At 63.9% G+C, this 55,932-nt stretch carries 58 protein-coding genes and 6 tRNA genes (1 of these 64 only partly in view); 59 read left to right on the top strand and 5 right to left on the bottom strand.

The genetic code is table 11. The features are described 5' to 3' along the window. Positions 1–146, top strand: partial view of an autonomous glycyl radical cofactor GrcA3 gene (grcA3, locus tag GDJ97_RS07310; RefSeq protein ID WP_152070641.1) — the 3' portion only. It extends 106 nt beyond the left edge of the window; 146 of the gene's 252 nt are visible here — the last part of the coding sequence; its start codon lies beyond the left edge, outside the window; its stop codon occupies positions 144–146. Between the two features lie 148 nt (positions 147–294). On the opposite strand, the gene GDJ97_RS07305 is transcribed toward grcA3, so the two are convergent. After that, a complete protein-coding gene (locus tag GDJ97_RS07305) occupies positions 295–711 on the bottom strand; it encodes a DUF3592 domain-containing protein (RefSeq protein WP_152070640.1) in 417 nt (138 codons plus the stop codon). A 93-nt stretch (positions 712–804) separates the two neighbouring features. Between GDJ97_RS07305 and GDJ97_RS07300 the strand changes: the two genes are divergently transcribed. Then, positions 805–1,809 carry an NAD(P)-dependent oxidoreductase gene (locus tag GDJ97_RS07300; RefSeq protein ID WP_152070639.1) on the top strand — a complete coding sequence of 335 codons (1,005 nt, stop codon included), beginning with the start codon at positions 805–807 and terminating at the stop codon, positions 1,807–1,809. Positions 1,810–2,055: 246 nt separating this feature from the next. Here the strand turns inward: GDJ97_RS07300 and GDJ97_RS07295 are convergent, their stop codons facing one another. Continuing rightward, the gene (locus tag GDJ97_RS07295) at positions 2,056–3,009 is read right to left on the bottom strand and encodes a type I phosphomannose isomerase catalytic subunit (protein ID WP_152070638.1); all 954 of its coding nucleotides are present in this window, start codon (positions 3,007–3,009) and stop codon (positions 2,056–2,058) included. A gap of 245 nt (positions 3,010–3,254) precedes the next feature. On the opposite strand from GDJ97_RS07295, the gene GDJ97_RS07290 reads away from it, so the two are divergent. The 3 genes from GDJ97_RS07290 (at position 3,255) to nhaA (ending at position 6,832) form a co-directional block, all read left to right on the top strand. Continuing rightward, positions 3,255–4,208 carry an ROK family protein gene (locus tag GDJ97_RS07290; RefSeq protein ID WP_152070637.1) on the top strand — a complete coding sequence of 318 codons (954 nt, stop codon included), beginning with the start codon at positions 3,255–3,257 and terminating at the stop codon, positions 4,206–4,208. Positions 4,209–4,341: 133 nt separating this feature from the next. Continuing rightward, entirely contained in the window at positions 4,342–5,283 is a 942-nt protein-coding gene (locus tag GDJ97_RS07285) for a manganese-dependent inorganic pyrophosphatase (protein ID WP_152070636.1), read from the top strand. Between the two features lie 172 nt (positions 5,284–5,455). Beyond that, positions 5,456–6,832, top strand: a complete 1,377-nt coding sequence (gene nhaA, locus GDJ97_RS07280; RefSeq protein WP_152070635.1) for a Na+/H+ antiporter NhaA — start codon at positions 5,456–5,458, stop codon at positions 6,830–6,832. Between the two features lie 26 nt (positions 6,833–6,858). Here nhaA and GDJ97_RS07275 read toward each other — a convergent pair whose 3' ends face one another. Then, the gene (locus GDJ97_RS07275; protein ID WP_152070634.1) at positions 6,859–7,323 is read right to left on the bottom strand and encodes a hypothetical protein; all 465 of its coding nucleotides are present in this window, start codon (positions 7,321–7,323) and stop codon (positions 6,859–6,861) included. A gap of 2 nt (positions 7,324–7,325) precedes the next feature. Then, on the bottom strand, positions 7,326–7,580 hold the full coding sequence (locus GDJ97_RS07270; RefSeq protein WP_152070633.1) for a hypothetical protein: 255 nt from the start codon (positions 7,578–7,580) through the stop codon (positions 7,326–7,328). Between the two features lie 139 nt (positions 7,581–7,719). Here GDJ97_RS07270 and GDJ97_RS07265 point away from each other — a divergent pair, with 139 nt between their 5' ends. The 11 genes from GDJ97_RS07265 to GDJ97_RS07215 all read left to right on the top strand — a co-directional run bounded on the left by GDJ97_RS07265 (position 7,720) and on the right by GDJ97_RS07215 (position 16,200). Further along, entirely contained in the window at positions 7,720–9,024 is a 1,305-nt protein-coding gene (locus GDJ97_RS07265; protein WP_152070632.1) for an aminotransferase class I/II-fold pyridoxal phosphate-dependent enzyme, read from the top strand. Further along, on the top strand, positions 9,025–9,747 hold the full coding sequence (locus GDJ97_RS07260) for a ubiquinone/menaquinone biosynthesis methyltransferase (RefSeq protein WP_152070631.1): 723 nt from the start codon (positions 9,025–9,027) through the stop codon (positions 9,745–9,747). It abuts the gene before it with no gap. Between the two features lie 137 nt (positions 9,748–9,884). Continuing rightward, on the top strand, positions 9,885–10,301 hold the full coding sequence (locus GDJ97_RS07255; protein ID WP_152070630.1) for a hypothetical protein: 417 nt from the start codon (positions 9,885–9,887) through the stop codon (positions 10,299–10,301). 9 nt (positions 10,302–10,310) lie between these two features. Then, positions 10,311–11,054 carry a tetratricopeptide repeat protein gene (locus GDJ97_RS07250; RefSeq protein WP_152070629.1) on the top strand — a complete coding sequence of 248 codons (744 nt, stop codon included), beginning with the start codon at positions 10,311–10,313 and terminating at the stop codon, positions 11,052–11,054. A 54-nt stretch (positions 11,055–11,108) separates the two neighbouring features. Further along, positions 11,109–11,423 (top strand): STAS domain-containing protein, encoded by a 315-nt coding sequence (locus GDJ97_RS07245; protein WP_152070628.1) that lies wholly within the window; start codon positions 11,109–11,111, stop codon positions 11,421–11,423. A gap of 105 nt (positions 11,424–11,528) precedes the next feature. After that, entirely contained in the window at positions 11,529–12,104 is a 576-nt protein-coding gene (locus tag GDJ97_RS07240) for a twin-arginine translocase TatA/TatE family subunit (protein ID WP_193221356.1), read from the top strand. Then, positions 12,104–12,898 carry a twin-arginine translocase subunit TatC gene (gene tatC / locus GDJ97_RS07235; RefSeq protein ID WP_193221355.1) on the top strand — a complete coding sequence of 265 codons (795 nt, stop codon included), beginning with the start codon at positions 12,104–12,106 and terminating at the stop codon, positions 12,896–12,898. The genes GDJ97_RS07240 and tatC overlap by 1 nt, the downstream gene beginning before the upstream one ends. 6 nt (positions 12,899–12,904) lie before the next feature. Next, on the top strand, positions 12,905–13,258 hold the full coding sequence (locus GDJ97_RS07230; protein WP_152070626.1) for a hydrogenase maturation nickel metallochaperone HypA: 354 nt from the start codon (positions 12,905–12,907) through the stop codon (positions 13,256–13,258). 65 nt (positions 13,259–13,323) lie between these two features. Then, entirely contained in the window at positions 13,324–14,004 is a 681-nt protein-coding gene (gene hypB / locus GDJ97_RS07225) for a hydrogenase nickel incorporation protein HypB (RefSeq protein ID WP_152070625.1), read from the top strand. Between the two features lie 99 nt (positions 14,005–14,103). Then, on the top strand, positions 14,104–14,784 hold the full coding sequence (locus GDJ97_RS07220; RefSeq protein ID WP_152070624.1) for a winged helix-turn-helix domain-containing protein: 681 nt from the start codon (positions 14,104–14,106) through the stop codon (positions 14,782–14,784). 3 nt (positions 14,785–14,787) lie between these two features. Continuing rightward, positions 14,788–16,200: a cell wall metabolism sensor histidine kinase WalK gene (locus GDJ97_RS07215; RefSeq protein ID WP_152070623.1), complete on the top strand. Its 1,413-nt coding sequence runs from the start codon at positions 14,788–14,790 to the stop codon at positions 16,198–16,200. 57 nt (positions 16,201–16,257) lie between these two features. Here the strand turns inward: GDJ97_RS07215 and GDJ97_RS07210 are convergent, their stop codons facing one another. Then, a complete protein-coding gene (locus GDJ97_RS07210) occupies positions 16,258–16,986 on the bottom strand; it encodes an acyl-[acyl-carrier-protein] thioesterase (protein ID WP_193221354.1) in 729 nt (242 codons plus the stop codon). 218 nt (positions 16,987–17,204) lie between these two features. On the opposite strand from GDJ97_RS07210, the gene htpG reads away from it, so the two are divergent. The 43 genes from htpG (at position 17,205) to GDJ97_RS06995 (ending at position 55,681) form a co-directional block, all read left to right on the top strand. After that, a complete protein-coding gene (gene htpG, locus GDJ97_RS07205; protein ID WP_152070621.1) occupies positions 17,205–19,223 on the top strand; it encodes a molecular chaperone HtpG in 2,019 nt (672 codons plus the stop codon). A gap of 323 nt (positions 19,224–19,546) precedes the next feature. Further along, positions 19,547–22,204: a YhgE/Pip domain-containing protein gene (locus GDJ97_RS07200; protein ID WP_226808909.1), complete on the top strand. Its 2,658-nt coding sequence runs from the start codon at positions 19,547–19,549 to the stop codon at positions 22,202–22,204. Beyond that, positions 22,197–24,380 (top strand): YhgE/Pip domain-containing protein, encoded by a 2,184-nt coding sequence (locus tag GDJ97_RS07195; RefSeq protein ID WP_152070620.1) that lies wholly within the window; start codon positions 22,197–22,199, stop codon positions 24,378–24,380. The genes GDJ97_RS07200 and GDJ97_RS07195 overlap by 8 nt, the downstream gene beginning before the upstream one ends. A gap of 175 nt (positions 24,381–24,555) precedes the next feature. After that, a complete protein-coding gene (gene rdgB / locus GDJ97_RS07190) occupies positions 24,556–25,206 on the top strand; it encodes an RdgB/HAM1 family non-canonical purine NTP pyrophosphatase (protein ID WP_226808908.1) in 651 nt (216 codons plus the stop codon). After that, positions 25,203–25,649: a D-aminoacyl-tRNA deacylase gene (gene dtd / locus GDJ97_RS07185; protein WP_152070619.1), complete on the top strand. Its 447-nt coding sequence runs from the start codon at positions 25,203–25,205 to the stop codon at positions 25,647–25,649. Before rdgB ends, dtd begins: the two co-directional genes overlap by 4 nt. A 228-nt stretch (positions 25,650–25,877) precedes the next feature. Next, complete coding sequence (locus GDJ97_RS07180; protein WP_152070618.1) at positions 25,878–26,174, top strand: Veg family protein; 297 nt, start codon at positions 25,878–25,880, stop codon at positions 26,172–26,174. Between the two features lie 3 nt (positions 26,175–26,177). Continuing rightward, positions 26,178–27,077: a 4-(cytidine 5'-diphospho)-2-C-methyl-D-erythritol kinase gene (ispE, locus tag GDJ97_RS07175; RefSeq protein WP_152070617.1), complete on the top strand. Its 900-nt coding sequence runs from the start codon at positions 26,178–26,180 to the stop codon at positions 27,075–27,077. A 36-nt stretch (positions 27,078–27,113) separates the two neighbouring features. Further along, positions 27,114–27,190 (top strand) — tRNA-Pro (locus tag GDJ97_RS07170). Between the two features lie 226 nt (positions 27,191–27,416). Beyond that, positions 27,417–27,701 carry a twin-arginine translocase TatA/TatE family subunit gene (gene tatA, locus GDJ97_RS07165; RefSeq protein ID WP_152070616.1) on the top strand — a complete coding sequence of 95 codons (285 nt, stop codon included), beginning with the start codon at positions 27,417–27,419 and terminating at the stop codon, positions 27,699–27,701. Between the two features lie 45 nt (positions 27,702–27,746). Continuing rightward, complete coding sequence (locus GDJ97_RS07160; protein WP_152070615.1) at positions 27,747–28,217, top strand: transcription elongation factor GreA; 471 nt, start codon at positions 27,747–27,749, stop codon at positions 28,215–28,217. Positions 28,218–28,318: 101 nt separating this feature from the next. After that, entirely contained in the window at positions 28,319–30,292 is a 1,974-nt protein-coding gene (gene lysS, locus GDJ97_RS07155) for a lysine--tRNA ligase (RefSeq protein WP_152070614.1), read from the top strand. A 180-nt stretch (positions 30,293–30,472) separates the two neighbouring features. Continuing rightward, positions 30,473–30,955: a PTS galactosamine transporter subunit IIB gene (gene agaB / locus GDJ97_RS07150; protein WP_152070613.1), complete on the top strand. Its 483-nt coding sequence runs from the start codon at positions 30,473–30,475 to the stop codon at positions 30,953–30,955. A 226-nt stretch (positions 30,956–31,181) separates the two neighbouring features. Continuing rightward, a complete protein-coding gene (gene agaC / locus GDJ97_RS07145; RefSeq protein ID WP_152070612.1) occupies positions 31,182–31,988 on the top strand; it encodes a PTS galactosamine transporter subunit IIC in 807 nt (268 codons plus the stop codon). Beyond that, positions 31,978–32,832 carry a PTS galactosamine transporter subunit IID gene (gene agaD / locus GDJ97_RS07140; protein ID WP_226808907.1) on the top strand — a complete coding sequence of 285 codons (855 nt, stop codon included), beginning with the start codon at positions 31,978–31,980 and terminating at the stop codon, positions 32,830–32,832. Before agaC ends, agaD begins: the two co-directional genes overlap by 11 nt. A 150-nt stretch (positions 32,833–32,982) precedes the next feature. Then, a complete protein-coding gene (locus GDJ97_RS07135) occupies positions 32,983–33,474 on the top strand; it encodes a GNAT family N-acetyltransferase (protein WP_152070610.1) in 492 nt (163 codons plus the stop codon). Between the two features lies 1 nt (position 33,475). Then, positions 33,476–34,357 (top strand): deoxyribonuclease IV, encoded by an 882-nt coding sequence (locus GDJ97_RS07130; RefSeq protein ID WP_152070609.1) that lies wholly within the window; start codon positions 33,476–33,478, stop codon positions 34,355–34,357. 455 nt (positions 34,358–34,812) lie between these two features. Then, a complete protein-coding gene (locus GDJ97_RS07125; RefSeq protein ID WP_152070608.1) occupies positions 34,813–35,328 on the top strand; it encodes a DUF2798 domain-containing protein in 516 nt (171 codons plus the stop codon). A gap of 205 nt (positions 35,329–35,533) precedes the next feature. Next, on the top strand, positions 35,534–38,242 hold the full coding sequence (locus tag GDJ97_RS07120) for an ATP-dependent Clp protease ATP-binding subunit (protein WP_152070607.1): 2,709 nt from the start codon (positions 35,534–35,536) through the stop codon (positions 38,240–38,242). Between the two features lie 366 nt (positions 38,243–38,608). Then, positions 38,609–39,202, top strand: a complete 594-nt coding sequence (locus GDJ97_RS07115; RefSeq protein ID WP_193221353.1) for a flavodoxin domain-containing protein — start codon at positions 38,609–38,611, stop codon at positions 39,200–39,202. A gap of 13 nt (positions 39,203–39,215) precedes the next feature. Continuing rightward, positions 39,216–39,737 (top strand): YbaN family protein, encoded by a 522-nt coding sequence (locus tag GDJ97_RS07110; protein ID WP_152070605.1) that lies wholly within the window; start codon positions 39,216–39,218, stop codon positions 39,735–39,737. A 177-nt stretch (positions 39,738–39,914) separates the two neighbouring features. Continuing rightward, positions 39,915–40,967 (top strand): DNA integrity scanning diadenylate cyclase DisA, encoded by a 1,053-nt coding sequence (gene disA, locus GDJ97_RS07105; protein ID WP_373422675.1) that lies wholly within the window; start codon positions 39,915–39,917, stop codon positions 40,965–40,967. Beyond that, complete coding sequence (gene ispD / locus GDJ97_RS07100) at positions 40,964–41,713, top strand: 2-C-methyl-D-erythritol 4-phosphate cytidylyltransferase (protein ID WP_226808905.1); 750 nt, start codon at positions 40,964–40,966, stop codon at positions 41,711–41,713. Before disA ends, ispD begins: the two co-directional genes overlap by 4 nt. A 119-nt stretch (positions 41,714–41,832) precedes the next feature. Next, entirely contained in the window at positions 41,833–42,330 is a 498-nt protein-coding gene (ispF, locus tag GDJ97_RS07095) for a 2-C-methyl-D-erythritol 2,4-cyclodiphosphate synthase (protein WP_152070603.1), read from the top strand. A 38-nt stretch (positions 42,331–42,368) separates the two neighbouring features. Further along, complete coding sequence (gene cysS / locus GDJ97_RS07090; RefSeq protein ID WP_152070602.1) at positions 42,369–43,841, top strand: cysteine--tRNA ligase; 1,473 nt, start codon at positions 42,369–42,371, stop codon at positions 43,839–43,841. 250 nt (positions 43,842–44,091) lie between these two features. Beyond that, on the top strand, positions 44,092–44,328 hold the full coding sequence (locus tag GDJ97_RS07085; RefSeq protein WP_152070601.1) for a hypothetical protein: 237 nt from the start codon (positions 44,092–44,094) through the stop codon (positions 44,326–44,328). A gap of 12 nt (positions 44,329–44,340) precedes the next feature. After that, positions 44,341–45,252, top strand: coding sequence for a 23S rRNA (guanosine(2251)-2'-O)-methyltransferase RlmB (rlmB, locus tag GDJ97_RS07080; protein ID WP_152070600.1), 912 nt, complete (start codon positions 44,341–44,343; stop codon positions 45,250–45,252). Between the two features lie 9 nt (positions 45,253–45,261). Continuing rightward, entirely contained in the window at positions 45,262–45,975 is a 714-nt protein-coding gene (locus GDJ97_RS07075; protein ID WP_152070599.1) for an NYN domain-containing protein, read from the top strand. Positions 45,976–45,991: 16 nt separating this feature from the next. Continuing rightward, positions 45,992–46,066, top strand: a tRNA-Thr gene (locus tag GDJ97_RS07070). A gap of 604 nt (positions 46,067–46,670) precedes the next feature. After that, positions 46,671–46,754: transfer RNA gene (locus GDJ97_RS07065), tRNA-Tyr, on the top strand. 5 nt (positions 46,755–46,759) lie between these two features. Continuing rightward, positions 46,760–46,835 (top strand) — tRNA-Thr (locus GDJ97_RS07060). A 5-nt stretch (positions 46,836–46,840) separates the two neighbouring features. After that, positions 46,841–46,917 (top strand) — tRNA-Met (locus GDJ97_RS07055). A 91-nt stretch (positions 46,918–47,008) separates the two neighbouring features. After that, positions 47,009–48,199: an elongation factor Tu gene (tuf, locus tag GDJ97_RS07050; RefSeq protein WP_152070598.1), complete on the top strand. Its 1,191-nt coding sequence runs from the start codon at positions 47,009–47,011 to the stop codon at positions 48,197–48,199. 174 nt (positions 48,200–48,373) lie between these two features. Then, positions 48,374–48,523, top strand: coding sequence for a 50S ribosomal protein L33 (rpmG, locus tag GDJ97_RS07045; protein ID WP_152070597.1), 150 nt, complete (start codon positions 48,374–48,376; stop codon positions 48,521–48,523). A 12-nt stretch (positions 48,524–48,535) separates the two neighbouring features. Next, a tRNA-Trp gene (locus GDJ97_RS07040) sits at positions 48,536–48,611 on the top strand. Positions 48,612–48,688: 77 nt separating this feature from the next. Next, positions 48,689–49,036 (top strand): preprotein translocase subunit SecE, encoded by a 348-nt coding sequence (gene secE, locus GDJ97_RS07035; RefSeq protein WP_152070596.1) that lies wholly within the window; start codon positions 48,689–48,691, stop codon positions 49,034–49,036. A gap of 3 nt (positions 49,037–49,039) precedes the next feature. Next, positions 49,040–49,576, top strand: coding sequence for a transcription termination/antitermination protein NusG (gene nusG / locus GDJ97_RS07030; RefSeq protein WP_152070595.1), 537 nt, complete (start codon positions 49,040–49,042; stop codon positions 49,574–49,576). A 119-nt stretch (positions 49,577–49,695) separates the two neighbouring features. Further along, entirely contained in the window at positions 49,696–50,124 is a 429-nt protein-coding gene (gene rplK, locus GDJ97_RS07025) for a 50S ribosomal protein L11 (protein ID WP_152070594.1), read from the top strand. Between the two features lie 94 nt (positions 50,125–50,218). Continuing rightward, entirely contained in the window at positions 50,219–50,929 is a 711-nt protein-coding gene (gene rplA, locus GDJ97_RS07020; protein WP_152070593.1) for a 50S ribosomal protein L1, read from the top strand. Positions 50,930–51,080: 151 nt separating this feature from the next. Next, the gene (locus GDJ97_RS07015) at positions 51,081–51,464 is read left to right on the top strand and encodes a PadR family transcriptional regulator (RefSeq protein ID WP_152070592.1); all 384 of its coding nucleotides are present in this window, start codon (positions 51,081–51,083) and stop codon (positions 51,462–51,464) included. Between the two features lie 40 nt (positions 51,465–51,504). Next, positions 51,505–52,491, top strand: a complete 987-nt coding sequence (locus GDJ97_RS07010; protein ID WP_152070591.1) for a hypothetical protein — start codon at positions 51,505–51,507, stop codon at positions 52,489–52,491. Between the two features lie 253 nt (positions 52,492–52,744). Then, positions 52,745–54,910, top strand: a complete 2,166-nt coding sequence (locus GDJ97_RS07005) for a UvrD-helicase domain-containing protein (protein WP_152070590.1) — start codon at positions 52,745–52,747, stop codon at positions 54,908–54,910. Positions 54,911–54,956: 46 nt separating this feature from the next. Continuing rightward, positions 54,957–55,466, top strand: coding sequence for a nitroreductase family protein (locus tag GDJ97_RS07000; RefSeq protein ID WP_152070589.1), 510 nt, complete (start codon positions 54,957–54,959; stop codon positions 55,464–55,466). An 11-nt stretch (positions 55,467–55,477) separates the two neighbouring features. After that, the gene (locus GDJ97_RS06995; protein WP_152070588.1) at positions 55,478–55,681 is read left to right on the top strand and encodes a hypothetical protein; all 204 of its coding nucleotides are present in this window, start codon (positions 55,478–55,480) and stop codon (positions 55,679–55,681) included. The last annotated feature ends 251 nt before the right edge of the window (positions 55,682–55,932 follow it).

Genomic DNA, 55,932 nt, shown 5'->3' with positions numbered 1-55,932 from the left:
GCGAGACGCTGCTCGATGCCCAGGCGCACCCCGAGAAGTACCCGCAGCTGACCATCCGCGTTTCCGGTTACGCCGTGAACTTCCACACGCTTACCAAGGAGCAGCAGGACGAGGTCATCGCTCGCACCTTCCACACCAGCATGTAGGCTGCACGCTCGCATTTGGCTCACGGCTTTGATTGCGGAGACCCCGGGGCAACCCGGGGTCTTTTTCTATGTTCAGCACCCATCGGCTTGTAGCTCATCCACCGGCTTGTAGCTTTTGGACACAGAGCATCGAAAAGCGGTCGGTGCGCTACAGCTCCATGACGCCTTCGTTGTCGGCGAGCATGGCGTACTTGGGGTTATCCGGTTGGTAGACCACGCGGACCGGAGTGCCCTCGGCAATCTCGCCGAGCGCCGGGACCTTCTTGACCGTGATGAAGAACCCGCCGGTCTCGGTGCCGGGAGCCGTGTACTTCAGGTGCTCGCGAATAGTATAGGCGGTGCCATCTACCTGGTAGGTTGCCGTGATGATGGTGGGGCGGTTCTTGTTGACGGGGACATCGACCCGCACGATGGCTCCCGTGGTCTCGCCCGTGTAACGGCGGCGCATGCTTTCGAGGCGCCGGCGCGCGTCGTAGCGGCTATAGAGCGTGATGCCTACGGCAATGGCCACGATGGATCCGGTGACGACGAGGAAGATCACAAACGATTGCAATTCGGGGGTCATGGTACCCTGCTTTCTAAGCGATTCTGACAAGAGGATTGTACCCGCTGCGCACGCTGTGCTAGGAATCTGTTGGCGGGTAACGGGGGTGGCTTCATGACTCAGCGGCATCGCGTGCTGTTCTACACGCTGGATGGCAAGACGGACAAGGCGAACGACATCCTGCGTTCCTGGGGTATGGACGAGTCGATCGAGCTCGTGGGATGCGCTCATCCTGCGATGGCGGCTCCAACTGAGGAGCAGCTACAGGGGTGCGAGGGGTTCGTCGGCGAGTTCGCGCCGGTCTTAGGGGACACCGTGGGCGCCATGGCCCGTGCGGGGATTCGCGTTGCGGCAAGCATGTCGATTGGCATGAACCATATGGATGTAGCCGGGCTTCAGGCGCGGGGGATTACAGTCGCGAACTGCCCGGGTTATTGCGCGGAGGATGTGGCCACCCATGCGGTAGCGCTCATGCTTGACCTTATGCGGAAGGTCACGTTCACCAACCGTGATGTCGTGACAGGAGCGTGGGATCCCAAGGCGGGGTATCAGGCGTATCGGACGCAGGGACGCACCCTGGGCCTGGTGTTCTTTGGACGCATCGCTCGCGCGGTTGTTCCCGTTGCCCAGGCGCTCGGGATGCATGTGCTGGTCTGGGCACCTACCAAGACGGCCGCGGAGCTGGCCGAGGTGGGCTGTGAAAAAGTCGAACGGTTAGATGACCTGCTCGCGGCGGCCGACGTGGTGAGCCTGCACTGCCCGCTCATCCCTGAGACGCGCGGGTTGATCGGTGCGCGTGAGCTTGCGCTCATGAAGCCGACCGCCTATCTGGTGAACACGGCGCGTGGCGAGTTGGTGGACGAGAAAGCGCTGGTGGTTGCGCTGAACGAGAACGTTGCAAGCGGGGGAGCGCGGGGCATTCGGGCGGCGGGTTTGGATGTGCTCGCGCACGAGCGCACGCCCCTCCGTGCGCTGATCGAGCATGAGCGCTGCATCGTGACGCCGCATTGCGCGTACGACTCGGTGGAAGCAGCCGGTGCTCTGCGGCGCATGTCGCTCGAGGCGGTGTGCGACGTCCTGATGCGTGGCAAGGAACCGGTGAACGTGGTGCGGGCGTAAAAACTCGCTGCTACTTTATCGGTTTGGTGCCCAAGCAGAAAAAGCAGACCGATACATTATCGGTTTCAGCGTGCCAGATACAGTACGGGGTGTTTTCGCAGGATTGCTACCTGCGAAAACACCCCATAAAACACGTGGTTACTCGTGATGGGAGAGGAAAACCGATAAACTAACGGGCCACTTTTCTCCCGGATGCTCTGAACCGATAAACTATCGGCTTACTTTGAGCGGCCCCCGCCGCATTCCCTACAGATGGCTGACGATGAGCTCCATGTCGCCTGCCAGCTCCACCTGGTCCACGGTTGCGGGCACCAGCAGATGCTTGCCCTTGGCCACGGGAAGCCCGCAGACCTCGCCGGCACCGTCAATCACGGAGAGGCACAGGAACGGCCAGTGCTGCTCCAGGTTCTTGATACCCGAGACACGAACGCGATCCACGGTGTAGCAGGAGTTGGACTCAAGCCCAGTCACGCCGTCGACCTCGGGAGCGGTCACCGTGCCGCTCGTGGGGGCAACCTGGTCGTAGTCCACAACGTCCAGGCTCTGCTGGATGTGCAGCGGGCGGGGCTTGCCATCGTCGCCCAGCCGGTCGTAATCGTATACGCGGTAGGTCACGTCGCTGGACTGCTGGGTTTCCAGAATGAGCGTACCGGCCTTGATGGCGTGCACGGTACCGGGGTCGATTTGGAAGAAGTCGCCCTTGTGGATGGGCACCTCGTTCAGCAGCTCGCTCCAGCGGCCCCCCTCGATCATCTCCGCGAGTTCGGCGCGGTTGTGGGCGCGCTGCCCCACGATGATCGTGGCACCCGGCTCGCAATCGAGCACATACCAGCACTCGCGCTTGCCGAGGCTGCCGTTCTCATGCTCGGTGGCGTACGCGTCATCGGGATGCACCTGGATAGAGAGGTCGCCGTCCGCGTCGAGGATCTTGATGAGCAGCGGGAAGCGGTCGCCGGTGGCGCCGGCAAAGAGCGTGTCGCGCTGGGCAGCCCACAGCTTAGAGAGGGTGCCGCCCATGCCGGGGCCGGCTTCGATCAGGCAGTCGCCATTGGGATGCGCCGAGATAGCCCAGCATTCGCCGATCTTTCCTTCGGGGATGTCGTAGCCAAAAACGGTTTCGAGACGGCGCCCACCCCAGATCTTCTGGTGGAAGATGGGCTTGAGCTGAATGATCTGGCTCAGCGGAGAGACGGTGGACATGCGGACTCCTTTTGCATGACGGGATCTTGACCGTTCCAGTGTACGCCCGCCGCGTGCTAGAGGTGCGGATGTATGCCGTAACCATGGCGGAGATTATCGGAGCGCTACCGTCTCTCCGCTCGCCCGAAAAAGCGACCTTCCCATAGGTTCAGCGAAATTGGTAGCGTTATCATGGGCGCAGCGGAATCTTGGACGCAATCTTGGCGCGGTGCCTGCGTCCGCGCTCGCGAAAGGGGATACGGACCATGCCAGAATCCAAGAACTACTTCATTGGTATCGACATCGGCGGCACTACCGTCAAGGAGGGGCTCTTTGACGAGGAGGGCAACCTCCTGGGCAAGGTGAGCGTGCCCACGCCGCCGCTCATCGACGAGGCGGGTTACGCGGCCGTGGTGGGCGGCATCGAGCAGCTCATGGCCGAAGCGCAGAGACCCATCCTGTTTGTGCGCGGCATCGGTCTGGCTATTCCGTGCCCCGTGCCCGCCAGCGGCAATATCACCATGATGGCCAACATCCAGATCGACGCCACCGGCCTGGCCGAGGCGCTGCGCGAGCGCTGCCCGCACGCCGTGGTGCGCTACGTCAACGACGCCAACGCCGCTGCCATGGGCGAGATCTGGCAGGGAAGCGCCCAGGGCGCGCAGAACATGGTGATGGTCACGATCGGCACCGGCGTGGGCGGCGGCGTGGTCATCAACGGTGACGTGGTGTACGGTGCGTTTGGTGCCGGCGGCGAGATCGGCCACATGTGCCTGAACCCCGGTGAGAGCCGTACCTGCGGTTGTGGCGGTTTCGGCCATCTGGAGCAGTATTCCAGCGCGTCGGGCGTGGTGAGCAACTACCTGCGCGAGTGCCAGATGCGCGGCGTGGAGCCCATCGAGCTCTCCGGTCCCTCCGATTCGCGTAGCGTGTTCCAGGCTTGCCGCGAGGGCGACAAGGTTGCCTGGGCGGCTGTGGAGACCATGACCGACTATCTGGCTCAGGCGCTCTCCATCATCGCGGCGATTGTGGATCCGGACGAGTTCCTGATCGGCGGCGGCGCATCCGCCTCGGCCGACGTCTATCTCGAGAAGCTGATCGAGAAGTATCAGCGCTTCACCCTGACGGTGAGCGAGACCACGCCCATCAAGGTGGCCGAGCTGGGCAACGATGCCGGCATCATCGGCTCTGCCTATGTGGCGCTGCGCGCGGCAAAGTAAGGTTTACATAAAACGCGGGGTTTCCGCAAAGGGGCCGCATGCCAATGTGCATGCGGCCCCTTTTGTCTGCACCCGTGCTCGAGCGTGCTACGATATCGCTAACTGTGCACCCACGACGTTGCGGAGGGAACCCATGAGCAACATCCTCGTCTTCGGACACCAGAACCCGGACAACGACGCCATCATGTCGGCCGTCATGTTCGCGCAGCTCAAGAACCAACTGAACGATGGCAACACCTACGAGGCGCGTCGCCTGGGCCCGCTGCCCAAGGAGACCCAGATCGTGCTGGACAAGTGGGGCATCGAGCACCCCGCGCTGCTAGAGAAGATCGACGCCCCCGCCGAGGGCGAGCCCAAGCAGCAGATCATCCTCACCGACCACAACGAGAGCGGCCAGTCTGTGGCCGGCCGCGAGAACGCCGAGATCATCGGGCTCGTCGACCATCACCGCGTGGGCGATATCGAGACCTCTCAGCCGCCTTTCTTCGTCGTGCTGCCCTGGGGTTCCAGCTGCACCGTCATCGCCTACCTGTTCCAGGCGTACGGCATCGAGCCCACGGACGCCCAGGCGGCGTGCCTGCTGGCGGCCATGATGACCGACACCGTCATGCTCAAGAGCCCCACCACCACCGAGATTGACCGCGGCTTTGCCGCCAAGCTCGGTGAGCAGCTGGGCGTGGACCCCGTGGAGTACGGCAAGCAGGTGTTCAAGAGCCGCGGTGCCGGCGACTTCACGCCCGAGCAGATGGTGGCGCGCGATATCAAGTGCTTCAACATCGACGGCAAGGATCTCTACATCGGCCAGTACGAGACGGTGGACGGCGCCGCCGCGCTGGAGCAGCTGGATGCCATCCGCGCGGCCATGGAGGCCTATCGTACCGAGAAGGGCGGCGACGGCCTGGTGCTGCTGATTACGGATATCCTGGAGGAGGGCTCCACCGTGCTCATGTGCGGCGATACCGCCGTGGCGCAGAAGGGCCTGGGTATCGAGGACAAGCCCGAGGGCGTGTGGATGCCGGGCGTGCTCTCCCGCAAGAAGCAGGTGGCGGCCCCCATCATCGCCGCTGCGGAGTAACGCGAGCGCGGTCGCTACCGTGTCCTTCCCGGGCTGCTCGGCTGCCGTGGATTCGCGGTGAAGCGCGGAGCGTCTGGGTATCGTGATAATCGCTTGCAACAGGGCCGTCCTGTGGGACGGCCCTTTGAGTACCGACCAGCGCCGACGCGCACTGCCGAACGGAGTTCCCGCCATGCCCTCATCTATTGCCACCGCTCCCGCTGTGCCGACGCCCGCCGACCTGCTGACCGATCGGCAGCGTCGCCGTCTGGAACGTCGCGACCTCTACGAGCGCATAACGTCCAGCGGAACCGTTGCCGCTGCGGTCATGGTGGTCGCGGCCCTTGCCGCCGTGGTAGTGGCGAACACCGATGCCTACTTTGCGGTCCACGCGTTTCTGACCACGCCGGTCGCTATCTCGTTCGGTGGTGCCCCTCTGGTTTCCGTGACGCCCGAGATTTTCATCAACGACTTCCTCATGGCGCTCTTCTTCCTGCTCGTGGGCCTGGAGCTCAAATATGAGATGACCGTGGGCGAGCTCACCCGGCCACGTCAGGCCATGCTGCCGATGATCGCCGCCGTGGGAGGCGTGATCGCGCCGGCGACCATCTACGCGGTGGTGAACCGCGGCGGCGCCCTGCAGGGCTGGGCCATCCCCATGGCCACCGACATTGCCTTCGCGCTGGGTGTTTTGGCACTTCTGGGCAATCGCGTCCCCAACGGCGTGCGCGTGTTCTTCGCCACGCTCGCCATCGCCGACGACCTGATTTCCATCGTCGCCATCGCCCTGTTCTACGGGCAGGCGCCCAGCCTGCCGTGGCTCGCCCTCTCCGCGCTGGTCACGGTGTTGCTGGCGCTGATGAACAAGACGCAGCACTACCATCTGAGGCCGTATCTGGTCCTGGGCGCCGTGCTCTGGGTGTGCGTGTTCATGAGCGGCGTGCACGCCACGATCGCGGGCGTGGTGCTCGCGTTCTGCATTCCCAGTCGCGCCGGCATGCAGATCGACCACCTCCAGGGTTGGCTGCATGCCAAGCTGCCGGACGTCATGGACCGGTACGACGATGAGGCGCACATCCTGGGCCAGCACGATTTCACACACGCTGCACTCGAGGTTGAGCGCATCATGCATCGCGTGACCCCGCCCATGCAGCGGCTCGAGCGCTCCATTTCCACGTTCGTGAACTTCGTCGTGCTGCCGGTGTTCGCGTTCGCCAACGCGCAGGTGCGCCTAGTCGGCGTGGACCTGGGCGCTCTGGTGGTGGATCCGGTGACCCTGGGCACGTACTTCGGCATGCTCCTGGGAAAGCCAATCGGCATCTTTGGCATGACGTTCCTGCTGGTAAAGACCGGCGTCGCCAGCTTGCCGAGCCGGGTGACCTGGGGCCAGATGCTGGGCGTGGGCATACTGGGAGGCATCGGCTTCACCATGTCGATCCTCATCGCGGGTTTGGCGTTCCCGGCGCATCCGGAGGAGATCCTGGCGGCCAAGACGGCCATTCTCGCGGGGTCGATCACGGCGGCGGTCATCGGCCTCTGCTACATGGGCGTCGTCTGCCGCAAACGCTGACCGTTCCCGGCCGGCTCGTAGCCTGTTTAGAGTGGCTCGAGGTCCATAAGGGCCTGGCGAATCTGGCTGATTTGCACGATGGCCTCGGCGACGCGCTCCTGGGCTTGGCGGATCTTCGTCTGCACGTACCAGTCGGCGAAGACGTTGTCCATGAAGATATCGATACCAGAGATCCAGCCGCTGATGTCGAACCGCACGGTGTCCTCGATGCCCTGTACGTCCGAGAGCTCGCGGGCAAAGCGCTTCACCGCGTCGCGTGCGGCGTTGAACTCGTCCTCGGCGTCGTCGATGCGCCGGTGCTTGATCATCGAGGACAGCATGCCGCCGATGAACATGTCGAAAGTCCCCCAGTTGGCGGCCGAGTCGAGCAGGTCGGCGGAGCGCTCAAGATGGCGGAGCGCCACGTCTGCGGCGTGAATCGCTTCGGCGCGCTCCCGGAGCTGGGACTTTTCCCGCGGCACCACGGACTTGCGGGCGTCGTTCGCTTCCATGGCTACTCGACCGTCCCGTACATGCCACCCCAGCCGTGCGCGGCGAGGGCGGAGTTCAACTGGTCGCACAGGCGCTGCCGCTCGTAGACGCCCGGCGGCAGCAGGTTGACGATCTCCATCAGGTCGGCGGAGAGGTCGATGATCTCGGCCTGCACCACCAAATCGAGTCGGTCCACCTCGTGGCGGCTGGCGTAGAGCCCGTCGACCAGGCGCTGGAGCTCGCCGAACTCCTCGGATTGAAACTCGCCCAGCTGCATGGCGCGCCACCCCTCGCTCGCGTAAATTCTCAGCTCTTGCTGGCCCCTAAATCTACCACGAATCCGCCCGCGCTATACTGCATGGGAAATCACCTCCCGGCTTTCCTGTAGCCGCCATCAACAGAAAGGTGTCCCACGCATGCAGAACATCTATCAGCAGATGGGCGATGCCGAGCTCGCTTCCGCCCTGCAGGAACTCGAGCACGAGGTGGCCGAGGTCAAGGCTCGCGGGCTCAAGCTCGACATGGCCCGCGGCAAGCCGGCGCCCGACCAGGTGGACATCTCCCGTCCCATGCTCGATATCCTGAACTCCTCCTCCGACCTCACGGACGAGGGCGTGGACTGCTCCAACTACGGCTGCTTTGAGGGTATTCCCTCTGCGCGTCGCCTGGCCGCTGAGTTCCTCGGCTGCCCGGTTGACCAGACGCTCGTGCTCGGCTCTTCCAGCCTGCTGATCGAGCACGACATCTGTGATATGTTCTGGCGCACGGGCACCTGCGGCAACGCTCCGTGGAGCGCGTATGCCGCCGCGCACGAGGGCGCGACTGTCAAGTTCCTGTGCCCCGCCCCCGGCTACGACCGTCACTTCGGCATCTCCGCTGAGCTGGGTGCCGAGAACGTGACGGTTCCCATGACTGACGAGGGCCCGGACATGGACGAGATCGAGCGCCTGGTGGCCGCGGACGATTCCATCAAGGCCATCTGGCTCGTGCCCAAGTACTCCAACCCCACGGGCGTCACCTTTAGCGACGAGGTGGTGCGCCGCCTGGTGGGCATGAAGACCGCCGCTCCCGACTTCCGCATCCTGTGGGACAACGCCTACTGCGTGCATGACCTCTACGACGAGACGGACGAGCTTCTGAACGTCTTCGATGCGGCGCGCGAGGCCGGCAACGAGGACCGCGTGGTGGCCTTCGCCTCCACCTCCAAGATCACCTTCCCGGGCGCGGGCGTGGGCTTTGTGGGCGCGAGCCCGGCCGTGATCGCCGAGTTCAGCCGCCACATGAAGGCGGGGCTCATCGGAGCCGACAAGCTGAACCAGCTGCGTCACGTGCGCTTCCTGCCCGATATGGACGCCGTACATGCGCATATGAAGCGCCACGCGGAGTTCCTGCGTCCCAAGTTCGAGGCCGTGGAGCAGAAGCTCACGGAGGGTCTGGGCGACACCGGCTGCGCTACCTGGACGCACCCGCGTGGCGGGTACTTCGTCTCGTTCGATGGCCCCGAGGGTTCCGCCAAGCGCGTGGGCGCGCTCTGCGCCGAACTGGGCGTGAAGCTCACCCCCGCGGGCGCTACCTTCCCCGGCGGGAACGATCCGCGCGACACCAATATCCGCATCGCTCCGAGCTACCCGAGCGTCTCCGAGCTCGAGACCGCGCTCGACGTGCTCGTGCTCGCCACGCGCTACGTTGCGGCCCAGCTCGCCCAGGAGGAGCGCGCCTAGATGACTGTACGGAACGGCGCCCCGGACGCGCATGGTGCGCGCGTTCGTGGCATCTTCTCTGAAATCGCGCAGCGCTACGATCTCTTCAATGCGCTCTCCAGTTTTGGTATCTACCGCAGCTGGCTCACGCGGATGGCGCGTGTCGCCGCCTGCACGGCCGAGGACCGCGTGCTCGACGTGGCGGGCGGCACGGGCGACGTCTCCTTCGAGCTCTGCGAGTCGTGCCCGCCGGCGTCTATCGAGCTGACGGACTTCACGCCCGAGATGCTCGACGTGGCGCGCGAGCGCATCGACGCCGGAGCCAACCAGGGTGTGCCGGTCTCGCTCGCCGAGGTGGACGCGCACGCGCTGCCCTACGCAGGCGCGAGTTTTACGGTTGTGACCTGCGCCTATGGCCTCCGCAACTTCAGCGACCGCACGCGCGCGATGCGCGAGGCGGCTCGCGTGCTCAAGCCCGGCGGCAGGTACGTGGTGCTGGAGTTCGGCACCCCTCCCAACGCAGCGTGGCGCGCGCTCTACCGTGTGTACCTGAACCACATGATTCCGTTCATCGGCGGCGTGGTGACGGGGGATCGCGCGGGCTTTGAGTACCTGCGCGACTCCATCAAGGGCTTCCCGCCCCAGGATCAGGTTGCGCGCGAGCTCAAAGAGGCGGGGTTCTCGCAGGTGAGCTACGAGAACCGTACGGGTGGCATCATCGCTATCTACCGCGCGGTGCGCTGAGCGCGAGGCCGTCCTTTCGCTTGCAGCGATAATTCTGGGCTGTCGCTTTCATGAGGATGGGCCGTGGGCGCCGGTGGCGGTGTGGGGCGCTCGCTACAATGGCCTTCATGCATCGACCGTTGATGAAGGATGAAGGTATGTCGGACGATTTCTTTGATGACGAGCAAGAGCTCATGAGCGAGGAGGCTGCCGCGGCCGAGAAGGCCCCGGCGGACGATTCGAAGAAGGTTAAGGCTGCGCGTAAGGACGCCAAGGCTCAGAAGCAGGCGGCCCCCGAGTCCGCCGACGTGACCCCCGTGCGTCAGGGCCCGCCGTTCTGGATGGTGCTCGCCATTGCCGCCATCGCGCTTATCTTGGGTGTGGTGATCGGCTACCTGCTGGGTACCCAGGCCACGCTTGCCGAGCTGAGCAGCGCGAGCGCGGCGGCCACGACCTCGACCACGTCCTCCAGTTCCACGGACCCCTCGGGCGTGCTGCCCGAGGGGCATCCCAACCTGAAAATCAACGAGGACGGTACGGCCACGCTGGCCGACAGCGGTTCCGCGGCGGAGTAGGGGGCAGTCATGGCGTTCAATGCCGAGCAGACCAAGAAGGCGCAGGCGGCGATCGTGATCGCCGTGCTCGTGCTGGCGGTCATCCTGCTTGTGGTGGTGCTTTCGGGGGCGCTGACGCCCAAGGCGGCGAGCGTCTCGCAGGCGGGTTCCTCCGCTGCCACCGCGACGACGAGCGGTTCCGCCGCGGCGAACACCACGACGAACACGGGTACCTCCGCTGCCGCGACCGGCGCCGCCAACAGTTCGAGTGACTCCAGCATCAACAGCATGGACGACGTCAACGCCATGTACGGCACCGCCGCCAAGCAGCTGCAGGCCCAGCACGAGGCGGATCCGGACAATCCGAGCACGCTGCTGAACCTCGCCAACGGCTACTTCGACTGGGGCGTGGCGGCGCTCAACTATGCTGATTCCTCCGACTCCCACGTGCAGGACATCTTCAGCAAGGCGATCGCCTCGTACGACGAGTACCTGAAGGGCAGCCCGAGTTCCAAGTCGGCAACGGTGGACCGCGCGATCTGCGTGTTCTACTCGGGTGATACCTCGGCTGCCATCTCCGCGCTGGAGACCTTTACCGCCAAGGACGCCTCGTTCGGTCCGGCTTGGGCGAACCTCGGCATGTTCTACGAGAGCGCCGGCCGCACGGACGACGCCAAGGCGGCGTATCAAAAGGCGATCGATGCCGACCCGGACGATGCCTACCAGGTCAAGACCTACGCGCAGCAGCGTTTGACTGCTTTGAACAAAAACTAGGAGCAGCGCACCCGCGCGCTGCGCACGACCAACGGTTCGACCAAAGGAGTCACCATGGATTTGGGTATCACCAAGAACCCCAGCCCCGAGGCGTACACCATCTCGATTACCGGTGAGATCGACATCTCGAACGCCGACGCCCTGCGGAGTGCCATCGACCTGGCGCTCGAGCAGCCCACGGAGAAGGTCGTGCTCGACTTCTCCCAGGTGAGCTACATCGATTCCACGGGCATTGGCGTGCTCGTGGGGGCTGCCCACCACGCCGCCGACCGCGAGCGCGGCTTTGCCGTGATCAACGCCCAGCCCGGCGTGATGCGCGTGGCGCAGCTGCTGGGTGTGGCGGAGGAGATCGGCATCACCGCCGCGTAGGCCGGCCTCTGGTAGCGTATCTGGCGCTCCCCGGGGTATAATTCGACGGTTATGCGGTGTGCCAAGTGCCGTTGGTGCTCGCACAGATGCGTCTGGAGGATATCCGTGTTTGGTATTGGTGCCAACGAGCTGGCGATCATCCTGGTCTTCGGCTTCTTGCTGTTCGGGCCCGACAAGCTGCCCCAGATGGGGCGTACGATCGGGCGCGCCCTGCGTCAGTTTAGAGAGACGCAGGAGAAGATGACGTCTATGGTGCAGGCCGAGGTCATCGACCCGATGGCCGCTGCGGCCAACGCGCCGACGAAGTCCAAGAAGGCCGCTGGCACCGCCGATGACGACTCCAGTGTCGATTCGGATGCCGATGCCCCCGCGGCGGACGCGTCCGCACCGCGTCAGAAGGAGACCTTCGCCGAGCGCCGCGCGCGCCTGGCTGCCGAGAAGGCACAGAAGGAAGAGGCTTCCGACTCCGCCGAGGGCGCGGCCGCTGATGCCGCCGAGGCCCCCGCGACTGCGGAGGAGCCTGCCGAGCCCGCTCCGGAGCCGGAGCCCGAGGAGCGCACCACGGCCGACCTCTACGCGCGCCGTCCGCGCAAGAAGAAGGCCGACGCCGCTGAACCCGCCGCAGAAGAGGTTGCACCCGCTGCCTCGGATGCCACGACCTCCGAAGGGGGTGAGCAGTAATGCCCATCGGTCCCGCGCGCATGCCGCTCTTCGATCACCTGGGCGAGCTGCGTCGCCGCCTCACCATCGTGGTCGTATGCGTGGTCATCGCCACCATCGTGATGTACTTTGCCTCGCCGACGATCATCGACCTGCTCAAGGCGCCCATCGAGCCCTACCTGGACGGGGGCAAGTTCGTCATGACGGGTGCGCTCGGCGGCTTTGCCGTCAAGTTCGGCGTGGCGGTGAAGACCGCCGTCGTCATGTGCACGCCCATGATCGTGTGGCAGATCCTCGCGTTCTTCCTCCCGGCCCTCAAGCCGAACGAGCGCAAGTGGGTAGTCCCCACCGTCGTCGCCGCCACGGTGCTGTTCTTCGTGGGTGCGGTGTTCTGCTACTTCATCATCGTCCCGCCGGGATTTGAGTGGCTGCTGGGCGAGACCAAGACGATCGCCGACCCTATGGCCGATCTTGAGAACTACATCAACATCGAGATCCTCCTGCTCATCGGCTTCGGCGTCTCGTTCGAGCTGCCGCTGATCGTGTTCTACCTGGCCGTGTTCCACATCGTGCCGTACTCTAGCTTCCGCGCTGCCTGGCGCTACATCTACGTGGCCATGATGGTGGTCTCCGCGTCCATTACCCCGGATGCCAACCCCATTACGTTGCTCATGATGTATGCGGCCATGCTCTCGCTGTATGAGGTCTCGCTCGCGGTCACCCGTATCGTCATCGTCGCCCGCGAAGGCAAGAAGGGCCTTTCCGAGGGCCGCCTGACCGCGTTCTTCTCGGATGACGACGAGGACGAGGAGTAGGCAACCGTGCACGAGGTGGGGCTCGTTGACGGCGTGCTGAAGTGCGCCATCGAGACGGCGCGTCAGGCTGGTGCCTCGCGGATCATCTCCGTGCGGCTCCGTGTGGGCGATATGCGCGAGGTGGTGCGCGAGTCCCTCGATTTTGCCTGGGAGGCCATGCGCGAGGACGATCCGTTGACCGCCGAGGCCGAACTCGTGGTTGAGGAGGTCCATCCGCGGAGCGTCTGTTTGGCGTGCGGGGCCGAATTCGACCACGACCGCTGGCATCTACGCTGCCCGGTGTGCGGCAGCGGTGAGACGAGCGCCATCCGGGGCCGTGAGCTGGATATCGTGAACATGGAGATCGAGACGCCGGACTAAGTGGGGATGACGGCCCGCAGGGACGGGCCGAGAACCGCGCCGGCGAGAGGAAAGAGGAGAGCACTATGGCTGAGAAGACGGTCGACATCGCAACGCCCATCCTGTCGCGCAACGAGCGGTTGGCAGATGAGCTTCGCCGGCGCTTTGCCGAGACGGGGACCTACGTGATCAACGTGCTCTCGAGCCCCGGCTCCGGCAAGACCTCCACCATCCTCGCTACCAATGAGCGCCTGCGTGCCGCGGGCCTCACCTGCGCCGTCATCGAGGGCGATATCGCCTCGGACGTGGATGCCCAGGCCTGCAAGGAGGCTGGCATGCCGTCCATCCAGATCAACACGGGCGGCCTTTGCCATCTGGAAGGCAACATGATCCGCGAGGCCGTGGACGCGCTCGACGCCGGCGTGGGCATGGACAAGATCGACGTCATCTTCATCGAGAACGTGGGCAACCTGGTGTGCCCCGTGGACTTTGATCTGGGCGAGAACCTCTCCGCGATGATCCTCTCCGTGCCCGAGGGCGACGACAAGCCTGTTAAGTATCCGGGCATCTTCCAGCACGCGGGCGTGAACCTGCTCAACAAGGTCGACGTGGCGCCCGCCTTCGACTTCGACCTGGATGCCTACACCGCCACACTCGACAACCTGAATCCCGAGGCGCCGCGTTTTCAGGTGAGCGCCACCAAGGGAACCGGCATGGATGCGTGGTGCAGCTGGCTGCTGGAGCAGATCTCTGCCGCGCGGGCGTAGCCGCCTCGCGCCGCTCGGTGCGGCTGGAGCGCCCTTTACCGCGCGCTTACGAAACGCGTGTATCATGTGCAAAGCAATCGGGGTCGGTAAGGTGGCATCATGATCTACTACGTTGAGGACGACGACAGCATCCGTAAGCTCGCGCTGTACGCGCTGCACCAGCAGGGAATCGACGCCGAGGGCTTCTCGTGCGATAGCGAGTTCAAGGCTGCCGTGGCACGGCGGGTACCCGATGCGGTGCTGCTGGACATCATGCTCCCCGATACCGATGGCCTGGCGATTCTTCGCCGGCTGCGCTCCAACCAGGAGACGGCGACCGTGCCCATCATGATGCTCACGGCCAAAGACGCCGAGCTCGATAAGGTCGTGGCGCTCGACGACGGTGCGGACGACTACCTCACCAAGCCGTTCAGCCTGATGGAGCTCACGAGCCGCTGCCGCGCGCTGCTGCGCCGCGGCGGCATGAACAAGAAGACGCCGGACAGCATGAAGCTCGCGGGCATCGAGCTCTCGCCCAGCCATCGCCGTGCGACCGTGGATGGCAAGGAGCTCAAGCTCACGCTCCGCGAATTCGATCTTCTCGAGTACCTCATGCGCAAGCCCGGAACCGTGTTCAGCCGCGAGGCGCTGCTCCGGAGCGTCTGGGGTTGGGATTTCGACGGCGGCTCTCGTACGGTGGACGTGCATGTTCAGACGCTCCGTCAGAAGCTCGGTGACCATGCACACTTGATTGAGACCGTGCGCGGCGTGGGCTATCGCTTTGCCGAGGTGGGGGAGTAGTTCATGGCGCCGCGTCCCAAGCGCTCCCTTTCGCGCCGCGTGTTCCTCACCGTATTCTACGTGGCGCTTGCGGTCATCGTTGTCTTTACCGTGGCTGGTACGGTTTACCTTCAAAATCGTCTGACGGGAGCCGCGCGCGCCGAGCTTGCCAACGAGACGGAGGTCGTTGCCGCCGCGCTGGACGATGCGGCATCGGATACCGAGCTGCTCTCGCGTCTCACGCTGAATCAGACGCGCATCACGCTCATCGCGCCGGATGGCACGGTGACCTACGACAGCGTGGAAGATGCGGCGAGCTTGCCGAACCACAAGAACAGGCCCGAGGTGAGCGATGCATTCAAGACCGGGCATGGCTCCATCGAGCGCTCGAGCTCCACGCTCGGCGAGGTCATGCTCTACGAGGCCGAACTTTTAAAAGACGGTTCCGTGGTGCGCCTGGCCCAGCAGCAGGCGGGATTCATCACGGTGTTCCTCACACTGATCGTGCCGGTGCTGGCGCTCGCCGTGCTCGTGGGCGTGGTGTCGATCATCGTTGCCCGACGCGAGTCCCGTGCCATCATCGCGCCGCTCAAGCTCGTCGACCTGGACCATCCACGTCGCTCGGCCGATAACGCCTATATCGAGATGGAGCCGATGCTCGATCGCATCGAGAGCCAGCGCCAAGCGCTGAAGGCGCAGATGCGGACGCTTGCCGACAACGACCGCATGCGTCGGGAGTTCACGGCCAACATCACGCACGAGCTGAAGACACCGCTCACGGCTATCTCGGGCTACGCCGAGCTCATCGCGAACGACATGGTGGAAACCAAGAAGGATCTGAAGAAGTTCGGCAAGCGCATCTACCGCGAGGCCGGCCACCTGACTGCATTGGTGAACGACATCCTCATCCTTTCCAACCTGGACGAGGCCGAGCATGCCGGTGAAGACGACCATCGCATGGACGAGATCATGGGCGTGCAGGAGAATGTGGCGCTCGAGGAGCTCGTCGATTCCGTGTGCCAGCGTTTGGAGGGGCCGGCCGAGAAGGCGGACGTCACCATGAAACTGGAACTGGCGCCCGCGAACGTGAACGGCATCTGGCGCTTGTTGGACGAGCTGGTCTACAACCTGGCGAGCAACGCGATCCGCTACAACCGACCCGGCGGGATCGTGACGGTGTCCTGCGGGTTCGATGCAGACGATGCTCCCTTCGTGCGCGTGGCTGACACGGGAATCGGTATCGCGCCGGAGGAGCGCGACAAGATCTTCGAGCGGTTCTATCGCGTTGATAAGAGCCGTTCGAAGGCGCGCGGCGGCACGGGGCTCGGTCTCGCGATCGTCAAGCACGCGGCGCTCTTCCATCATGCGACGATCGACGTGGACAGCGAGCTCGGTAAGGGTACCGCCTTTACCGTTACCTTTCCCGCGCAACCGTAGCCGTGCCGGCGCGCTTGCCCTGCTCGCGGGCCAGTTCGGCGTGTGCGGCAGGAGCCGCTACGCGACGCGCACGATCGCGTAGGGCTTGGCCTCGGCGTCATCGAGCGTGATGATGGTGCCGGCGTCGCCTTCGTGATGGATATGCGGGTAGATGGTATCGCCCAGCTTGGCCGCGGTGTGGTACTGCACATCGAGCCGATGGATGTTGGGCATATCGTCCTCGGGCAGCGCGCCGAGCGCCAGGCTCACGTACTGCGCGTTGTTCACATGGTGGTTGGTGTCGATGTGCGCGCCCGTCACGATGACCGGCGCGGCCGCCTCGCCCGCATCCGCGGTACGGATGCGACGCGGCATGGCGGGCATGTCGAGCGGTTCGGCCACGTCGGACAGGTAGGGATCGGATTCGTCGGCGGGGATGCGCATGGGCGTACCGGCGGCGGCGGCGAACAGGAACCAGCTGGAGTTCGCGCGCACGAGCGGGTGCTCGCCGGCGGGGTCCGCGGCGTCGCACACGGTAAAGTTGCGCGCGGCCATGAGCCCCTTGAAGCACGTGGGCCACGTGGACACGCGGATATCTTGGTTGAAAGCGGGCAGCGCATCGATGACGATCTCCCAAGCCGAGAGCATCCAGGCATGGCCCGAGGCGGCAGCATGTGCCGGGCCCCGGCCCACGGCCTGGGAGTGGAACGTCGAGCAATCCTGCAGGTAGTTGATGAGCGCCGGGACGGTCAGGTGAAGATCCTCGTCGATCTCGGAATAGCGCACGCGGCTTTCGAAGCTGTACATGGATGACCTCGTTTCTCCACATATGTTGCGATTCGAATTGTAGCGCGGCGGGAAAGCCTTCAAATGAAAACCAGTGCGCATGCGGCGGTGTTTACGGCAGTGTGTGCCGGGAGAAAAAATCTAAGTCTTATTGACTCAGGTTATCTGAGCGCAAACCGGGTAGTATGTCTTCCGGTATGAATTCGGCCGCATGGCCGCAGCAACGAAGGGACGCATGCATGCACGAGTTTAAGACAGAGAGCAAGAAGCTCCTGGACCTCATGATCAATTCCATCTACACCAACAAGGAGATCTTTCTGCGCGAGCTGATCTCCAACGCTTCGGACGCAGTGGACAAGCTCAACTTCAAGAGCCTCCAGGACCCGAGCATCAAGGTGGGCGAGGGCGACTTGGCCATTCGCCTCTCGTTCGATAAGGACGCGCGTACGCTGACCGTCTCCGATAACGGCATCGGCATGACGGCGGACGAGTTGGAGCGCAACCTGGGCACCATCGCGCACTCCGGTAGCCAGGAGTTCAAGCGCGAGAACGCCGAGCACCAGGGTGACGACGTGGACATCATCGGGCAGTTCGGCGTGGGCTTCTACTCCGCCTTTATGGTCGCCTCCAAGGTGCGCGTGGTGAGCCGCGCCTTTGGCGAGGAGACCGCCCATGTGTGGGAGTCCGACGGCCTTGAGGGTTACACCATCGAGGACGGCGAGCGCGCGGAGCACGGTACGGACGTCATCCTCACCATTCGCGAGAACGTGCCCGGCGTCGACGGCGAGCAGGGCGAGAACTACGACACCTACCTCTCCGAGTGGGGACTCAAGGACCTGGTGCGTCGCTTTAGCAACTACGTGCGCTACCCCATCCAGATGATGGTCACCAAGAGCCGTCAGAAGCCCAAGCCCGAGGATGCAGGCGACGACTACAAGCCCGAGTACGAGGACTACCAGGAACTCGAGACGCTCAACTCCATGACGCCCATCTGGAAGAAGCGCAGCTCGGACGTTACGCCCGAGGAATACAACGAGTTCTACAAGTCCACGTTCCACGACTGGGAGGACCCGGCCCGCACCTTCTCTTTCCACGCCGAGGGCGCACTCGAGTACGACGCGCTGCTGTTCATCCCCGGTAAGGCCCCGTTCGACCTGTACAGCAAGGACTACCAGAAGGGCCTTGCGCTCTACAGCTCCAACGTCATGATCATGGAGAAGTGCGCCGACCTTGTGCCCGACTACTACAACTTCGTCCGCGGTATCGTGGACTCCGCCGACGTGAGCCTGAACATCAGCCGCGAGACGCTGCAGCACGATCGTCAGCTCCATGCTATCGCCAACCGCGTGGAGAAGAAGATTACCGCCGAGTTGCAGAAGATGCGCGACGACGACCGCGAGGCCTATGAGAGGTTCTTCGAGAACTTTGGCCGCGGCCTCAAGTTCGGCATCTACCAGAGCTACGGCATGAAGGCCGACGAGCTCGCCGACCTGCTGTTGTTCTGGAGCGCGCGCGAGCAGAAGATGGTCACGCTTGCCGAGTACGCCAAGGCGATGCCCGAGGGCCAGAAGGCGGTGTACTACGCCGCGGGCGACGACCGCGATCGTCTGTCCAAGATGCCCGTGGTGCACGGCGTGCTTGACCGCGGCTACGACGTGCTGCTCTGCACGGCCGACGTGGACGAGTTCACCTTCCAGGCCATGCGCACCTATACGGCCAAGGACATGCCCAAGGTGTATGCGGATGACACCGCCCGCGAGGCCGCTGCCAAGGCCGTGGCCGACGGCGCCGAGCCGGAGACCGAGGACCGCGCGCTCGAGCTGAAGAACGTTGCCTCGGGCGACCTCGACCTGGCGACCGATGACGAGAAGAAGCAGGCCGAGGAAGCTTCCAAGGAGCATGAGGAGCTCTTCCAGGCCATGAAGGAGGCGCTGGGCGATAAGGTGGAGAAGGTTGCCGTCTCCGCACGTCCGATGGACGCGCCGGCGGTCATCACCACCGAGGGCCCCGTCTCGCTCGAGATGGAGAAGGTCATGGCCCGCGGTCCCGAGGCCGAGGGCGCGCCGAAGAGTCAGCGTGTGCTCGAGCTCAACGCCAAACACCCGGTCTTCGAAAAGCTCGTGGCTGCCCAGAAGGCCGGCGAGAAGGAGAAGCTCGCCCAGTACGCTGGCCTGCTGTACGATCAGGCGCTGCTGGTTGAGGGCATCCTGCCGGAGGATCCGGTGGCGTTCGCCCAGGCGGTTTGCAATCTGATGTAGCTCGGATTCACCTAAGCGCTCCGGTCGGCGGCCGGGGTATGCCCTTCGCTCAGTCCTTGCGAGACTGGCAAACGGCTTCGTCGTTTGCGCAGTTCGCTGCGGCGTGTCGCTTTGGGCATGCCCCGGCCGCCTTCGGCGTCTTCGGCGGTCCTCGCTGAGAGAAATAACGCGCCGGAAGCGTGGACGTGGCTCCATGCTCTCCCTACCAGGTTAGGGACAAATCTTGAATGATTTCTAAACGGCGTTGGTTCGGATACAATAATAAACAACTGTGGAAAAACCTGTGACCGGAGCATCGTGTCCTCAACCCTTGGGGTGGAATCGTGAACAAGGCCCTTCAGATCTTTCGGCGTGACATCATGCGCTTGCTGCGCAACCCGGTGGCGCTCGTCATCACCATCGGCGTATGCGTGATCCCCTCGCTCTACGCGTGGTACAACATCGTGGCCAACTGGGATCCGTACGCCAACACGGCCAACATCAAGATAGCCGTGGCCAACGAGGACGAGGGCACCACGAACGAGTACACGGGCACCATGAACGCCGGCAAGCAGGTGATCGAGCAGCTGCGCAAAAACGACCAGCTGGGATGGACCTTCACCGATGCCAAGGAGGCCAAGGAGGGCGTCTACCGCGGCGATTACTACGCGGGCATCATCATCCCTAAGGACTTCAGCGAGAAGCTCACGAGCATGCTCACGGGTGAGTTCACGGAGCCCAAGCTCGTCTACTACGTGAACGAGAAGAAGAACGCCATCGCGCCCAAGGTGACGGACACGGGCGCCTCCACCATCCAGGAGCAGATCAACTCCACCTTCGTCTCCACGGTCTCCAAGACGCTCGTGAAGACGCTGCAGGATGTTGGTACGATCGCCAAGGGCAAGGGTGCCGATGCCGAGTCCGGCATCCTCGCCAACACCGCTGAGGCGCGCAAAGCGTTGGACAAGGTTCGTTCCGCGCTCTCGGGCATGCAGGATTCGGTGGATGCCACCAAGGACGCCGTGACCTCCGCCGACACCACGCTCGGAAAGCTGAACGACCAGCTGCCGCAACTCGTGCAGGCGCTCGACGAGGGCGATACCCTGCTTGCCACCACGCGCACGACCTCGCGCGACTTCTCTACCTCCCTTTCTTCGGCGCTTTCTGGTGCCAATCGCCTGATGGGCAAGGCGTCGTCTACCGCGAGCGCCGCGGTGGGCAAGGTGAGCACCACCGTGGTGATGACCCAGGGCTATGTAGACGATTCCGCCACGGCACTCGACGGCGTGGTGTCCGATATCGATGACCTCAAGGAGCTCATCAACGGCACGCTGCTGCCCGACGACGCCAAGAACAAGCTGGTGTCCCAGCTGCAGGACGTCCAGGGTGGCATCAACACGTTGGCTGACTCGCTGCACCGGCAGGCGAGCGCCATCACCGATACCGCCACAAAGGTGAACAACGCCTCTACCGCGTTGGACACCGCCGTGCAGACGGGCATCTCCACCATCGACGCCGCGCACGACAGCGTGAACTCCACGGCGCTGCCCAAGCTCTCGGCGGGCCTGGATTCCTTCTCGGACGTCTCGGGCGACCTTACAGGTGTCATTGCCTCGCTCGAGCCGGTAATCGCCCAGACGCGCGGTACGCTCTCGCAGCTGAACGCCACGCTCGACCAGGCCAAGACAGCTATCGCGCAGACGGATGGCGCTGTGGCCGACGTGCAGGGCTCGTTGGACGACGCTGCCACGGACATCCGCGCGCTGCAGAGCTCCCAGGTCATGGACGAGCTGTCTGAGCTGTTGGGCGTCAACGCGAGCGACGTCTCCGACTTCATGTCCTCTCCGGTGACGCTCAACACGCAGACGGTGTATCCGGTGTCGAATTACGGCTCCGGTGTGGCGCCGTTCTACACCAACTTGGCGCTCTGGGTGGGCGGTTTCGTGCTCATCGCCATCATCAAGCTGGAGGTCGATCCGGAGGGCGTGGGTGAGTTCAACGCGAAGGAGGGGTACTTTGGCCGTTGGCTGCTGTTGGTGCTCCTGGGCTTCGTGCAGGCCGTGATTGTGTGCGTGGGCGACCTCGTGCTCGGAACGCAGTGCCATGAGCCGGTGCTCTTCGTGCTGGCAGGCGTGTGGACGAGCTTTGTCTACGTGAATATCATCTACGCGCTCTCCATCACCTTCAAGCACATCGGCAAGGCGCTCGGCGTCATCTTGGTGATCGTGCAGATCCCGGGCTCCTCGGGCATGTACCCCATCGAGATGATGCCCGGCTTTTACCAGTGGCTCCATCCCTTCCTGCCGTTCACCTACGGCATCAACGCGCTGCGCGAGACCATCGGCGGCATGTACGGCATGTACTACTGGGCCAACCTGGCCGTGCTGGGCGTCTTCCTGGTTTTGGCTCTCGTGGTGGGCCTGGTGCTCCGGCCGTTCATGCTCAACCTCAACCTGCTGTTCGACCGCCAGCTCTCCACCACGGGCGTCATGCTCTGCGAGAGCAACAACCTGCCCAACCCGCGCTTCTCGGTGCGCTTGGCCATGCGCGCCCTGCTCGATGGCGAGGGTTACCGCGATGCCATCGTCGCGCGTGCCACGCGTTTTGAGCAGGCCTATCCGGCCCGGGTGCGTGCGGGCTTCTGCATGGTCCTCGGTCTGCCGATGCTGCTCTTCCTGCTCACTTGGCTGCTCGACCTTTCCAACGACGGCAAGATCGTGATGCTCGTGCTGTGGATCGTGGTCGTGGTCCTCGCCGACACCTATCTCATCAACCTTGAGTACGTGCGCGAGAGCCTGAACACGCAGATGCGCGTCTCAGCGCTTTCGGATGACAAGCTGCGTGAGGAGATTCGCCGGCACACCGCCGCTCTCCCCTCGGTTGCCCGGATGTTCGGCGTGCAGGTGCAGAGTTCGGCGCCGCGAGCGGGGGCGTCAGGGGAATCAGCGGAGGGCGCAGCAGCGGATGCTGGCGCCGAGAAGGGCGGTGAGGCCGATGCGTAACATCATCCGTCTGTTCAAGCGCGATTGCGCGAACATCAGCCGCAGCGTCATCGGCCTGGTGGTCGTGGTGGGCCTGGTGATCATTCCCTGTCTGTACGCGTGGTTCAACATCGCCGGTAGCTGGGATCCGTACGGCAACACCGGCAACCTCAAGGTGGCGGTGGCCAACTCCGATGAGGGCTACCAGAGCGACCTCATTCCCGTGAAGGTGAACATGGGCGATTCCGTGGTCAACGCGCTGCGCGCCAACGACGGTCTCGACTGGGTGTTTGTGGACGAGGACCGCGCCGTAGAGGGGGTGAAGGCGGGCGACTACTATGCCGCCGTGGTGATCCCCAAAGACTTCAGCGCCAAGATGATGACGCTCTTTGCCACCCACGTGGAGCACGCGCAGATCGACTATTACGAGAACCAGAAGATGAACGCCATCGCCCCGCGCGTGACGGACAAGGGCGCGAGCACGGTGCGCCAGCAGATCGATACCACCTTCACCGAGACGGTGAGCGACGTGGGCCTGGCGTCGACCTCGGGCCTTCTCGACTTCATGGATTCGGACAAGGTGGAGAACTACGTGGCGAACCTCTCCGCCACGCTCGGCGACGGCATCTCGAGCCTGCGCGACGCCGCGAGCAACACCGGCTCCTACGCCTCGCTGCTCGGCTCCACGGCCGACCTCGTGTCTACCACCGGTAACCTGCTCGGCTCGACGGAAGACACGAGCAAGCGCTCGAAGGACCTGCTGGCCGATGCGAAGTCGGGCCTGGGTGACATCGAGAGCGGCCTCGGCGACGTGACGGCCACCATCAACAAGGCGCTCGCGGACAGCTCCTCGAGCTTTGACGATGTGCAAAACGCGCTCGACAAAGCGCTCCGTTCCGCAGGCGACGACGTGCAGGGTGCGATCTCGTGGCTGCGCCAGGCTGCGAACAGCCTGGATGCGCGCGCGAGCGAGATCGACGGCGATGGCGGGCTCATCTCGCGCGTGGAGGAGTTCGAGCAGACCTACGGCCTGCAGCTGAACGTCCTGAAGACCGCGCTGCGAAGCGTGGCGACCAAGCAGCACAACCAGGCGGACCGCCTGATCGAGGCGGCGGAGAAGCTTGAGGGCAAGCTCACCGAGGCCGATGCCGACTACGCCTCCGCCCAGCAGGTGATCACCGAGGCCAAGCAGAGCATCAGCCAGTTGCAGTCCGACTATGAGGGCACGTTGAAGGATCAGGCGGGTCAGCTGGAGTCCACCATCTCGGGAATCACCACGAGTGCCCAGGGTATCTCGGACAGCCTGAACCAGACGGTGAACGGGCTCTCCACGGCCTCCGATTCCCTGGCGAGCGACCTCAAGAAGGTGAACGGAATCCTGGCGGATTCCTCCCAGGCGCTCAGCGATACGGGAGACAACCTGCAAAAGGTGAAGGACGAGCTGGATGCCGCCGCGCAGTCGGGCGACCTCGACAAGATCCGCGGCATCATCGGCAACGACCCGGAGGCCCTGGCCGACGCCCTCGCCGCACCCGTGGGCCTGGAGACGCATTCCGTCTATCACATCAAGAACTACGGTTCCGCCATGGCGCCGTTCTACACCTCGGTCTCGCTCTGGGTGGGCGGCATCGTGCTCGCGGCCATGATGAAGGTGGCGGTTGACGACAAGCTCGTGGCCGAGCTTTCGGCGCCGGTGCGCCTGCACCACCTGTACCTTGGCCGGTTCTGCCTGTTCGGCGCGCTCTCGCTTTGCCAGAGTACCCTCATGCTCGCGGGCGAGCTGCTGTTCTTCGGCATCCAGTGCCAGAACCCGCTGCAATACCTCCTGGCAGGCTGGGTCGGCGGCCTCATGTTCGTCCTCTTCATCTACACGCTCACGGTCTCGTTCGGCGACATCGGCAAGGCACTCGCCGTGGTGCTGTTGGTGATGCAGGTGGGCGGTTCCGGCGGCACGTTCCCCATCGAGATGACGGCGAGCTTCTTCCAGTCGGTCTATCCGTTCCTGCCCGCGGCGCACCTGATCAACGCGATGCACGCCGCCATGGCCGGCGGTTGGGGTGCTGAGTATTGGATCGAACTCGGCTGCGTGGCACTGTACTTCATCCCGATTCTGGCGCTGGGCCTCCTGCTCCGCCGTCCGGTGATCCGCGCGAACGACTGGATCATCGAGAAGATGGAGAGCACGAAGCTCATGTAGCGTCCCGCGCCTTCACACCGGGGTCTTCGCAGTTCGCTCGAAAATCGCGCCGCCCGACCCCGACGGGAGGGGCGGCGCCGGGTGCGGGGTGTCGGGGGTGGGGGACCGTTGGCGTGCCCGGGCGTCGCGGGGTATGCTGTGGCCCTGCGTTGTCTCAATCTGAAAGGGGAATGTCGTGTTGGAGCACGTTAACATCGATACGCTCGACCCCGCCTCTACCGTGGTGGTGGCTACGGGAAACATGCACAAGCTGGTGGAGATTGAGGATATCCTGTCCGGCGTGCTGCCGGGGGTGCGGTTCGTGGCGCTCGGTCAGCTGGGGGAGTTCCCCGATCCGGAGGAGACGGGATCCACGTTCCTAGAGAACGCGCTCATCAAGGCCGAGGCTGCGGTCGAGGAGACGGGGCTCTCAGCCATCGCCGACGATTCCGGCCTCGTTGTGGATGCGCTGGACGGCGAACCGGGCGTGTACTCGGCGCGCTACGCCGGGGTGCACGGTGACGATGCGGCGAACAACGCCAAGCTGCTGGAGAAGCTCGCCGGCGTGCCCGATGGGGAGCGGGCGGCGCGCTTCATGAGCGTGATCGCGCTCGTGGATGCATCGGGTGCCGTGCTCACGGGCGAGGGTGCCTGCGAGGGCGTCATCGGGCACGAGGGGCGCGGTGAGCATGGGTTTGGCTACGACCCGCTCTTCCTGCCCAACGATACGCCGGGGCTCACCATGGCCGAGCTGGAGCCGGCGCAGAAGAACGCCATCAGCCACAGGTTCCATGCGCTGCAAGACCTTGCGCGCCAGATCATGCCCGCTGAAGGCGATGCCGCGTGAGGGCCGTGGTCCAGCGCGTATCCGAGGCTGCGGTGCACATCGACGGGGAATCGGTGGGAAGCATCGGCCGCGGCTACCTGGTGCTGCTCGGCGTGAGCGCTGCCGATACCGAGGTGGCGGCGGAGAAGCTCTGGGGCAAGCTCGGGACGCTTCGCATAAACGACGACGAGAACCGCAAGACGAACCTCTCGCTTGCCGACGTGAACGGCGAAGTGCTGGTGGTTTCCCAGTTCACGCTGTACGCGGACTGCCGGCGCGGGCGTCGTCCGAGCTTTACCGCCGCGGGTGATCCGGCGCACGCCGAACGGCTCTACGAGTATTTCGTCAGCTTGGTGCGCGCGGACGTGCCGCATGTGGCAACGGGCCGGTTCGGGGCCGACATGCAGGTGAGCCTGGTCAACGATGGGCCGTTCACCATCGTATTAGACACCGACGAGCTGTAGCGCGCCCGTTTTGCGGGGCTTTGAGCGCCGCTTCGAAATCTAACACTGCACGATCGGCGTTCTATCTCAGCTCTTTGGCTGTGGAGCGTCGGGTGTGCGGCGTTTTCGTATCTCGGCGGGGTAGGGTGCGCGCGGGAGAGCAGCCATTTTGCCGAAGAGTGAAACCCTGCTATACTTATAGGCGTCTATGACTAAGTTAGGCTGATTCTGCCCGTGGAGGCTATGCAGATGGAAGAGCTGGAAGTCAATCATGTTGACGACATTCATAAGAGACTCGCCGAGATGGTTGGTCAGCGCGTGCGCGTGAAGGCCAATATGGGGCGCACCCGCGTGGTCGAGCGCCAGGGCGTGATCAAGAACGTGCATCCCGCCGTGTTCATCGTGGAGGTAGACGAGCGCCGCGGCCGCAAGTCGCGTCAGTCCTACCAGTACGTGGACGTTCTGACCGGCACGGTGGAGCTTTTTGATCCCGAGACCGGCGAGCATCTCTTCAAGCTGCTGGGCAACCAGCTCGAGGAGCACTAGGCCATGCCTGCCAAGTTCATCCTGATTACCGCGCCCGCTAAGATCAACCTGTATCTCGGCGTCCACAACGAGCGCGACGAGGCGGGTTATCATCGCGTTGATTCCGTTATGACGGCAATCGACTTGGTGGATACCATCGCGGTGGCGCCGGCCGACGAGCTCTCGGTGCATATGGTGCCCGAGGCGGATTTTCCCATGGAGGCCAATACGGCGTATAAGGCTGCCGTTGCGATGGGAAAAGTCTTCGACCGCGAGCCGAACTTCGCCATCCTGATCGACAAGCACATTCCCGTGCGCGCCGGATTGGGTGGTCCCTCCACGGATGCTGCTGCTACGATCATGGGCATCTGCCACTATTGGAAGATCGACCCCATGGACCCGCGCATCGAGGCGGTGGCACGCGGCATTGGGGCCGATGTGCCGTTCTTCCTGTACGGGCCGCCGGCGTACCTGTCGGGTCGCGGCGATGCGATGCAGGAGATGTACCGCCCGCTCACGGGTACGGCGGTCGCGCTCGTCAAGCCCCTGGTCGATGGGAGCGGGGTTGCCGCAGCCGAGGCGTACCGGGTGTTCGACGAGTACCCGAGTGAGCCCGCGCCCTTGGAGCCCATGCTCGAGGCGCTGCGCGCGCACGACGAGGAGCGCATCTTCGCCAACGTCGCCAATAACCTGGGCGAGGCTGCCATCCGTATCTCACCCGAGATTGGGACGATCCTTGCATGGATGCGCGAGCAGCCGGACGTGCGCGCGGCCGATGTCTGCGGCAGCGGGTCCACGGTCTTTGCCGTGTGCAACACGCAGATGGCGGCCGAGAAGATCGCCCTCACCGCGTTGAACGAACAGGGATGGTGGGCGCAAGCAGCCAAGATGGAGAAATCGGGACCGTATATCTCTGTTGGCTAGCATTTGCATTCGGAGTCTGCTAAGATAGGCAAGCTTCGGGTTGTGGCTCAGTTTGGTAGAGCACCGCGTTCGGGACGCGGGGGTCGCTGGTTCAAATCCAGTCAACCCGACCATTGTTTGTTGCAGGTCAGAGGGTATCCTCTCTGACCTGTTTTTGTTTTTCCCGCCTACGGTGTGCAAGCGGCCATATTCCGAGAAGCGGTATGTCGCACCCCGGCCGTGTAGAATTTGGCGCCTGTTGTGAGCCGCCACGTCCCGCGCTATACTCAATCGATGTATGCGAACCTCGCGTAGGTCAGATGCCTCAGGGTTCGTGGAAGACGTCTGAGAGGAAAGTCTATGTTCCCTAAGGGTATGGAATGGATCGTCATCCTGATCATCGCGCTGCTGATCTTCGGGCCCAAGAACCTTCCGAAGCTCGGTAAGTCTCTGGGCTCCACCGTCAAGAACATTCGCGAGGGCATGAGCGGCGATGACGACGCGGCTTCCAAGGACGCCGAGGAGACCGTCATCGAGGCCGGCGAGGATGCCGACGATGACGCCGAGATTCACGAGCTCGAGGCCAAGCTGGCTGCCGCCAAGAAGAAGAAGGAAGAGGATTCCAACCCCGTTGAGTCCCACTAGCCTTTGACGGCCCCACCGTTCACGAGCGCAAGGAGTAAATCCTACATGGATGCTAGCCGTATCATTCTGACCCCCGAGGCCCGCGCGAAGTACCAGGAGGAGCTGGTCTGGCGCGAGGGCGAGAAGCAGCAGGAGATCATCGAGGCCCTGCAGGTGGCCCGTGCCTTCGGCGACCTTTCTGAGAACTCCGAGTACGACGCCGCCAAGGACGAGGAGGCCAAGAATGCCTCCCGTATCGCCGAGCTGCGCGCCATCCTGGCGAACGCCAAGGACGCCGATGAGGGCGATGCCGGCATCGTCTCCGTTGGCTCCATCGTCACCCTGGTGGACGGCGACGGCGTTGCGATTGAGGTCACGCTCGTGGGTACGACCGAGACGGACTCGCTCGAGAACAAGATTTCCAACGAGTCGCCGCTGGGCCACGCCATCGTGGGCCGTGGCGAGGGCGAGACCATCGAGTTCCTCACCCCGTCCGGCAAGCGCCGCGCCTACACCATCACGAAGATCTCGCGCTAGTTCAACGCGTCAATCGTGCACGTGCGCTCCCTGACGCCTGCCGGCTTCGGGGAGCTTTTTATTTTTGATATGAGCATCCGAACATGGTAAGGAGCACCACCATGGCAGAGAACCAGACCGCCGACGCGCAGGCCACCTCGGCGGCACCCGCCACGACCGACGAGCGCGCCATGCGCCTGGCCGAGCGTGAGGCCCTCTTCGCAGCCGGCCATAACCCGTATCCCGAGCATTCCGACGTCGAGGACTACGTCCGCGATATCGAGCGCGCCCACGCCGACCTCGCCGATGGCGATACGACCGATCACGTGGTGAAGATCGGCGGTCGCGTGATGGCCAAGCGCGGCCAGGGCAAGATCCAGTTCGTGGTGCTGCGCGACCCGACGGGCGATATCCAGCTCTTCTGCCGCGTGAACGATATGTCCGAGGAAGACTGGGCCACCCTGTCCGGCCTCGATCGCGGCGATATCATCGGCGTGACCGGCACCGTAATCCGCACCAAGCGCGGTCAGCTTTCCGTGGCGCCGAGCCACCTCGCGCTGCTCTCCAAGGCCGTGCGCCCGCTGCCCGAGAAGTTCCACGGCCTCTCCGACAAGGAGATGCGCTATCGCCAGCGCTATGTGGACCTGATCGTGAACGACGACGTTCGCGAGACCTTCCGCAAGCGCTCCGCCATCGTGTCCGAGTTCCGCCGGTACATGGAGGACAACGCCTACATGGAGGTGGAGACGCCGATCCTACAGACCATCCAGGGCGGCGCCACGGCCAAGCCGTTCATCACGCACTTCAACGCGCTGAACCAGGAGAACTACCTGCGTATCGCCACCGAGCTGCACTTGAAGCGCCTGCTTGTGGGCGGCTACGAGCGGGTTTTCGAGATCGGCCGCATCTTCCGCAACGAGGGCATGGACCAGACGCACAATCCCGAGTTCACGACCATGGAGGCGTATCGCGCCTACTCCGACCTCGACGGCATGAAGGAGCTCGCCGAGGGCGTGATCAAGGCCGCGAACGCGCGCGTGAACGATTCCGAGCAGATCGAGTACCAGGGCGTGACCATCGACCTCTCCGGTACCTGGCCGAGCATCTCGATGACCAAGGTCGTCTCGAACGCGTTGGGCGAGGACGTGGATCTGGACACGCCGGTCGAGCACCTGGCCGAGCTGGCCACCAAGAACGGTATCGAGGTCAAACCCGAGTGGACCGCCGGCAAGTTCATCGCCGAGCTCTACGACGAGATCGGAGAGCCGAGCATCGTGAACCCCACCTTCGTGTGCGACTATCCCATCGAGGTCAGCCCGCTCGCCAAGCGCTACGAGGACGACCCGCGCCTTACGCACCGCTTTGAGCTGGTCATCGCCGGGCACGAGTACGCGAACGCCTTCTCCGAGCTGAACGACCCGGTGGACCAGGCCGAGCGCTTTGCCAAGCAGATGGAGGAGAAGGCCGGCGGCGACGACGAGGCCATGGAGTACGATGAAGACTACGTGCGAGCCCTCGAGTACGGCATGCCTCCGGCGGGCGGCATCGGCATCGGCATCGACCGCGTGGTCATGCTGCTCACCAATTCCGCGAGCATCCGTGACGTGCTGCTGTTCCCGCACATGAAGCCCGAGAAGGGGAGCCGTGTCGGCGCCGCCCCGCAGGTTTCCGCGGCCGGTGCGTCCCCGTTCCCCACGCCCAAGGTGCCCGAGGAGATCGAGGTGGACAAGATCCGCATCGAGCCGCTGTTCCAGGACTTCGTGGACTTCGACACCTTCAGCAAGAGCGATTTCCGCGCGGTGAAGGTGAAGGACTGCGTGGCCGTGCCCAAGAGCAAGAAGCTGCTGCAGTTCACGCTGGACGACGGTTCGGGCGAGGACCGCACCATCCTTTCCGGCATCCACGCCTACTATGAGCCGGAGGACCTGGTGGGCAAGACGCTCATCGCCATCACCAATCTTCCCCCGCGCAAGATGATGGGCATTCCTAGCTGCGGCATGATCATCTCCGCCGTGAACGGCTACGGCGAGGACGGTGAGCAGCTGAACGTGCTCATTGTGGACGACCGCATCCCGGCGGGTGCCAAGCTGTACTAGCGCCCGCGCTGCTTGGGCGGCACCGGCATTGCCATGAGGGGGGGGGTATCCGTCGGATGCCCCCTCTTCCATGTTTCTCGTCCGATAACCCCTTATTGCGAATACGTAACTATGGGTACACAGTCGCTCCGTATGAGATAATCCCCATAGTTCATGGTTCGAGAGCAAGGGATTGGGAACATGGCAGAGCCGAACATACTGTTGACCCGTGTCGATAACCGTTTGATCCACGGCCAGGTGGGTGTCACTTGGACCATGACGCTGGGGGCGAACCTGCTGCTCGTGGCTGACGACGACACGGCTGCCAACCCAGTCATGCAGGAGCTGATGGCGACGACGGCCGAGTCGAGCGGTGCCGAGACGCGCTTCTTCACCGTCGAGAAGACCATCCGGGTGATCCACAAGGCCGCCGCGCGTCAGAAGATCTTCATCGTGGTGCCCACGCCCCATGTGGCGCGGCAATTGGTGGAGGGCGGCGTGCCCATCCACGAGCTCAACGTGGGCAACATGCACTATTCCGAGGGGAAGCGCCAGCTGACCAAGAAGGTGTACGTGGACGATCAGGACCTGGCCGACTTCAAGGCGATCGAGAACGCCGGCGTGGACGTCTACATCCAGGACGTGCCGGGCGATCCGCGCTCCAAGATCGACTATTCCAAATAGCTTACGGGCTCGATGCGCCGGCAGACCGGGGAGCGGGGAACGCGAACCGGGACGTGGGCACACCCGAAGGAAATGGGCGCACGTCAGGTGCGCCGGCTTCGGCATGCATCGACGCATGGTCTCCCTACATTTGCGTATCCGCCCGAAGGGGCGATGCGGTCCACGTCCAAACGGGCGTGCGGCAGCGGCTGACAAACAGCAGAAAAAGAAAGGAGCGTGAGGGAACATGGCGATTACGTTGGGACAGGGCGTCGCGCTCGCGGTGATGGCGATCATCTGCGGCATCGACTTCTGGCTCGAGGGCTTCTATATCTTCCGGCCGATCATCGTCGGTACCCTGACCGGCATCATCATCGGGGATGCCCCGCTGGGCATGATGTGCGGCGGTATCACCGAGCTTGCATTTGCAGGTCTGACCCCGGCGGGAGGCACGCAGCCGCCCAACCCGGTGCTGGCGGGCGTGATGGCGACGGTGCTCGCGCACACCACGGGGACCGACGCCAAGGGGGCCATGGCGCTCGCCCTGCCGTTCAGCTTCCTGATGCAATACATCATCCTGTTCTGCTACTCCGCGTTCAGCTTCTTCATGAGGGGCGCCGACGAGGCGGCGGCAAAAGCGGACGTGCACAAGATCAACCTCATCAACATCGAGTGCACCGCGATCATCGCGCTGCTCTACGGCATCGTGGTCTTCCTATGCGCCTTCGTTGCCCAGGACGCCATGAAGGCGCTTGTCGAGGCGATGCCCGCGTGGCTCTCCCACGGCTTCGAGATCGCGGGCGGCATCCTTCCCGCCGTCGGTTTCGCGATGCTGCTCAAGGTGATGCTCAAGAAGGAGTTCATGCCCTTCTTGCTCATCGGCTTTATCATGGCGAGTTTCCTGAACTTCTCGAACCTCCTGCCCGTCGCGGTGATCGGTATCGCGCTGGCGCTGTTCGTGTACACGCAGGATGAGTCGCGCGACGCGGCGGTCAAGAAGGCCCTGGCGGGGATCAAGGTCGCGCAGGAGGAGGATGAGGAAGATGGCATCTAGTGCACCTGACAAGTCCGGCACCCCGGACGCGACGAGCGGTATCTCGGCCGGTACGGGAAAGGCCCTCACGAGCTCAGACGTAACCAAGCTCGGCCTGCGCACGCTGTTCCTGCAGGCAAGCTTCAACTACGAGCGCATGCAGGCCGGCGGCTTCCTGGTCACGCAGCTGCCCGCCTTGCAGAAGATTTACAAGGACGACAAGAAGGGCCTCGCGGCCGCGATGACCGATAACCTCGAGTTCATCAACACGAGTCCGCATATCGTTGCGTTCCTGAACGGCCTGCTCATAGCGATGGAGGAGGCACATGAGGACCGCAAGACCATCAAGGGCCTGAAGCTCGCGCTGTTCGCTCCGCTCGCCGGTATCGGCGACGCGATCTACTGGTTCACGCTCCTGCCGATCGTGGCGGGCGTGTGCTCGTCGATGGCCATGGAGGGCAACCCGGTGGGCCCGCTGCTGTTCTTCGCGGTGTACGTCGCGATCTTCTGCATGCGCATCTTCTGGGTGCACCTGGGCTACGATCTGGGCACCCGTGCGGTCAGCAAGATTCGCGAGGCCTCCGAGAAGGTCGCGAAGGCGGCTACCGTGCTGGGCTGCACCGTCATCGGCGGCCTGATCGCGTCGTACGTGAAGATCTCTGTCGCCTCCCAGATCGTCATCAACAAGGACGTGACCATCAAGCTGCAGGGTGACTTCTTCGACAAGATCCTGCCGAACCTGCTGCCGTTCGGCTACGTGTTCCTGATGTACTACCTGCTGAAGAAGAAGCAGGTGAGTCCGGTCATCCTGATTGTGGTGACCTTCGTGCTCGCCATCGCACTCTCGTTTTTGGGCGTGCTGTAGCTCCCCCGAGCACGCAGGCTGGGACAGCGGTGGTACGGTGGGACCGTTCCGATGCGCTACGTTCCACAACGCTGGCCGGGCAAGGGGACGTCACCTGAAAGTGGTACATTGGGACGGTTCCGATGTACCACTTTTCAGGTGGGAGGATGTATGGGCATCGAGCTCAAGGTCGGCTGCTTTGAGGATGCGGCCGCGGTGCGCCGCGCCGTGTTCATGGACGAGCAGGGCTACGAGGACGAGTTCGAGCCCCTGGATGACGATTCGCGCTGCCTCCATGTGACGCTCTACATAGACGGCGCTCTTGCGGCGTGCGGACGCACCTTCCCCGAGGAGCTGGAGCGCGCTTTCACGCCGGGCAAGCCGCAGTCGCCGGCGTGCGCGCTGGACGAGGTTGCGGGGCCGGGGGAGACCTACATCCTGGGCCGCGTGGCCGTGCTGCCGGCGTGGCGTCGCCGGGGCCTCGCCACGCGTATCACGCAGGCCTGCGAGGACGCCGCGCGCGACGCCGGCGCCAAGCTCATGAAGCTGCACGCGCAGGAGTACGTGCAGGGGCTGTACGGCGCCATGGGCTACGAGGCCATCGCGCCGGTGGATGTTGAGGATGAGGGTCAGCCGCATCGTTGGATGGCCCGGGTGCTGTAGCATGCTGACCATCGGGTGCCACCTGTCCGTATCGCGCGGCTACGAGGCGATGGGACGCGCCGCGCTCTCCATCGCGGCCAACACCTTTGCGTTCTTCACGCGGAATCCGCGCGGCGGCAGCGTGCGCCCGCTCGATGCGGCCGACGCGGCCGCGCTGCAGGCGATCATGGACGAGCATGCCTTTGGCCCGCTCGTGGCCCACGCTCCCTATACGTACAACCTGGCGAGCGCCAAGGAGCATGCGCGCGAGTTCGCTCGGGCGTCCATGGCGGAGGACCTCGAACGCATGGAGGCCCTGCCGGGGAACTACTACAATTTTCATCCGGGTGCGCACGTGGGGCAGGGTGCGGAACGCGGCATCGAGCTCATCGTCGAAGCGCTTTGCGAGGCGATGGTTCCCTCTCTGCACACGACGGTGCTGCTCGAGACCATGGCGGGCAAGGGCACCGAGATCGGCCGCAGCTTTAAGGAGCTCGCGGCGATCATCGACGGCGTGCAGCGGACGCGACCGGACCTTGCTGATCACCTGGGTGTCTGCCTGGATACCTGCCATGTGCACGATGCCGGCTACGACATCGTGCACGACCTGGACGGCGTGCTGGCGGAGTTCGACCGGGTCGTGGGGCTCGATCGCCTGCATGCGGTGCATATCAACGATTCCAAGAACCCGTGTGGAGCGCACAGGGACCGGCACGCGCGGATCGGCGAGGGCTTCATCGGCGCCACGAAAGTGGCGGGCGAGACGACCGGCTCGGACGGGCTGGCCGCCTTCGCGCGTATCGTCAACCACCCGGCCCTGCGCGACCTGCCGTTCATCTTGGAGACGCCGCACGACGACCTCTCCGGCTACGCGCGGGAGATCGCTCTGCTGCGGAGCTTGTGACGGCGGGCCTGCCCGCTCGGCCGCGCCGCCCGTCCGGTAGAACCGCTCGAACAGGCGATCGACAAGAGGAATGCCAGCAGACAGGTGGTGCTGCGTCTGCGCGTGACCTCGCCGGCCATGGGCTCTCCTCCCCGTCTGTTTTCGAAATTCTGCCCCTCCGGTCGCGCCCGGCTCCGGGACACTTCTCCATAAACTTCACGCTTACGCGGCGCCACGATTTCCGGTAGGCTGGGTTTTGAACAAGCTGCACATAAGATCACTCAGTTGCGCCCAAGCGCGTAGCGGCCCCGTGTGCGCGGCCGCAGCCCAAGTCGCCTTCTCGTCGCGTCTTTGCTGCAGAACAGCTTGCCGAATTACGAGCGCAGCCTGCGCGAACCCGTTATTCGGCAACTTTTCCGCATGCGAGAGAGGAAGGCTCCCTTTCTCGCCCGTTTCGTCGAGAAAGGACGATTGATATGCCGCAGAACAAGCGCGAAAGCCTGATTTTCACCTTCATCATGTGCGCCTTGATGGTGTTCTGGATGTCTACCTACAACATCAGCCTGCACCAGGGCGGCTTTACCCCGAGCGTGCTGCTTCAGGCGTGGATCGGCTTCTTGCCGGCGTATGTCTTCGCCATGCTGTGCGATTGGTTCGTGGCGAGCCCGCTTGCCAAGGGCTTCGCGTTTAAGTACCTGGTGACGCCCGGTAAGAGCTCGCCGCGCACCATGGTGCTCGCAGTGTCCAGCTGCATGGTGGTGCCGATGGTCATCATCATGTCGCTCTATGGCGCCTTTGAGGGCGCGCTGCACATGCCCGGCGGCATCGTCGCGTTCCTGCCGATGCTGCCTGCCACCTGGGTGAAGAACATCGGCCTGAACTTCATCATGGCCCTGCCCTGGAACCTGCTGGTGGCCGGTCCCCTTGCCCGCGCGCTGTTCCGTCGCGCCTTTCCGGTGGGGACCGTGCTTGACCGTCCGGTGGGTGCCTAGCGGTGGATGCAACACCCGCTAACCAAGCCGCATCCCCCGACTCGTCTATCGGCTTCACGAAGAGCTCGCTCGGCTTCATGAACCCGAGCGTCTTCCTCGGCCTGCCGTCGAGCTCCTCGGCGCGTGCGCTCCATGCGTTATCATGTACCAACTTTGGGTACACAAGAGCCTTGAACCATACAGAATGGCACGTAAGAGGTAACGTATGTTGGATAGATTTACCGATCGCGCGCGCAAGGTCATGTCGATGGCAAAGGAAGAGGCCATTGCCCTGGGGTCCACCAAGGTGGGCACGGAGCACCTGCTGCTGGCCCTTGCCAAGGAAGACACCGGTATCGCCGGCGAGGCGCTGCGCGAGCTCGATATCACGCACGACGATGTTCTGGGCGAGATGAAGGGTGCTGCTGCGAGCGGGGGAGAGGCGGCTGCTGCCGAGGCTTCCGCCACGCCGGATGACGCGGCCAGCGGGGACGCGCCCGCAGATGCCGCGTCCGCAGACGATGCCGCGTCCAAGCCCGACACGGCCAAGCTCGCCTTCACCCCGGCGGTCATCGCCGTGATGGAGAAGAGCTTCCGCCTGGCGCGCGAGAACAACCAGACCTATGTCTCCACCGAGCACCTGCTGCTGGCCATCGTGGCCGAGGGCGACAACCGCGCGATGGACATCCTCGCCCGCATGGGCGTCTCCGGTGCCTCCATCCGTGAGGCGGTGGAGAAGCTTACTGCCAAGGACCAGGGCCGCAAGCGCCCCATGGCGGGCGCCGGCGCCGGTCGTCCGGGTTCCGGCCTGCCGTTCTTTGGCGGGGCCACGGCGCAGGGCTCCAAGGAGGAGTCGAGCATGCTCAAGCAGTTCGGCGTGAACCTCACCGAGCAGGCGCGCGCGGGCAAGCTCGATCCCGTGATCGGCCGCGAGAAAGAGGTCTCCCGCATGATGGAGATCCTCTCGCGCCGTACCAAGAACAACCCGCTCATCCTGGGTGATCCGGGCGTGGGCAAGACGGCCATCGTGGAGGGCCTGGCGCAGCGCATCGCCGCGGGCAACGTGCCCGAGAACCTGATGAACCAGAATGTCTGGGCGCTCGATTTGCCCGGCTTGGTGGCGGGTGCCAAGTACCGCGGCGAGTTCGAGGAACGTCTGAAGGGCGTGATCGCCGAGGCTACCGAGGCAGACGACATCATCCTCTTTATCGACGAGATGCACACGCTCATCGGCGCGGGCTCCGCTGAGGGCTCCATCGACGCGAGTTCCATGCTCAAGCCGGTGCTCGCGCGCGGTGCCTTCCAGATCATCGGCGCCACCACCGCCGAGGAGTTCCGCAAGTACCTGGCCAAGGATCCGGCGTTCGAGCGCCGCTTCCAGGCCATCGACGTGGAGGAGCCGAGCGTCGAGGACACGGTGAAGATCCTGAACGCGCTGCTGCCGCGCTACGAGGAGCATCATCACGTGCGCTATACGCCGGCCGCCGTGCACGCCGCTGCCAGCCTCTCGGCCCGCTACGTGCAGGACCGTTTCTTGCCCGATAAGGCTATCGACCTCATCGACGAGGCCGGTGCTCGCGCGCGCATCGCGGCGAACCATGCGCCGCAGGAGGTGCGCGATGCCGAGGCGCGGGTTGCCGAGCTCACCGCCGAGGCCGAGGCTGCCGGCGCCGACGACGACATGAACCGTGCCGCCGAGCTCAAGCAGCAGGCCGAGGAGGCCGAGAAGGAGCTTGTTGCCGCGCGCGATGCCTGGAAGGCGGAGATGGACGAGCATCCGCTCACCATCGACGTGCCCCAGATCGCGGACATCGTGTCCGTCACCTCCGGCGTGCCCGTGAGCTCGCTGACCGAGGACGAGAGCCGGCGTCTCCTCCAATGTGAGGACGCGCTCCGCACCCGCATCATCGGCCAGGACGATGCCGTGGCCGCGGTGGCCAAGGCCATCCGCCGCTCGCGCAGTCCGCTCAAGGACCCGCGCCGCCCCGGCGGTTCGTTCATCTTCCTGGGTCCCACCGGCACGGGCAAGACCGAGCTCGCCAAGACGCTCGCCGAGTACCTCTTTGGCAGCAAGGACGCGCTCATCAGCTTCGACATGTCGGAGTACGCGAGCCAGTACGAGGTTTCCAAGCTTATCGGTTCGCCTCCGGGATACGTGGGCCACGAGGAGGGCGGTCAGCTCACCAAGGCCGTGCGCCGGCACCCGTACTCGGTGGTGCTCTTCGACGAGATCGAGAAGGCCCACCCGGATATCTTCAACATCCTGCTGCAGGTGCTCGATGAGGGTCGCTTGACGGATTCCCAGGGCAAGACCGTGGACTTCCGCAACACCGTGATCATCATGACGTCCAACGTGGGCGCGCGCGAGATCGCGCAGGACGCGAGCGTGGGCTTCGGCACCACGGGCGAGGCCGGGCTTACCGCGGACGAGATCAAGTCCCGCGCGATGGGCGAGCTCAAGCGCCTGTTCAGGCCTGAGTTCCTGAACCGCGTGGACGACATCGTGGTGTTCAAGAAGCTCTCGGGAGAGAGCCTTACCAAGATCGCCGAGCTGCTGGTGGACGTTCTGCGCCAGCGCCTCATCGCGAACCACATGAACATCAAGCTCACGGACGCGGCGGTGGAGAAGATCGTGTCCGAGGGCACCGACCTCACCAACGGCGCGCGTCCGCTGCGCCGCGCCATCCAGCGCCTGATCGAGGACCCGCTTTCCGAGGAGCTGCTCGCAGGTGAGTGGACGGACGGCGACACGGTGCTCTGCGACGTGGCGGACGGCAAGTTCGTCTTCAGCCACGGTACGGGCGATATTCCGGCGCCGCGGCCCACGGGCGCGCTCGGCGGGAGCTTCGAGGCTCCGGCCCCGCGCTCGGGTAACGCCGCGCCGCGCCTTGCGGGTGCCGGCAGCGACGTGCAGGTAGGTGCGGGCGCACAGTAGAGGTGCGCCGTTGCAGACAGCTCCCTGAGAGCGATTTGTTCCGGGGCGCGAACCGGGGGAGGGGATTCCCTTCGGCTCGCGCCCTTTTCGTCACTTGCTGGCGCTTGCGCAGGGGACGCGCGTGGTGGCGCAAGGGCCCCCGCGCGCGGTCGTGACGCCGGAACTTCTGTGCGCTGTCTACGAGGCGGACCTCCGTGTGGCCGAAGTCGACGGGGGGGCCTTCGTGCTCGCGGTGTGACGGATTCGTAAGACCAGGCCTTTTCTCGGGCCTTCTCAAAAAAGAATAATCATGCGCGTTGAACCTTCCTGCACGGCGGGCGTATCCTACGTGCCGCGTTATATCAGTGGACAGCTGAGGGGATGTTCATGAAGTACGTCGTTGCCTACCGCACGCGCCGCGGTAGCACCAAGCGCTATGCCGATTGGCTGGCGGCGGATCTGGGTGTGTCCGCGCAAGATTTCCGGCAGGTCTTGGATGAGCAGATCGCCGCGGCCGACGTCGTGGTGCTCTGCTCCACCAACTACTACGGCCTGTCGCTCGGAGCCCATCGTTTCAAGCAACTCGTGCGCCAATACCCAAAGAAGCACTTCGTGGTGGTCTTTGTGGGCTCCACGCCCATGCCGCGCGAGTACGGCGGCATCTCGGGGCACCGGTTCATGTTCCACTTCAACTATCCGGCGGAGAAGTTCCCACATCTTGCCTGGTGCTGGTGCATGGGAGCCTACGATCCCGCCCAGCAGCATCCGTGGGATCGCCTGGTGCTCTACGCTTACGGCGACTACCTGGCGGCGCGCGCCAAGAAGGAACCGGTCAAGCCCTTCAAGAAGATGCGCGAGGACCTGCGACACGGCTGCGATGGCTGCGATCAAGCGAACCTAGCACCGATGGTCGAGTACCTGAAGGGCCTCACGGCATCATCGCCCCTGCCCGCCGAGCCCCTGAACCTCACGCTGCGATAGGAGACGATGTCTTATGACGAGTACGGATATGACATTCGAAGCGAAGGCCGATAACGAAGAGGGCGTGCCGCAGCGCGCGGAGCAGGGTGGTCTCAGCGCGATGCTGGAGACAGCGACGACGCGTCAGAGCGAGGAAGCGGTGGACGCCTCCGCCAGCTCGCCCATGACCCTGAAGCGTATCGTGCTGATGACCTTGGGTTTCATCTCCTTCGGCACCGGCGTGGCGGGCATTTTCGTGCCATTGCTGCCCACGACCGAGTTCATCGTGCTCTCGGCCTTCCTGTTCGCGAAGTCCTCGCCGCGCTTCCACAACTGGGTGCTCAACACCAAGGTCTACCGCGGGTACGTGGAGCCGTTTCTGGGTAAGAAGGGCGCTTCGATGAAGGTGAAGACGCGCATCGCCCTGAGCTCGGCCATCGTGCTTCTCATCTCGGCGATCCTCATGAACCGCTGGTACGTCTATCTGATCCTGGGCTGCCTCATGGCTGCGATTCTCTACGTAGTCTTTGTGCGCGTGCCCACCACGGAGGAGTAGGGAGTTCTGGCGCGCGCTCCCCACGCGCCGTCTCAAGTTTTAACGCGCTCTGAACCACCCGTTCTTTTTCTGTTCAAAAATGCGGCTCATATCCAATTCGTGCCAAAATGAACCAATCCGCGTACCGCACGTCCGATGGGAGAGCGAGTTTTGGATAAGACCGACATCCAGAAGCGCATGCAACAGGCCATTCGCATGACCGCGCCCGGCCAGCCCGTTCGCACCGCTCTCGATATGATCATCGCCGGGCACCTGGGCGCACTGATCTGCGTGGGCGATACCGAGCATGTGCTCGCCGCCGGTAACGACGGCTTTCCGCTGAACATCTCCTTTACGGCCAACCGCCTCTTCGAGCTGTCCAAGATGGACGGCGCCATCGTGGTGGACGGCGACCTGAATCAGATTCTCCGCGCCAACTTTCACCTGAACCCCGATCCCTCGCTTGCCACGAGCGAGACGGGCATGCGCCACCGCACCGCCGCGCGCATGTCCATCCTGACCGATGCCACGGTCATCTCTGTGTCTGCCCGCCGCGCCGTCGTCAACGTGTACGTGCACGGCAGGAGCTACGAGATCCAGCCGGTCACGGTGCTTATGAGCTCCGTCAACCAGCTGATGAGCACGCTGCAGACCACGCGCACGCAGCTCGACCGCAACCTGCTGCGCCTGACGGCGCTCGAGCTGGACGACTACGTCACGCTGGCCGACATCACGGGCATCTTCTCGAGCTTCGAGATCATGCAGCAGGCCAAGAGCGAGCTCGAAGACTGCATCGAGAAGCTGGGTACCCAGGGCAAGCTGGTGCGCATGCAGCTGGAGCAGCTCGCCGGCTCCGCCATGGACGAGGAATACAACCTCATGATCCGCGACTACGCGGCGGATTCCTCCGAGGAGAATGCGGCCAACATCCGCGATCGGTTCCTGGCCATGACGGCGCAGGACCTCACCAACCCCAAGAAGGTCGCCTGCGTGCTGGGTTACGACAATTTGGACGAGGACTCGGTCCTCACCCCGCTCGGCCTGCGCACGCTCTCCCGCGTGTCCGTGGTGCGCGAGGGCGTGGCCGAGAAGATCGTGGACGAGTACGGCTCGCTGCAGGATCTCATGGACGATATCCGCAAGGATCCCGAGCGCCTCGGTGACTTTGGCGTCAACAACCCCGCCATCCTCGCCGACTCGCTCTATCGCATGCGTGGCAGCAAGCCCGGCGCCCCGGGCGGCGTGGCATGATGCCCCGGGTCTGCGCCGTCGTCGTTGCCGGTGGGTCCGGCACACGCTTTGGCAACCCGGGCGGCAAGCAGCTCGTGAACGTGGCGGGTCGCCCGCTTATGACCTGGTCGATCTTGGCCTTTGACCGCTCGGCCTACGTGGGGCATATCGTGGTGGTGTGCCCACCCGAGCGCCGCGCGGAGATGAACGCCCTGGCCATCGAGCCGTTCGATATTCGGACCCCGCTGACCTTCGCGGATGCCGGGACGACCCGCCAGGACTCCACGCACGCAGGCGTGAGCGCCGTACCCGCGGGTTTCGACTACGTTGCCATCCACGACGGCGCCCGCCCGCTCATCACGACCGAGGCCATCAACAAGGCGATCAACGTCCTCATCGACTCCTCTGCCGTGGACGGCGTGGTGTGCGGCCAGCCTTCCGTGGATACCCTGAAGGTGATGGAGGGGGACCGCATCGTCGAGACGCCGCCGCGCAGCCGCTACTGGACGGTGCAGACACCCCAGATCTTTCGCCTGGACGCCATGCGCCATGCCTTTGAGACGGCCGCTGCTGAGGGGTTCATCGGAACGGATGACTCCTCGCTCGTGGAGCGCGCCGGCGGCACGGTGCTCTGCGTGAACAGCCCGCGCGACAACGTCAAGGTCACGCTGCCGGAGGATCTGCGCGTGGTCACGGCCATCCTGCTCGGCCGCATGAGCGAGGCGGACAGCCGCCAGGACACGGGAACCGTCCCGCGTCTGGGGTAGGGCTACCCGGTGGACGTGGCGAGTGCATCCTCGCCCGTGGTACCGGGCGAGCGGTCCGGGCGGGTGCGGTATGATGACGAGCGCATGGAACCATCTACGGTACGAAGGAGCGCTCGCCCATGAGCTCGCTGCGCATCGGACACGGCTATGACGTTCACCGATTGGTGGAGGGGCGCCGCTGCATCATCGGCGGCGTGGACATTCCCTTTGAGAAGGGCCTTTTGGGCCACAGCGACGCCGACGTGCTCGCCCATGCCCTGGCCGACGCCATTCTCGGCGCCGCCCGTGCCGGCGACATCGGCAAGCTCTTCCCTGACACCGACCCCGCCTACGAGGGGGCGGACTCGCTCGTGCTGCTCCATCGCGTGATGGAGCACGTGCGCGGCCGCGGCTTCGAGTTCGTGGACGCGGACTGCACCATCGCCTGTCAGGAGCCCAAGATCACTCCGCACCGCGATGCGATGCGCGAGAACCTTGCGCGGGCCCTCGGCGTGGATGTGGAGAACGTGGGCGTGGCCGCCACCACTACCGAGCGCCTCGGCTGGGAGGGCACGGGCGAGGGCATCGGCGCCTGGGCCGTCTGCCTGCTGGAGAAGCGATGTAGCGAGACGGCGTAGACCGGGTTCGATTTGCTAGCACGAGAGGAATTCCCCCCATGAAGATATACAGCTCCCAAACGCATCAGAAGGCCGAGTTCACCCCCATCGAGGAGGGAAAGGTCCGCATGTACGTGTGCGGTCCCACGGTCTACGACAACATCCACATCGGCAACGCGCGCACGTTCATCAGCTTCGACGTTATCCGCCGCTGGCTCATGGCCTCCGGCTACCAGGTGACCTTTGCGCAGAACCTCACCGACGTGGACGACAAGATCATCAACCGTGCGAACGAGCAGGGTCGCACGGCCGAGAGCGTGGCCGAGGAGTTCTCGGATAAGTTCATCGCCGTCATGCGCCGCGCCAACGTGCTCGACCCGGATGTGCGTCCCCGCGCCACCAAGGAGATCGGCCCCATGATCGGCATGATCAAGAGCCTGATCGAGCAGGGACATGCCTACGCGGCCGAGAACGGCGATGTGTACTTTGCCGTGCGTAGCGACCCGTCCTATGGCGAGGTTTCCGGTCGCCGCGTGGACGACCTCATGGTGGGCGCGCGCATCGAGGAGAACGAGATCAAGCGCGATCCGCTCGACTTTGCTCTGTGGAAGGCCGCGAAGCCCGGCGAGCCCAGCTGGCCCTCGCCGTGGGGTGCCGGCCGCCCCGGCTGGCACACCGAGTGCGCCGCCATGGTGCACCGTTACCTGGGAGTGCCCATCGACATCCACGGCGGTGGCTCCGACCTGGCCTTCCCGCACCACGAGAATGAGTGCGCCCAGGCCACCTGCGCTTGGCACGAGGGCTTCGCCAACACCTGGATGCACACGGGCATGCTGCTCGTGAACGGCGAGAAGATGTCTAAGTCGCTCGGCAACTTCTTCACGCTGGAAGAGGTGCTCGAGAAGCACTCCGCGGCGGCGCTCCGCCTGCTCATGCTGCAGACGCACTACCGCAGCCCGCTCGACTTCTCCTGGGAGCGCCTGGAGGGTGCCGAGAATTCGCTCACGCGCATCGCCGGTACGGTGGAGAACTTGCGCTGGGCCGCGGGCCATGCCGCCGACGCGCCGGATGCCGACCGCGCCGCTGCGCTTTCCGCTGCGTGCGAGCAGACGGATATCGAGTACCGTGCCTGCATGGATGATGATTTCAACACCGCGGGTGCCCTTGCGGCGGTCTTCGGCTTCGTGACCGAGGCGAACCAGTATCTCGAGGCCACGCAGGCGGATGTCGCCGTGGACGCGGACGCCGCCCTCGCCGCGGCGGACGCGCTCGCCGGCTGGCTGGACACCCTGGGCATTCAGCTGCCGGAGCCCAAGGTGGAACTGCCCGTGGGCTTGCTCGGCGTGGCCGCGGGGCTCTGCGCTTACACGGGCGACGCCGTGGATGAGGCCGCCGAGCGCATCCTCGCCGCCCGTGCCGAGGCCCGCGCGGCCAAGGACTGGGCGCGCGCCGACGCCATCCGCGACCAGCTGCGCGACATGGGGCTCGTGATCGAGGACACGGCCGCCGGCCAGCGCATCAAGAGCGTCTAGCTCGGGGATTCCTCGCCAGATTACGAGCCGGGGGCGTGACGTAACTCGTTCACGCCTCCGGCTTTATTAGTTCGAGTTAGTAGGCTGCGACGTGGAGGCATACGTCAGTTGCCGGAGACGTGCAGGTGTCTTGCAAAGGGCGGGGGGCGACCCCGAACCAAGGTGGCACCGCGGGCTCGTACAGGCTCGTCCTTGGCTGTATCCATCAGCTGGGACGAGCCTGTTCTCGTTTCCGGAAGGGGGCTGCCGTATGGCGCGAGACGTGTTTCCCATGCGGGGCGAGGTGCGCGAGCTGGCGAGGAGTGGCCGGTACCGCCGCATCCCGGTGGTACTCGAGCTTCTTGCCGACCGCTTTACGACTATCGAGGCCATGCGCCGGGTGCGCGCGGCCTTGGGTCCGCGCATGCTCTCCGCACCGCGCTGCTCGGCATCCTGCGCCGGCGGTTATCCGTTATGCCATAATGGCCCCGTTCAAACGGTACGGTGAGATGGGGCATCCATGGCGGATAGGCGCAAGGCGAATAAGGGCGAGCGGGGCGGTAGGGGCTCCGGTTTCGGCGATCATGGCGCACGGGGCAGCCGCGCGGGCGAGGGCAAGCGGACGCGTTCCGCCGGACCCGCCCGCGCGTCGCGGACTGGACGCTCCGGCGCTCGGGAAACCCATGCCGGAGAGCGTGCGGCACTCTATATAGAAGGACGTCGAGCCGCAGCCGAGGCGCTGCGCTGTGGCTTCCCCGTCAAGCGCGCACTCGTGGCTGAAGGGGAGGGGGACGCGGGTACGCGCGAGTACCTCCAGGTCCTTCAGGCTGCGGGCGTGCCGGTGGAGTTCGTGTCGCGCGCACGTTTGGACGAGATCTCGAGCCACGGGGCGCATCAAGGCATCGCGCTCGAAGTGGGAGCGTTCCCGTATAAGACCATCGAGGACGTGATCTCGGCTTCGGGTGCGGGTCCCGCGCTCGTCGTCGTGCTCGACCACGTGACGGACGAGGGCAACCTGGGTGCCATCGTGCGCTCCGCCGAGGTGGTGGGTGCGAGCGGCGTGGTGGTTGCGAACAAGCGCGCGGCCGGCGTGGGCGTGGGCACGTTCAAGACGTCCGCCGGCGCCGTCATGCATCTGCCGATCGCGCAGGTGACGAACCTCGCCCGTGCGATTGACCAGCTGAAGGAGGCGGGCTTTTGGGTGGTCGGTGCCTCCGAGCACGCCGAGGATATCGTCTGGAATGCACCACTCGACGGTCGTATCGCGCTCGTGATGGGCTCCGAGGGCAGCGGCATCTCGCGCCTGTTGCTCGAGAAGTGCGACGTTCTCGCCAAGCTGCCCCAGCGTGGGCAAACCGAGAGCCTGAACGTGGCTCAGGCGGCCACCGTGTTCTGCTACGAGTGGCTCAGGCGCAACCAGGGCGTTCTGTAGGAGTTGCCGATGACCAAGAAGAATCGAAACAAGGCGAAGGCCAAGCGCTTCGGCGAGGGGTCCGTTAAGAGTCAAGTTTCCGCCGCTACCTACGGCGTCGGCAACGCGTTCGGCTCCTTTGGCGGCTCCGGGGTCTACGGCGCTCCCGATCCGTCCGAGCCGCCGCGCGGTACGAACGCCCGCGGTCAGAAGGAGCTGCTGGTGGTGGATGGCTACAACATCATCCACGCCACCGCTAAATACGAGCGCCTCATCTACGACAGCGGAAAGAGCCCCTACGCCACCGACCGCTATGATTCCGCGCGCATGGCGCTCATCGCCGACGTGGCCGCCTTTGCCCAAGGTAGCTACGAGGCCGTGATCGTGTTCGACGGCGCGGGCAACGTGAACCCCGATCGTCCGAATCTGCCGCAGGCGGGCATCCGCATCGAGTACAGTCCAACGGGCGTTTCCGCCGACACCGTGATCCAGCGGTTGTGCACCGAGGCGCGCGAGTCGGGGCGTGCCTGCTCCGTCGTCACGTCGGATGGGACCATCCAGGCGACGGTGATGGGGAAGGGCGTCACGCGCATCTCGGCGCGCATGCTCGTGGAGGAGATGGACCAGATCGACCGCGAGATCGAGCGCGTGCAGGAGGAGGCGCCCAACATGAAGCTCACACTGGGAAGCCGTCTCTCGCCCGAGGCCGCGGCCAAGCTCGCCGGCCTGCGCGCCAAACTGTAGTATCCTGAACCAACGCGCCAGCGTGGCTCAACGGTAGAGCAACTGATTTGTAATCAGTGGGTTGCAGGTTCGATTCCTGTCGCTGGCTCCAGGGAGCTTGCGGGCCCGTTGCCGTTGCCGGCAGCGGGCCCGTTTCATGTGGGTCGGAATCGAACCTGCAAAGGCGCGGAGCTGAGGCGACGCGCGAGCGTCGCCCAGCGCAGCGCGCGAGGGCCGGAGGCCCGAAGCGGATGCGGTCGGCCCCGCCGACCGCGGATTCCTGTCGCTGGCTCCAGGGAGCTTGCGGGCCCGTTGCCGTTGCCGGCAGCGGGCCCGTTTCATGTGGGTCGGAATCGAACCTGCAAAGGCGCGGAGCTGAGGCGACGCGCGAGCGTCGCCCAGCGCAGCGCGCGAGGGCCGGAGGCCCGAAGCGGATGCGGTCGGCCCCGCCGACCGCGGATTCCTGTCGCTGGCTCCAGGGAGCTTGCGGGCCCGTTGCCGTTGCCGGCAGCGGGCCCGTTTCATGTGGGTCGGAATCGAACCTGCATTACTGCAGCAGGCTAAAGTGCAGGTCGACGTAAGTGAGTGATGTAGATACGCCCGGACGCGTGTGTTAGTGCGTTTTTGTTGACACGCCCGCGAGCGCGTCGTAACATTCCACTGCTTGCGCTTGAGGCGGACCGAAATGGAGCGCATCAAGCACGAGTATGGCAACTGGGGATGTGGCACAGCGGCAACTGCGGCGGACTGTAAATCCGCTCCCTCTGGGTTCCTAGGTTCGAGTCCTAGCATCCCCACCAGTCAGGCCTGTGTAGCTCAGTCGGTAGAGCACCTCGTTGGTAACGAGGAGGTCACCGGTTCAAGTCCGGTCGCAGGCTCCAGTTTTGGCGGTGTAGCTCAGTTGGTCAGAGCGCACGGTTCATACCCGTGTTGTCACTGGTTCGAATCCAGTCACCGCTACCAGGTAACACAGGCGGCTCAGTCGGATACGATCGGGCCGCTTGAGGTTAAGTAGGCAAAGTCCCGTCCGGGGACGACCTAAGGAGGAGGGCTCATGGCCAAGGAAAAGTTCGAGCGTACTAAGCCGCATGTCAACATTGGTACCATCGGTCACGTCGACCACGGTAAGACCACGCTGACTGCCGCCATCACCAAGGTTCTCTCTGAGACCCCTGGCTGCAAGGCTGACTTCACCGCCTTCGAGAACATCGACAAGGCTCCCGAGGAGCGCGAGCGCGGTATTACCATTTCCGTCGCCCACGTCGAGTACGAGACCGCCAAGCGTCACTATGCTCACGTTGACTGCCCCGGCCACGCCGACTACGTCAAGAACATGATCTCCGGTGCCGCTCAGATGGACGGCGCTATCCTGGTCATCGCCGCCACCGACGGCCCCATGGCCCAGACCCGCGAGCACATCCTGCTCGCCCGTCAGGTCGGCGTGCCCTACATCGTCGTGTTCCTGAACAAGTGCGACATGGTCGACGACGAGGAGCTCATTGACCTCGTCGAGATGGAGACCCGTGAGCTCCTCTCCGAGTACGACTTCCCGGGAGACGACATCCCCGTGATCCGCGGTTCCGCTCTCGGCGCCCTCAACGGCGAGGAGAAGTGGATGAACTCCGTCCGCGAGCTCATGGACGCCGTCGACGACTACATCCCGACGCCCGCCCGTGACAACGACAAGCCGTTCCTGATGGCTGTCGAGGACGTCATGACCATCTCCGGCCGTGGTACCGTTGCCACCGGTCGTGTGGAGCGCGGCGAGCTCAAGCTGAACGAGCCGGTCGAGATCGTCGGCATCAAGCCCACCTCCACCTCCGTGGCCACCGGCATCGAGATGTTCCGCAAGTCCATGGACTTCTGCGAGGCTGGCGATAACGTGGGCATCCTGCTCCGTGGTGTCAAGCGCGAGGACATCGAGCGCGGCCAGGTTCTCTGCAAGCCCGGTTCCGTTACCCCGCACACCAAGTTCACCGGCGAGATCTACGTCCTCACCAAGGACGAGGGTGGCCGTCACACCCCGTTCTTCTCCAACTATCGTCCGCAGTTCTACTTCCGTACGACGGACGTCACCGGCACCATCAAGCTGCCTGAGGGCACCGAGATGGCCATGCCTGGCGACCACGTGACGATCGACGCTGAGCTGATCCACCCGATCGCCATGGAGGAGGGCCTGCGCTTCGCTATCCGCGAGGGTGGCCACACCGTGGGCTCCGGCATCGTCTCCAAGATCGAGGCCTAGTTTTAGACCCCGTATCTGACGGTCTGCTCTGAACCCGGCGCCTCAATCGGGGCGCCGGGTTTTCTTTGTAAAGGGCGAGCTGCAGAAGTTGTGAACGTAGTTGACAGCTCGCCGGTTGGGATGATAGCCTTATCCACCGTGCCCGTATGGGACGGTATTGGAGGTATAAGATACATGCGCACTATGGTTACCCTCGCTTGCACCGAGTGCAAGCGCCGCAACTACACCACGACCAAGAACAAGGCGAACATGCCTGATCGCATGGAGATCAAGAAGTATTGCCCCTGGTGCCGTAAGCACACGGTCCACAAGGAGACGCGCTAGTCTCTCATTTACACGCCAGTAGTTCAATTGGTAGAGCATCGGTCTCCAAAACCGAGTGTTGAGGGTTCGAGTCCTTCCTGGCGTGCCAGATTCACCTCCGTAAGCCTCCTCGCGAGGCTTACGGTTTCTAACGTACAAGGCGGGTTTCGCCGGAGGTAGGGCGCAATGGCCACTAAGAAGAGCAAGAAGAAGGTTTCGGAGCAGCCCGCTAACCTGGCTACCGATTCCAAGGCCAAGGGCGCGGACAAGAAGAGCGTCCTCAAGAAGAAGGACGCTACTCCGGACAAGAAGAGCACCAAGAAGGCTAAGAAGCCGGGCGTGTTCACCCGTATCAAGAAGTACTTTGGCTCCGTGCGCTCCGAGATGAAGCGTTGCGTGTGGCCCACCAAGAAAGAACTGATCAACTACTCCGTGGCGGTGTGCGTCTCGCTCATCGTCGTGGGAGTCGCCATTGCTCTGGTTGATGCTGTTATCAGCCAGGGTTTGGTGCTGTTTGCCGGTCTTAGGGGGTAGGCAATGTCCAAGCGTTGGTACGTCGTTCACACCTACTCGGGCTACGAGAACAAGGTCAAGACCGACCTTGAGCATCGTATCGAGACCATGGGCATGCAGGATCGCATCTTCGACATCCAGATTCCCATGGAGCGCGTTGTCGAGATCAAGGAGGGCGGCGAGCGCGTCGCCAAGGATTCCAAGGTCTTCCCCGGCTATGTGCTCGTTCGCATGGAAATGGACGATGACTCCTGGACCTGCGTGCGCAACACGCCCGGCGTGACCGGTTTCCTCGGCGGCAGCGGCAAGCCCGCGCCGCTTTCCCGTGATGAGTACAACAAGATGATGCGCAAGTCCGATAAGGGCGACGCGCCCAAGCGTACTGCCACCTCCATCGAGGTCGGCACCTCCATCCGCGTTACCTCTGGCCCGCTTGCCGGCTTTGACGGCCAGGTGGCTGAGGTCAACGCCGAGGCTGGCAAGGTCAAGGTCACGCTGCTCATCTTTGGCCGCGAGACCCCGGTCGAGCTTGCGTTCGACCAGATCGAGGTCATCGCGTAAGGTTGTCCGTTCGCGTCCCCGCTTCGCTTCTGGCCGCTCACCAGGACGCGAGCTTCTAGTGGGATCGGCGCTGACGATAGGTAAGATTACTTCGCTTTTAGCGTGAGGAAGGAAGACAGATGGCTCAGAAGAAGGTAACCACCGTCATCAAGCTTCAGATCGACGCCGGTAAGGCGAACCCGGCTCCTCCCGTTGGTCCGGCGCTCGGTGCCGCTCAGGTCAACATCATGCAGTTCTGCCAGGCGTTCAATGCCGCCACGCAGGACAAGATGGGCGACATCATCCCCGTCGAGATCACCGTTTACGAGGATCGTACGTTCACCTTCGTGACCAAGACCCCGCCTGCGGCTCACCTCATCAAGAAGGAGCTCAAGCTCAAGGGCGGTTCTGCCACCCCGCAGAGCGTCAAGGTTGGACAGCTCTCCCAGGAGCAGCTCACCAAGATCGCCGAGATCAAGATGCCGGACCTCAATGCCAACGATATCGAGGCCGCCAAGAAGATCGTCGCCGGCACCGCCCGTTCCATGGGCGTGACCATCGCCGAGTAACGTCGGCTCCAATTGGGTAATTGCGCGACGGCATAGGGTCGTCGCGCTCGATGTGGGAGGGTGTTCTCCCGTTTGCACCACAGGAGGTATTGATATGGCTAAGAAGCATGGCAAGCTCTACCGCGAGGCTGCGGCCAAGATCGACCGCACGAACCTTTACACGCCCGCCGAGGCTGTGAAGCTCGTCAAGGATAGCGCTCACAAGAAGTTCGACGAGACCGTCGAGGTTCACTTCCGTCTGGGCGTTGACACCCGTAAGGCCGATCAGAACATCCGCGGTTCCATCTCCCTGCCCCATGGTACCGGTAAGTCCGTGCGCGTGGCCGTCTTCGCCGAGGGCGAGAAGGCTCGCGAGGCCGAGGAGGCCGGTGCCGATGTGATCGGTTCCGACGAGCTCGTTGCCCAGATCCAGGCCGGCGAGATCAACTTCGACGCTGCTATCGCCACCCCGCCGATGATGGCCAAGGTCGGCCGCATCGGTAAGATCCTTGGTCCCCGTGGCCTCATGCCGAACCCCAAGCTCGGCACCGTGACCATGGACGTCGCCAAGATGGTCGGCGAGCTCAAGGCTGGTCGTGTTGAGTACCGTGCCGACCGTTACGGCATCTGCCACGTTCCGATGGGCCGCGTCTCCTTCGACGATCAGAAGCTCATCGAGAACTACGCAGCGCTCTACACCGAGATCCTGCGTGTTAAGCCCGCGTCCGCCAAGGGCAAGTACGTCAAGAGCATCTCCATGTCCTCCACCATGGGCCCGGGCGTCAAGGTCGACCCCGCCGTCCAGCGCAACTTCCTGGCTGAGTAGCTTTACGCTTCCAGCGCATCTTTGAACGCCAAGCCCTGCTTCCTTGAGGAGCAGGGCTTTTTTGTACCTCGAGAAAGAACTGTCTGAAATACTACATCGTCACACATAGTAGTATGTGTTAGAGTAGTCTCAATGAGATGAGGAGGTGCTAATGGCGACGAGCAAAGATGTGACGAGCGATTTGATCCGCGGCAATATCGACGCGATTATCTTGTGCGTGCTTGCCGATGGCGATAGCTACGGATACGAGATTCTCAAGTGCGTAGCGCACAAGAGCTTGGGCGACTACGAGATGAAGGAGCCTTCGCTCTATACAAGTTTGAAGCGGCTTGAGAAGTCCTCGCTGGTGGAGAGCTATTGGGGGGACGAGACCCAGGGCGCGCGTCGTAAGTACTACCGCGTGACGCAGGCCGGCTTGGATGAGCTCGAACAGGCTACCGAACGGTGGCGTGAGGTACGGGATATCATCGACCGCCTGCTTGAAACGACCGCGCCCGCGAAGTCGGCGGCAACGGATGGGGGACACCATGAATGAGCTTCGCATGTACGTTGAGCACCTCTTTGAGGGCAAGGTTATGACGGCCGAGCTCATCGAACTCAAGGAAGAGATTTACGGCAACCTCATGGCTCGCTACGAAGACCTCGTGGCGAGCGGTATCGATGCGGCTCAAGCGCTCGAGGAGGCAAAGCAGAGCATCTCGAGTGTCGACGAGCTGTTGTCGGGTGACGGATCCCAGGAGGCTGACAGTTCAAATCAGAGCGGGGCTACATCGGCTGACGAGGATATGAAGGGCCCGAGCGCTCCGGTGCTGCCGCAGCCTGAAACGGTGACAACGAAGGCATCGACCACGGTTAAGGCGCATAAGAAGCTGCTCCTCGTGCTTGCCGGTGTTTTGCTTGTCGTTATGATCGGCATTCCCCTCATCGGTGTGGCCATGGGCGCCATCCTCTTCGACAACGTGACCGATGGCGATATCAGCGTGAATCATGATGGCACCTCCCTTTCCGTGGGCAAACAGGGAGTTCAGATTCAGGATAACGACGATGCCATCGTGGTGAGCCCCGACGGTACGGTTCGTATCGATGGCGATCCTGCCGACGATTTGCTGAACATGGTGGTGGAGGCGGAGCCGCCCAATGCGTATATGGGAACGAGTATTTCGGATTCGTCTACGCTGTCGGCTCTGGTGTCCTCGCTGCCGCTTGGTGAGTGGTCGACACAGGTGGATACGAGCCAAGAGCGTGGCATCCTGACACTTCGGTATGGGTCGGTGCTGGATGCGTACGATAGCGAATTCATCGATGCGGCGCTGGTGTACGATGCCACGGCAATCTTTGCCTGCATGCCCGAGGTCCAGCAGATTCAGATGAGTCTAAGCGAGAGCGACGAGACGGCGAACGTCGACCGGTATGACTTTTCGCGCGCCATGCTGGAAGAGCAATACAGCCAGAAATTGAACGGCGACGTCTTGAATTACGACACCTGGAAAGCACTGAAGACGGAGCATCTGTATCAGGGCGGCTTCGTTGAAGGGATACTCGACGCGGCTGATCGTGATTAGCGGCGTTGCAGGTGGGTTGAATTCAAAACTCGCTGTAATGGTACAGATCTATGGGGGCCGGTCGAGTAGACCGATCCCTTTTGCGTGCGGAACCGCAGGTCGGAAAACTGCCATAGCACGCGATACTGTAAGGGTCACGGAAACCCTGTACCAATGCAGCGAGTTTTGATTCTCGGGCCGAAATATCGTGCTTGCAGATGGCTTTTGGAGCCATCGGGTACACTGGGGTACGCGAACTTTCATGAGGAGGAACATGGACGCCAACACCACCACGCCAGATGCCGTGCTCCAGCAGTCTGAGAGCGATCAGGCCGATGATCCGATCTTCCAGGAAGAACAGGCGCACCTAAATGAGCTCTATAAAAAGCTCCTGGGATATCGCGACGAGTTGACTCACCAGCTCGAGCATGAGCACAAGGCTGCTGCCGCGGACCTGGTGACCATGTCCGAGGAGATTCGCCCGGACTTTACCGGTGCCGATGAGACCATGGAGACGCTTGCGGCCATCGAAACGCTGAACGCGGTTATCGACGCCTACAACCAGTATCACGACTTCTCCGTTGACCGCCTGCGCCGCGTGCTCCTGCTGCTACGTCAGCCCTACTTTGCCAAGGTACGCCTGCAGATGCGCCCGGGGCGCCCCTCTGAAGACGTCTACATCGGCGCGGTGGGCATCACCGACGAGGACCACGAGCCGCTCGTCGTGGACTGGCGCAATCCCATCGCGGAAACCTACTACAACCAGGAGAACGGTCCCACCTCCTACATGGTGCGCGACCGCGTGCGCAACGTGGTGCTCGAGCTGCGCCGTCAGTTCGACATCGACCGCGATCAGCTTCGCGCGTACTTCGACACCACCGTTGCCATCGAGGACTCGCTGCTGCTGAACGCGCTGCGCAAGCACCACAGCGAGAAGCTCCAAGCCATCACCGCCACCATCCAGCGCGAGCAGAACGAGGTCGTGCGCCACGAGGACGTGCCGGTCTTGCTGGTGAACGGCATCGCGGGCTCGGGCAAGACGAGCGTCATGCTGCAACGCGTGGCCTATCTGCTCTACCAGGAGCACGAGCGGCTCAGCGCTGACCAGGTGGTCCTTTTCAGCCCGAACGACGTCTTCGAGCGCTACATCGACGGCGTGCTGCCCAGTATGGGCGAGGCGAACCCGCAGCTCTTCACCTGGCGCGACTTCGTGGCCGAGCAGGGGGCGGGCAACCGTGACGATGGCACCACCACGCCGGAGGAATCTCTCGACGCACTGGATGCGGCGTTGCCGGGCGTGTCGGTGGAGCAGGACGACATTCGCGCCATCACGGTGAACGGAGAGACGCTGCTCGCCGCGCCCCAGATCGCGGCCGTGGTGCGCAAGTGCGAGCAGTTCGGCCTGGGACCGCGGTTCGTGGCCCTGGTGACCGACGAGCTGCATGATCGCTTGGATCAGAAGTTCGGGCGCATGTCGCGCGACGAATCCTGGCAGGAGCGCATGCTCGGCCTCGACGTTGAAGAGCAGATACAGCTGCTCGGTTTTGTGGCGAACCCCGCCGACGAGGCCGAGACGGCGAGTCAGTGCCGCAAGTACGTGGAGCAGCTGTTCAAGGCCGAGGCAGATCGGCAGATCGACCAGCTCGCCTGGTTGCGCCTGGATCGCCTGGGCATGCGGGCACTCGGCAAGCAAGCCCTCTCCGCCACGGAATTCCTCTACCTTCGTCTGTTGATCTGCGGGCGCGGGGCGAGCGATGCCCGTTACGTGATGATCGATGAGGTACAGGACTACACGGCCGCTCAGCTGCGCGTGCTCGCCAAGTTCTTCAGCCGAGCCCACTTCCTTCTGCTCGGCGACCAGAACCAGGCGATTCGCGAGGGCACGGCGAGTTTCGAGCGGATTCGCGAGGTCTTCACCGCGAGCCATGGCCAGGTTGACGTGTGCCGCCTGCTCACGAGCTACCGTTCGACCCCCGAGGTGACGGCGGTCTTCAGCGCGTTGGTGCACATGGGGGACGACGTCAAGCTCGCGAGCGTACGCCGCGCCGGAGGGGAGCCTCGTCGCGAGGCGCTGCCGGATCAGGACGCGCTGGTGCGGGAACTGCACGGACTCGTGCAGGCCGCGCGGGATGGCGAGGGGCTGACGGCCATCGTGGCGCACGATGGCGAGGCGGTGCGTCGCATCTCGCGCTTGCTGGGCGGCGAGGTGCCCACGGTGAAGCGCGGCGAGACGCTGCCGGCCGTGGGCGTGGTGATCATGACGCTCGCGATGGCCAAGGGCCTGGAGTTTGATCACGTGATCATCCCGGATGCTAGCGCGACGGTCTATCCGGACACCCCGCTTGCCCGCCGTCGGCTCTACACGGCGGTGAGCCGTGCGATGCACCGGGTCACGCTGCTCGCGGTGGGGGAGCTGTCACCGCTGCTGGCAACGTCCTAGTCCGGCGATCTGCTCAGGCGAAATCCACGTCGAAGGGAACAGGGTCATGGACTTTCTCGAACTGGCAACCAGCCGTTTCTCCGAGCGTCGCTTTGCGGACACGCCCGTTGAAGATGAAAAACTCCGGCGCGTGCTCGAGGCCGGCCGCTTGGCGCCCACGGCTGAGAACAAGCAGCCGCAGCGCATCTACGTGGTGCGTGGCGCTGAGGGGCTGGAGAAGATGGACGCCGGCACGCGCTGCCGGTTCGGGGCGCCCGTGGTGCTCATCCTCGCCTACGACATGACGGAGGCGCGCCATCCGGATGTCTGCGACTTTGGCGTGGTGGACACTTCCATCGTGGCCACGCACATGATGCTCGCCGCCGAGGAGCTGGGCCTCCATACCTGTTGGGTGGGGCTCATCGACCCCTCCGAACTGCGCCGACGTTTCGACATTCCCAAGGAGCAACGCATCATCTCGGTGATGCCCTTGGGGTATCCGAGCGAGCGGAGCCGTCCGGCGCACCTGCACGCCAAGCGGAAGCCGCTGGAAGAGACCGTGTCGTTTCTGGATTAGGGGCGTGCCGCATGAATAGCGCGACCGATGCCGACCGCCTGGCCCGCTACGATCACTTCGTGGCGGGCATCCGCGCGGAGCTGGCCGATACGCGGGCGCGCCTAGCGGAGTTCCGCGCGGAGGGCAAGGTGAAGACGGCTACGTACCAGCAACTCTTTGCCAACCGGATGACCTTAGAGGGCATCGAGCGCCGACTTCGCGACGCCGGGCTGTAGCGGAGTGAACGAACGTATCTGGTTCGTTTTTTCCTTAGGTAGGTAGGAATGCGAACCAAGTTAGATTCCACTCTAAGCAAGTGGGTATAGCGGGTTATTCTTATCTAGGCGGTTGCTTACTAACGGTTGATTTCCGATCCCAACCGAACACATTGAGCTGACGGCACGCTCCCGCAGTTAACCGAACGCCCCCGAGGTCCTATCCGGGCCCCGGGGGCGGCATTTTCCCAGTTGAAGGAATGGTGGAGATG

This window comes from Collinsella sp. AK_207A, from assembly GCF_902501965.1.
Lineage (GTDB): Bacteria > Actinomycetota > Coriobacteriia > Coriobacteriales > Coriobacteriaceae > Collinsella.
The sequence above is the reverse complement of the archived record's forward strand: the minus strand, read 5'-3'. Positions and strand labels throughout refer to the sequence as shown.

Coding starts and splice junctions, on each gene's coding strand:
- ispE (WP_152070617.1), top strand. CDS start 26,178: ATGCCTGCCAAGTTCATCCTGATTACCGCGCCCGCTAAGATCAACCTG.
- agaC (WP_152070612.1), top strand. CDS start 31,182: ATGGCGATTACGTTGGGACAGGGCGTCGCGCTCGCGGTGATGGCGATC.
- GDJ97_RS07115 (WP_193221353.1), top strand. CDS start 38,609: ATGAAGTACGTCGTTGCCTACCGCACGCGCCGCGGTAGCACCAAGCGC.
- GDJ97_RS07265 (WP_152070632.1), top strand. CDS start 7,720: ATGCAGAACATCTATCAGCAGATGGGCGATGCCGAGCTCGCTTCCGCC.
- GDJ97_RS07125 (WP_152070608.1), top strand. CDS start 34,813: ATGCCGCAGAACAAGCGCGAAAGCCTGATTTTCACCTTCATCATGTGC.
- GDJ97_RS07290 (WP_152070637.1), top strand. CDS start 3,255: ATGCCAGAATCCAAGAACTACTTCATTGGTATCGACATCGGCGGCACT.
- GDJ97_RS07180 (WP_152070618.1), top strand. CDS start 25,878: ATGGAAGAGCTGGAAGTCAATCATGTTGACGACATTCATAAGAGACTC.
- GDJ97_RS07120 (WP_152070607.1), top strand. CDS start 35,534: ATGTTGGATAGATTTACCGATCGCGCGCGCAAGGTCATGTCGATGGCA.
- GDJ97_RS07300 (WP_152070639.1), top strand. CDS start 805: ATGACTCAGCGGCATCGCGTGCTGTTCTACACGCTGGATGGCAAGACG.
- disA (WP_373422675.1), top strand. CDS start 39,915: ATGCAACAGGCCATTCGCATGACCGCGCCCGGCCAGCCCGTTCGCACC.
- tatC (WP_193221355.1), top strand. CDS start 12,104: ATGCCCATCGGTCCCGCGCGCATGCCGCTCTTCGATCACCTGGGCGAG.
- hypB (WP_152070625.1), top strand. CDS start 13,324: ATGGCTGAGAAGACGGTCGACATCGCAACGCCCATCCTGTCGCGCAAC.
- tuf (WP_152070598.1), top strand. CDS start 47,009: ATGGCCAAGGAAAAGTTCGAGCGTACTAAGCCGCATGTCAACATTGGT.
- GDJ97_RS06995 (WP_152070588.1), top strand. CDS start 55,478: ATGAATAGCGCGACCGATGCCGACCGCCTGGCCCGCTACGATCACTTC.
- ispD (WP_226808905.1), top strand. CDS start 40,964: ATGATGCCCCGGGTCTGCGCCGTCGTCGTTGCCGGTGGGTCCGGCACA.
- GDJ97_RS07135 (WP_152070610.1), top strand. CDS start 32,983: ATGGGCATCGAGCTCAAGGTCGGCTGCTTTGAGGATGCGGCCGCGGTG.
- nusG (WP_152070595.1), top strand. CDS start 49,040: ATGTCCAAGCGTTGGTACGTCGTTCACACCTACTCGGGCTACGAGAAC.
- agaD (WP_226808907.1), top strand. CDS start 31,978: ATGGCATCTAGTGCACCTGACAAGTCCGGCACCCCGGACGCGACGAGC.
- ispF (WP_152070603.1), top strand. CDS start 41,833: ATGAGCTCGCTGCGCATCGGACACGGCTATGACGTTCACCGATTGGTG.
- GDJ97_RS07015 (WP_152070592.1), top strand. CDS start 51,081: ATGGCGACGAGCAAAGATGTGACGAGCGATTTGATCCGCGGCAATATC.
- GDJ97_RS07220 (WP_152070624.1), top strand. CDS start 14,104: ATGATCTACTACGTTGAGGACGACGACAGCATCCGTAAGCTCGCGCTG.
- GDJ97_RS07110 (WP_152070605.1), top strand. CDS start 39,216: ATGACGAGTACGGATATGACATTCGAAGCGAAGGCCGATAACGAAGAG.
- GDJ97_RS07285 (WP_152070636.1), top strand. CDS start 4,342: ATGAGCAACATCCTCGTCTTCGGACACCAGAACCCGGACAACGACGCC.
- rplA (WP_152070593.1), top strand. CDS start 50,219: ATGGCTAAGAAGCATGGCAAGCTCTACCGCGAGGCTGCGGCCAAGATC.
- rplK (WP_152070594.1), top strand. CDS start 49,696: ATGGCTCAGAAGAAGGTAACCACCGTCATCAAGCTTCAGATCGACGCC.
- GDJ97_RS07250 (WP_152070629.1), top strand. CDS start 10,311: ATGGCGTTCAATGCCGAGCAGACCAAGAAGGCGCAGGCGGCGATCGTG.
- agaB (WP_152070613.1), top strand. CDS start 30,473: ATGGCAGAGCCGAACATACTGTTGACCCGTGTCGATAACCGTTTGATC.
- GDJ97_RS07275 (WP_152070634.1), bottom strand. CDS start 7,323: ATGGAAGCGAACGACGCCCGCAAGTCCGTGGTGCCGCGGGAAAAGTCC.
- GDJ97_RS07295 (WP_152070638.1), bottom strand. CDS start 3,009: ATGTCCACCGTCTCTCCGCTGAGCCAGATCATTCAGCTCAAGCCCATC.
- GDJ97_RS07260 (WP_152070631.1), top strand. CDS start 9,025: ATGACTGTACGGAACGGCGCCCCGGACGCGCATGGTGCGCGCGTTCGT.
- GDJ97_RS07215 (WP_152070623.1), top strand. CDS start 14,788: ATGGCGCCGCGTCCCAAGCGCTCCCTTTCGCGCCGCGTGTTCCTCACC.
- rlmB (WP_152070600.1), top strand. CDS start 44,341: ATGGCGGATAGGCGCAAGGCGAATAAGGGCGAGCGGGGCGGTAGGGGC.
- lysS (WP_152070614.1), top strand. CDS start 28,319: ATGGCAGAGAACCAGACCGCCGACGCGCAGGCCACCTCGGCGGCACCC.
- tatA (WP_152070616.1), top strand. CDS start 27,417: ATGTTCCCTAAGGGTATGGAATGGATCGTCATCCTGATCATCGCGCTG.
- GDJ97_RS07010 (WP_152070591.1), top strand. CDS start 51,505: ATGACGGCCGAGCTCATCGAACTCAAGGAAGAGATTTACGGCAACCTC.
- GDJ97_RS07305 (WP_152070640.1), bottom strand. CDS start 711: ATGACCCCCGAATTGCAATCGTTTGTGATCTTCCTCGTCGTCACCGGA.
- GDJ97_RS07075 (WP_152070599.1), top strand. CDS start 45,262: ATGACCAAGAAGAATCGAAACAAGGCGAAGGCCAAGCGCTTCGGCGAG.
- GDJ97_RS07195 (WP_152070620.1), top strand. CDS start 22,197: ATGCGTAACATCATCCGTCTGTTCAAGCGCGATTGCGCGAACATCAGC.
- GDJ97_RS07005 (WP_152070590.1), top strand. CDS start 52,745: ATGGACGCCAACACCACCACGCCAGATGCCGTGCTCCAGCAGTCTGAG.
- GDJ97_RS07160 (WP_152070615.1), top strand. CDS start 27,747: ATGGATGCTAGCCGTATCATTCTGACCCCCGAGGCCCGCGCGAAGTAC.
- GDJ97_RS07270 (WP_152070633.1), bottom strand. CDS start 7,580: ATGCAGCTGGGCGAGTTTCAATCCGAGGAGTTCGGCGAGCTCCAGCGC.
- GDJ97_RS07130 (WP_152070609.1), top strand. CDS start 33,476: ATGCTGACCATCGGGTGCCACCTGTCCGTATCGCGCGGCTACGAGGCG.
- secE (WP_152070596.1), top strand. CDS start 48,689: ATGGCCACTAAGAAGAGCAAGAAGAAGGTTTCGGAGCAGCCCGCTAAC.
- GDJ97_RS07000 (WP_152070589.1), top strand. CDS start 54,957: ATGGACTTTCTCGAACTGGCAACCAGCCGTTTCTCCGAGCGTCGCTTT.
- nhaA (WP_152070635.1), top strand. CDS start 5,456: ATGCCCTCATCTATTGCCACCGCTCCCGCTGTGCCGACGCCCGCCGAC.
- GDJ97_RS07245 (WP_152070628.1), top strand. CDS start 11,109: ATGGATTTGGGTATCACCAAGAACCCCAGCCCCGAGGCGTACACCATC.
- GDJ97_RS07085 (WP_152070601.1), top strand. CDS start 44,092: ATGGCGCGAGACGTGTTTCCCATGCGGGGCGAGGTGCGCGAGCTGGCG.
- htpG (WP_152070621.1), top strand. CDS start 17,205: ATGCACGAGTTTAAGACAGAGAGCAAGAAGCTCCTGGACCTCATGATC.
- cysS (WP_152070602.1), top strand. CDS start 42,369: ATGAAGATATACAGCTCCCAAACGCATCAGAAGGCCGAGTTCACCCCC.
- GDJ97_RS07255 (WP_152070630.1), top strand. CDS start 9,885: ATGTCGGACGATTTCTTTGATGACGAGCAAGAGCTCATGAGCGAGGAG.
- rpmG (WP_152070597.1), top strand. CDS start 48,374: ATGCGCACTATGGTTACCCTCGCTTGCACCGAGTGCAAGCGCCGCAAC.
- GDJ97_RS07210 (WP_193221354.1), bottom strand. CDS start 16,986: ATGTACAGCTTCGAAAGCCGCGTGCGCTATTCCGAGATCGACGAGGAT.